42 protein-coding genes are annotated in these 45,464 nt (G+C 71.9%); 21 read left to right on the plus strand and 21 right to left on the minus strand.

From position 1 onward, the window contains the following. The 4 genes from sufB to sufC (VFC33_15950) form a co-directional block, all read left to right on the plus strand. Window positions 1–811, plus strand: an 811-nt coding sequence (sufB, locus tag VFC33_15935) for a Fe-S cluster assembly protein SufB (GenBank protein ID HZR14729.1), incomplete at its 5' end; no start/stop codon positions are given. A gap of 2 nt (window positions 812–813) precedes the next feature. Continuing rightward, window positions 814–2,016, plus strand: a complete 1,203-nt coding sequence (sufD, locus tag VFC33_15940) for a Fe-S cluster assembly protein SufD (protein ID HZR14730.1) — start codon at window positions 814–816, stop codon at window positions 2,014–2,016. Next, window positions 2,009–2,323 (plus strand): non-heme iron oxygenase ferredoxin subunit, encoded by a 315-nt coding sequence (locus VFC33_15945; GenBank protein ID HZR14731.1) that lies wholly within the window; start codon window positions 2,009–2,011, stop codon window positions 2,321–2,323. Before sufD ends, VFC33_15945 begins: the two co-directional genes overlap by 8 nt. Beyond that, window positions 2,320–3,123 carry a Fe-S cluster assembly ATPase SufC gene (gene sufC, locus VFC33_15950; protein HZR14732.1) on the plus strand — a complete coding sequence of 268 codons (804 nt, stop codon included), beginning with the start codon at window positions 2,320–2,322 and terminating at the stop codon, window positions 3,121–3,123. The genes VFC33_15945 and sufC (VFC33_15950) overlap by 4 nt, the downstream gene beginning before the upstream one ends. Before the next feature lie 73 nt (window positions 3,124–3,196). On the opposite strand, the gene VFC33_15955 is transcribed toward sufC (VFC33_15950), so the two are convergent. From VFC33_15955 to VFC33_15980, 6 genes are all read right to left on the minus strand, one after another. Further along, window positions 3,197–4,231 (minus strand): L,D-transpeptidase family protein, encoded by a 1,035-nt coding sequence (locus VFC33_15955; protein HZR14733.1) that lies wholly within the window; start codon window positions 4,229–4,231, stop codon window positions 3,197–3,199. 113 nt (window positions 4,232–4,344) lie between these two features. Next, on the minus strand, window positions 4,345–4,527 hold the full coding sequence (locus VFC33_15960) for a hypothetical protein (GenBank protein HZR14734.1): 183 nt from the start codon (window positions 4,525–4,527) through the stop codon (window positions 4,345–4,347). A gap of 131 nt (window positions 4,528–4,658) precedes the next feature. Continuing rightward, complete coding sequence (locus tag VFC33_15965) at window positions 4,659–5,162, minus strand: SUF system NifU family Fe-S cluster assembly protein (GenBank protein ID HZR14735.1); 504 nt, start codon at window positions 5,160–5,162, stop codon at window positions 4,659–4,661. 11 nt (window positions 5,163–5,173) lie between these two features. Further along, the gene (locus VFC33_15970; GenBank protein ID HZR14736.1) at window positions 5,174–6,403 is read right to left on the minus strand and encodes a SufS family cysteine desulfurase; all 1,230 of its coding nucleotides are present in this window, start codon (window positions 6,401–6,403) and stop codon (window positions 5,174–5,176) included. 2 nt (window positions 6,404–6,405) lie between these two features. Next, entirely contained in the window at window positions 6,406–7,179 is a 774-nt protein-coding gene (sufC, locus tag VFC33_15975) for a Fe-S cluster assembly ATPase SufC (protein HZR14737.1), read from the minus strand. Window positions 7,180–7,222: 43 nt separating this feature from the next. Then, window positions 7,223–8,248, minus strand: coding sequence for a glycosyltransferase family 4 protein (locus VFC33_15980; GenBank protein ID HZR14738.1), 1,026 nt, complete (start codon window positions 8,246–8,248; stop codon window positions 7,223–7,225). Between the two features lie 61 nt (window positions 8,249–8,309). Here VFC33_15980 and VFC33_15985 point away from each other — a divergent pair, with 61 nt between their 5' ends. Next, a complete protein-coding gene (locus VFC33_15985) occupies window positions 8,310–10,445 on the plus strand; it encodes a glycogen debranching N-terminal domain-containing protein (protein HZR14739.1) in 2,136 nt (711 codons plus the stop codon). A 4-nt stretch (window positions 10,446–10,449) separates the two neighbouring features. Here VFC33_15985 and egtD read toward each other — a convergent pair whose 3' ends face one another. The 5 genes from egtD to VFC33_16010 all read right to left on the minus strand — a co-directional run bounded on the left by egtD (window position 10,450) and on the right by VFC33_16010 (window position 15,958). Then, window positions 10,450–11,415: an L-histidine N(alpha)-methyltransferase gene (gene egtD, locus VFC33_15990; protein ID HZR14740.1), complete on the minus strand. Its 966-nt coding sequence runs from the start codon at window positions 11,413–11,415 to the stop codon at window positions 10,450–10,452. Next, window positions 11,412–12,158, minus strand: a complete 747-nt coding sequence (locus VFC33_15995; GenBank protein HZR14741.1) for a class II glutamine amidotransferase — start codon at window positions 12,156–12,158, stop codon at window positions 11,412–11,414. Before VFC33_15995 ends, egtD begins: the two co-directional genes overlap by 4 nt. Further along, complete coding sequence (gene egtB / locus VFC33_16000) at window positions 12,158–13,474, minus strand: ergothioneine biosynthesis protein EgtB (protein ID HZR14742.1); 1,317 nt, start codon at window positions 13,472–13,474, stop codon at window positions 12,158–12,160. The genes VFC33_15995 and egtB overlap by 1 nt, the downstream gene beginning before the upstream one ends. Next, the gene (gene egtA / locus VFC33_16005; GenBank protein ID HZR14743.1) at window positions 13,471–14,715 is read right to left on the minus strand and encodes an ergothioneine biosynthesis glutamate--cysteine ligase EgtA; all 1,245 of its coding nucleotides are present in this window, start codon (window positions 14,713–14,715) and stop codon (window positions 13,471–13,473) included. The genes egtB and egtA overlap by 4 nt, the downstream gene beginning before the upstream one ends. Before the next feature lie 109 nt (window positions 14,716–14,824). Beyond that, window positions 14,825–15,958, minus strand: coding sequence for a betaine/proline/choline family ABC transporter ATP-binding protein (locus tag VFC33_16010; protein ID HZR14744.1), 1,134 nt, complete (start codon window positions 15,956–15,958; stop codon window positions 14,825–14,827). Between the two features lie 172 nt (window positions 15,959–16,130). Here VFC33_16010 and VFC33_16015 point away from each other — a divergent pair, with 172 nt between their 5' ends. From VFC33_16015 to VFC33_16025, 3 genes are read left to right on the plus strand one after another with little or no spacing between them, the layout of a single operon-like run. Further along, a complete protein-coding gene (locus VFC33_16015; GenBank protein ID HZR14745.1) occupies window positions 16,131–16,814 on the plus strand; it encodes an ABC transporter permease in 684 nt (227 codons plus the stop codon). Beyond that, complete coding sequence (locus VFC33_16020; GenBank protein HZR14746.1) at window positions 16,811–17,560, plus strand: ABC transporter permease; 750 nt, start codon at window positions 16,811–16,813, stop codon at window positions 17,558–17,560. Before VFC33_16015 ends, VFC33_16020 begins: the two co-directional genes overlap by 4 nt. Window positions 17,561–17,599: 39 nt before the next feature. Next, complete coding sequence (locus VFC33_16025; GenBank protein ID HZR14747.1) at window positions 17,600–18,541, plus strand: ABC transporter substrate-binding protein; 942 nt, start codon at window positions 17,600–17,602, stop codon at window positions 18,539–18,541. A gap of 153 nt (window positions 18,542–18,694) precedes the next feature. Here the strand turns inward: VFC33_16025 and VFC33_16030 are convergent, their stop codons facing one another. Then, window positions 18,695–19,306: an MBL fold metallo-hydrolase gene (locus VFC33_16030; GenBank protein HZR14748.1), complete on the minus strand. Its 612-nt coding sequence runs from the start codon at window positions 19,304–19,306 to the stop codon at window positions 18,695–18,697. Between the two features lie 85 nt (window positions 19,307–19,391). On the opposite strand from VFC33_16030, the gene VFC33_16035 reads away from it, so the two are divergent. The 4 genes from VFC33_16035 to VFC33_16050 all read left to right on the plus strand — a co-directional run bounded on the left by VFC33_16035 (window position 19,392) and on the right by VFC33_16050 (window position 22,905). After that, window positions 19,392–20,579 carry an acyl-CoA dehydrogenase family protein gene (locus VFC33_16035; GenBank protein HZR14749.1) on the plus strand — a complete coding sequence of 396 codons (1,188 nt, stop codon included), beginning with the start codon at window positions 19,392–19,394 and terminating at the stop codon, window positions 20,577–20,579. Window positions 20,580–20,659: 80 nt separating this feature from the next. Continuing rightward, complete coding sequence (locus tag VFC33_16040; protein ID HZR14750.1) at window positions 20,660–21,790, plus strand: acyl-CoA dehydrogenase family protein; 1,131 nt, start codon at window positions 20,660–20,662, stop codon at window positions 21,788–21,790. Window positions 21,791–21,916: 126 nt separating this feature from the next. Continuing rightward, the gene (locus tag VFC33_16045) at window positions 21,917–22,387 is read left to right on the plus strand and encodes a hypothetical protein (protein HZR14751.1); all 471 of its coding nucleotides are present in this window, start codon (window positions 21,917–21,919) and stop codon (window positions 22,385–22,387) included. A 296-nt stretch (window positions 22,388–22,683) separates the two neighbouring features. Further along, window positions 22,684–22,905, plus strand: a complete 222-nt coding sequence (locus tag VFC33_16050) for a hypothetical protein (protein HZR14752.1) — start codon at window positions 22,684–22,686, stop codon at window positions 22,903–22,905. On the opposite strand, the gene VFC33_16055 is transcribed toward VFC33_16050, so the two are convergent. After that, the gene (locus VFC33_16055) at window positions 22,906–23,517 is read right to left on the minus strand and encodes a DUF1802 family protein (GenBank protein ID HZR14753.1); all 612 of its coding nucleotides are present in this window, start codon (window positions 23,515–23,517) and stop codon (window positions 22,906–22,908) included. It abuts the gene before it with no gap. A gap of 51 nt (window positions 23,518–23,568) precedes the next feature. On the opposite strand from VFC33_16055, the gene VFC33_16060 reads away from it, so the two are divergent. Then, entirely contained in the window at window positions 23,569–24,312 is a 744-nt protein-coding gene (locus tag VFC33_16060) for an alpha/beta fold hydrolase (protein HZR14754.1), read from the plus strand. Window positions 24,313–24,397: 85 nt separating this feature from the next. Then, window positions 24,398–25,138 (plus strand): sugar phosphate nucleotidyltransferase, encoded by a 741-nt coding sequence (locus VFC33_16065; GenBank protein HZR14755.1) that lies wholly within the window; start codon window positions 24,398–24,400, stop codon window positions 25,136–25,138. A gap of 17 nt (window positions 25,139–25,155) precedes the next feature. Here VFC33_16065 and VFC33_16070 read toward each other — a convergent pair whose 3' ends face one another. Genes VFC33_16070 through VFC33_16100 form a run of 7 tightly spaced genes read right to left on the minus strand, consistent with a single transcriptional unit; the run spans window position 25,156 to window position 32,702 of the window. Further along, window positions 25,156–26,064: a GDP-mannose 4,6-dehydratase gene (locus tag VFC33_16070; GenBank protein ID HZR14756.1), complete on the minus strand. Its 909-nt coding sequence runs from the start codon at window positions 26,062–26,064 to the stop codon at window positions 25,156–25,158. After that, window positions 26,061–27,215 carry a glycosyltransferase family 1 protein gene (locus tag VFC33_16075; GenBank protein HZR14757.1) on the minus strand — a complete coding sequence of 385 codons (1,155 nt, stop codon included), beginning with the start codon at window positions 27,213–27,215 and terminating at the stop codon, window positions 26,061–26,063. The genes VFC33_16070 and VFC33_16075 overlap by 4 nt, the downstream gene beginning before the upstream one ends. A gap of 9 nt (window positions 27,216–27,224) precedes the next feature. Further along, on the minus strand, window positions 27,225–28,349 hold the full coding sequence (locus VFC33_16080; protein ID HZR14758.1) for a glycosyltransferase family 1 protein: 1,125 nt from the start codon (window positions 28,347–28,349) through the stop codon (window positions 27,225–27,227). Continuing rightward, on the minus strand, window positions 28,346–29,437 hold the full coding sequence (locus VFC33_16085) for a glycosyltransferase family 1 protein (protein ID HZR14759.1): 1,092 nt from the start codon (window positions 29,435–29,437) through the stop codon (window positions 28,346–28,348). The genes VFC33_16080 and VFC33_16085 overlap by 4 nt, the downstream gene beginning before the upstream one ends. Window positions 29,438–29,440: 3 nt before the next feature. Beyond that, the gene (locus tag VFC33_16090; protein ID HZR14760.1) at window positions 29,441–30,787 is read right to left on the minus strand and encodes a methyltransferase domain-containing protein; all 1,347 of its coding nucleotides are present in this window, start codon (window positions 30,785–30,787) and stop codon (window positions 29,441–29,443) included. Then, on the minus strand, window positions 30,784–31,689 hold the full coding sequence (locus VFC33_16095; GenBank protein ID HZR14761.1) for a glycosyltransferase: 906 nt from the start codon (window positions 31,687–31,689) through the stop codon (window positions 30,784–30,786). Before VFC33_16095 ends, VFC33_16090 begins: the two co-directional genes overlap by 4 nt. Continuing rightward, the gene (locus VFC33_16100; GenBank protein ID HZR14762.1) at window positions 31,689–32,702 is read right to left on the minus strand and encodes a glycosyltransferase family 4 protein; all 1,014 of its coding nucleotides are present in this window, start codon (window positions 32,700–32,702) and stop codon (window positions 31,689–31,691) included. The genes VFC33_16095 and VFC33_16100 overlap by 1 nt, the downstream gene beginning before the upstream one ends. 67 nt (window positions 32,703–32,769) lie before the next feature. Here VFC33_16100 and VFC33_16105 point away from each other — a divergent pair, with 67 nt between their 5' ends. From VFC33_16105 to VFC33_16135, 7 genes are all read left to right on the plus strand, one after another. Further along, a complete protein-coding gene (locus VFC33_16105) occupies window positions 32,770–33,879 on the plus strand; it encodes an FkbM family methyltransferase (GenBank protein HZR14763.1) in 1,110 nt (369 codons plus the stop codon). Between the two features lie 68 nt (window positions 33,880–33,947). Further along, the gene (locus VFC33_16110) at window positions 33,948–35,141 is read left to right on the plus strand and encodes a glycosyltransferase family 4 protein (GenBank protein ID HZR14764.1); all 1,194 of its coding nucleotides are present in this window, start codon (window positions 33,948–33,950) and stop codon (window positions 35,139–35,141) included. Between the two features lie 20 nt (window positions 35,142–35,161). Beyond that, complete coding sequence (locus tag VFC33_16115) at window positions 35,162–36,538, plus strand: glycosyltransferase family 4 protein (GenBank protein ID HZR14765.1); 1,377 nt, start codon at window positions 35,162–35,164, stop codon at window positions 36,536–36,538. A gap of 59 nt (window positions 36,539–36,597) precedes the next feature. Then, window positions 36,598–39,189 (plus strand): VCBS repeat-containing protein, encoded by a 2,592-nt coding sequence (locus tag VFC33_16120; GenBank protein ID HZR14766.1) that lies wholly within the window; start codon window positions 36,598–36,600, stop codon window positions 39,187–39,189. Window positions 39,190–39,277: 88 nt separating this feature from the next. Continuing rightward, on the plus strand, window positions 39,278–40,204 hold the full coding sequence (locus VFC33_16125) for an ABC transporter permease (GenBank protein ID HZR14767.1): 927 nt from the start codon (window positions 39,278–39,280) through the stop codon (window positions 40,202–40,204). 111 nt (window positions 40,205–40,315) lie between these two features. Then, the gene (locus tag VFC33_16130) at window positions 40,316–41,536 is read left to right on the plus strand and encodes an ABC transporter ATP-binding protein (protein ID HZR14768.1); all 1,221 of its coding nucleotides are present in this window, start codon (window positions 40,316–40,318) and stop codon (window positions 41,534–41,536) included. Between the two features lie 110 nt (window positions 41,537–41,646). Continuing rightward, window positions 41,647–43,506 (plus strand): peptidoglycan recognition protein, encoded by a 1,860-nt coding sequence (locus VFC33_16135; GenBank protein HZR14769.1) that lies wholly within the window; start codon window positions 41,647–41,649, stop codon window positions 43,504–43,506. Between the two features lie 21 nt (window positions 43,507–43,527). Here the strand turns inward: VFC33_16135 and VFC33_16140 are convergent. Beyond that, window positions 43,528–45,464: hypothetical protein (locus tag VFC33_16140; GenBank protein ID HZR14770.1), on the minus strand; the 1,937-nt coding region annotated here is incomplete at its 5' end.

A 45,464-nucleotide genomic window follows, 5' to 3' on the forward strand; every position in this document is an offset into this window, starting at 1 on the left:
GCCGCTGCAGGCGTACTTCCGGATCAACGCCGAGAACGCGGGCCAGTTCGAGCGGACGCTCATCATCGCCGACGAGGGCGCTTCGGTGCACTACATCGAGGGGTGCTCCGCGCCCATCTACACGAGCGACTCGCTGCACTCCGCGGTGGTCGAGCTGATCGCCAAGCCTGGCGCGCGCATTCGCTACACGACGATCCAGAACTGGTCGCCGAACGTCTACAACCTCGTGACGAAGCGCGCCCGTGCCGAGCGTGAGGCGACCGTCGAGTGGATCGACGGCAACCTCGGATCGAAGCTCACGATGAAGTACCCGGCCGTCGTGATGACCGGCCCGAAGGCGCACGGCGAGGTGCTGTCCGTCGCGTACGCGGGCCCGGGCCAGCACCAGGACGCGGGGGCGAAGATGACGCACGCCGCGCCCGAGACGACGTCGATCATCGACTCGAAGTCGATCTCGAAGGACGGTGGGCGCACCACGTACCGCGGGCTCGTCAAGGTCGACGAGGGTGCGCACAAGGTGAAGAGCCATGTGCGATGCGACGCGCTCATCCTCGACGACGAGAGCCGCTCCGACACCTACCCGTACATGCAGATCGACGAGAAGGACGCCCGCATCGGGCACGAGGCGACCGTCTCGAAGGTCGGCGACGACCAGATCTTCTACCTGATGAGCCGGGGCCTCTCGGAGCAGCAGGCGACCGCGATGATCGTGAACGGCTTCATCGAGCCGATCACGAAGACGTTGCCGATGGAGTACGCGGTCGAGCTCTCGCGTCTGATCGAGCTCAACATGGAAGGTGCCGTCGGCTGAGCATGGCCGACGGGTTCGACCTCGACGTCGCGCGCAGCCTTCCCGGTCCGGACTGGCTCGCAGCGCGCCGCGCCGAAGCCGCCTCGCGCCTCGCGGAGCTGGCGTGGCCGAGCGCGAGCGAGGAGATCTGGCGGTACAGCCCGATCGACCGCTTCGACCCGTCGCGCTACCGACCCGACGTGACGCCACCGCCCCAGTGGGGCGGGCTCGACCCGGCGATCACGTCGAAGGGCGTCGTCGTCGGCACGCTCGACGCGGTCGACGACGCGACCGCCCGCGAGCTGCTCGGCACGTGCGCGAACGAGTCACCCGACGCGTTCACGGCCCTCCACGACGCGTTCCTGACGGGTGGCGCCTTCGTCCACGTGCCCGCAGGTGTCGTGGTCGAGGACCCGATCGTCGTCGACCACGCGTCGTTCGGCGACGGGCGCGCGGTGTTCCCGCACACGTTGGTCGTGCTCGACGAGGGCGCCGAGGCGACGGTGCTCGAGCGGTCGTCGAGCGACGGCGAGGACCGACTCGTCGTACCGGTTGTCGAGCTCGTGGTCGGTCAGGCCGCGCACCTGCGCTTCCTGTCCGTGCAGCAACACGGGGCGTCGACGTGGCAGATCGCGCTGCAGCGTGCGCACGTCGGCCGCGACGCGACGTTGCGCTCTTCCGCGATCGCGCTCGGCGGCGACTACGCGCGCGTGCGCAGCGAGGCGCTGCTCGCCGGTGACGGCGCGGACAGCGACGTGCTCGCCGTCTACTTCGGCGACGGGGACCAGACGCTCGACTTCCGTACGTTGCAGGACCACGCCGCGCCGCACACGCGCAGCAACCTGCTGTTCAAGGGCGCGGTCGAGGACCGTGCGCACTCGGTGTACTCCGGGCTCGTCCGGATACGCCGGCACGCGCAGCGCTCGGACGCGTTCCAGACGAACCGCAACCTGGTCCTCACCGAGGGCGCGGGCGCGGAGTCGATCCCGAACCTGGAGATCGAGGCCGACGACGTGCGCTGCTCGCACGCCTCCGCCGTCGGCCCCATCGACGAGGACCAGCTCTACTACCTCGAGACGCGCGGCGTGCCGCCGGCCGACGCGCAGCGGCTCATCGTCCTCGGGTTCTTCGACGACGTGTTCGACCGGCTCGCCGTCCCGGCTCTGGTCGAGCCGTTGCGCGGCGCGGTCGACGAGAAGGTCGGGAGGTTGACGACCGGTGTCTGAGGTCCGCGTGTGCTCGGTCGGCGACGTCGATCCCGGTGCGGCGCGGCGCTTCGACGTGGAAGGGCATCGCCTGTCGGTCGTGCGGATCGGTGACGACTTCTACGTCATCGGCGACGAGTGCTCGCACGAGGACTACTCGCTCTCCGAGGGGTTCGTGTGGGAGGAGGAGTGCGAGATCGAGTGCCCGAAGCACGGCTCGATGTTCTCGCTCAAGACCGGTGAGGCGATGACGCTCCCCGCGACCGAGCCCGTCCCGGTGTACGACGTGCGCGTCGAGGGCGACGACGTGATCGTGAGCCTGCCGTGAGCGAGCTCACCGTCCGCGGGCTGCACGCCTCGGTCGACGGGCACGAGATCCTGCGCGGCGTGGACCTCGAGGTGCGTTCGGGCGAGGTCCACGCGCTGATGGGCCCGAACGGCTCCGGCAAGTCGACGCTGTCCCACACGATCATGGGCCGCGGCGACTACACCGCGACGGCCGGCTCGGTGACCCTCGACGCTGAGGAGCTGCTCGGCCTGCCGACGTGGGAGCGCGCGTCGAAGGGGCTGTTCCTCGCGATGCAGTACCCGGTCGAGGTCGACGGCGTGCGCGTCCTCGACGTTCTGGACGCCGCGCTGCGCGCCCGCGGCGAGCCCGTCGACGATCTCGCGTCGCGGCTCGCCACGGAGGCCGACCGGCTCTCGGTCGCGGACGAGTTCCTCGCGCGTGGCGTCAACGTCGAGTTCTCGGGCGGCGAGAAGAAGCGCGCGGAGACGTTGCAGCTCGCGGTGTTGCGTCCCGCGTTCGCGATCCTCGACGAGATCGACTCCGGGCTCGACGTCGACGCGTTGCGCGACGTCGCCCGCCGCATCGAGGCGATGACGACCGAGAACGGTCTCGGTGTCCTCGCGATCACGCACTACGCCCGCCTGCTCACCGAGCTCCGTCCCGACCGCGTGCACGTGCTGATGGGCGGTCGCGTCGTGGCGAGCGGCGGGCCCGAGCTCGCCGAGACGCTCGAGGCGACGGGCTACGAGGGCCTGGCCGAGCAGCTCGGTGTCGAGCAGCTCGCGGTCCCGGCCGTCGAGCAGCCCGAGGATCCCTTCGCCGACCCGCTCGGCTTCTGACCCTCGTCGTTCTGGGAAGCGTCAGACACACCTGTGGTGGATGACGCTTCACAGAACCGATCGCGGGGGTGGGTCAGGGCTTCGGCGTGGGTGTCGCGGTCGGGGGAGCGCCCTTCGGCGCGGCGCTCGGCGGCGGCGGGGCCGGTAGCGCGGCAGGTGGCGCGGGAGGCGGCGGTGTCGCGGGCGGCGCGGTGGTCGGCGGTGCCGTCGGGATCGGCGTGTACGTCACGTTCCCCGGGCCGTCGCTCCCGCCGAGCACGTACACGGGGTCGCCCTTGTTCACGAGCGTGTGGAAGTAGTTCGCGATGTCCATCGGGATGCGGACGCACCCGTGCGACGCGGGCGAGTTGGGCACCGACGGGTACCCGTGCACCGCGATGCCGCCGTTGAAGTAGAAGGGGTTGTACAGGTGCCCGAGCGGTGACGTGTCCCACCCGCTGACGAACCGCGTGTACGTGTAGCGGCCCGACGGCGTGTACGCGTTCTCGCACACGCGCACCGGGCGGTACTTGTCCGTGTAGCAGTAGTGCTCACCACTCCCGCTCGACATGGTCGTGATCAGGCGCACCTGCCCGCCGGCGTACAGGGTGAGCACCTGCTTCGACACGTCGATCTCGGTCCGGTTCGGTTCGCCGTTCGGCACGAGCGGCTCCGGGTAGCGGAAGTTGGTGAGCGCGATCGCTTCCGCGAGCCCGATGCGGCCGTTGACCGGCAGGCCGAACAGCTTCTGGAGGGCGTCCACCGCGTACGCCATGTCCTGGCCGTAGTGGCCGTCGACCGGGCCGGGGTCGAAGTGCACGTCGGTCAGCCGCTGCTGGTACGCGGCGACGACCGGGCCTGACGATCCCTGGCCGAGCCCGCCGGAGGGCAGCGGCGGGAGCGTCGCGGGCGGCGGTTGGACGAGCGCGGGCGTCGTGGTCGTCGTCGTCGCCGGCAACGTCGACGTCGTGGTGGCCGCCGCGGCGTCGTGCGAGGTCCGTTCCGGCGCGCTCGACGCGCTCGAGCGGGGCTGGCTGCGCAGCAGCGCGCCGGCGACCGCGACGGCGGCGAGCAGACCGAGGGCCGACCCGACCGCGATGAGCACGCGTGGCCGGAAGATGTTTCTCACCGCGAACCCACCCTCATGCCGGGAAGGGCGCGCCCGGGGGGTGGGCACGCCGACGGCGACCGGGAAAGTCTAGCGACGGGGTCGGTTCGTCCTCGGGCACCCCGATGGGCCGCTCACGGGTGCGCGGGCTCCGACTCGCGAGCGAGCAGCTCCTCGAGCGGGTCGGCCGGCTCGAGCAGCGCGATCCGCAGGTCGAGGAGGAAGTCGGTCACCTCGGACGCCGAGACCAGGTCACGCGTGGCGAACCGCTCGAGGGCCTCGTCGACCATCGTCGTGAGCCGGGTCTGCTGGTCCATCGAGCTCCTCCCTGATCTCGTCGCGCCTGATCTCGTCGCGCCTGATCTCGGTCGCGCCACCACCGTACCCGCCGCGCGGGTCCTCCCCGCAGCAGGTTCGTGTCAATCGCGTCACGAACCGATGACGCGCGTCACCGTCCGGATGGGGTCGTGAGCTCGTCGAGACCTTGTTGCAGCGTGTTCCACGCGAGCGTCGCGCACTTGATGCGCACGGGGAACTTCACGACACCTTGCAGTGCCTCGAGGTCGCCGAGCCGCACGCCCTCGACGGCGTCGCCCGCGTCGTCCTCCTCGCTCGACGCGCCGTCACCTTCGAGCTTCGACTCGTGGATCGACATCAACGCCTTGAACGCGCGGATCAGCCGGCGCGCCTCGTCGACCGACTTGCCCTTCACCGCCGCGCTCATCATCGATGTCGACGCCTGGCTGATCGAGCAACCCTGGCCCGCGATCTTCAGATCGCGCACCTCGCCCGTCGCGTCGTCGACGTCGAGGTAGAGGACGACTTCGTCGCCGCACAGCGGGTTGAACCCCTCGACCTTGTGCGCGGGTGGCACCGCGAGCTCGCCACGGTTCCGCGGCGACCGGTAGTGGTCCAGGATGATCTCGCGGTACAGCTCTTCGAGACCGGGCATGCGGGAGGCTCCTAGAGGGCGAAGAACTTCTCGGCGCGCGCGAGCGCGTCCACGAGCGCGTCGGCGTCGGCCTCGTCGTTGTACACGTAGAACGACGCGCGTGTCGTGGCCGGGACGCCGAGGCAGCGCATCAGCGGCTTCGCGCAGTGGTGCCCGGCTCGCACGCACACCGCGTCCTCGTCGAGGACCTGCGAGATGTCGTGCGCGTGGATCCCGTCGAACAGGAACGAGATCGCCCCTCCCCGCACGTCGACGTCACGAGGCCCGTACACGTGGAGACGGCCCTCGAACCGGTCGTCGAGCGCAGCCAGCGTGTAGCCCGTCAGCGCCTTCTCGTGCTCGCGGACGGTGTCCATGCCGAGCGCGTCGAGGTACTCGATCGCCGCGTGCCAGCCGACGGCCTCGGCGATCGCGGGCGTGCCGGCCTCGAACTTCCACGGCACGTCGTTCGGCGTGAACCCGTCGAGGCGGACGTCGCGGATCATCTCGCCGCCCCCGAGGAACGGCGGCATCGCGTCGAGCAACTCGGCGCGCGCCCACAGCGCACCGATCCCCGTCGGGCCGAGCATCTTGTGGGCGGACAGCGCGACGAAGTCCGCGTCCCACGCCTGCACGTCGCACGCGACGTGCGGGACCGACTGGCACGCGTCCACGAGCATGTGCGCGCCCGCGGCGTGGGCGGCGTCGGCGAGTGGTCGGACGTCGTTCATCGTTCCGAGGACGTTCGACATGGCCGAGACCGCGAGCAGCTTCGCGCCGTCGAGCAGCGCGTCGAGGTTCGACAGGTCGAGGCGGAAGTCGGGCGTCAGCCGGATCCACCGCAGCTCGACGCCGCGCTCGGCGGCGAGGATGTGCCACGGCACGACGTTCGCGTGGTGCTCCATCTCGGTGAGCACGATCGGATCGCCGGCCCGGAGGTTCGCGCGTGCCCACGTGTACGCGACGAGGTTGATGGCCTCGGTCGCGTTGCGCACGAACACGATCTCGTGCGCATCGCGCGCGCCGAGGAATCGTGCGAGACGGGCACGCGCGGCTTCGAACGCGGCCGTCGCCTCCTCGGCGATCGTGTAGACGCCGCGGTGCACGTTGGCGTAGTGGTTGCGATAGCAGTCGTCCATCGCGTCGAGCACGTGGACGGGCTTCTGCGACGACGACGCCGAGTCGAGGTACACGAGGCGCTTGCCGTGCACCTCGCGTTCGAGGATCGGGAAATCGCCCTTGACGCGCGCGACGTCGATCATGGTCAGCCCCGTGTGGACTCGAGCGTGCGGAACGCGTCGAACCCCTCGGTCTCGAGGCGCGCGGCGAGCTCGGGACCGCCGGACGCGACGAGGCGCCCGTCGAGCAGGACGTGCACGACGTCGGGCGTGAGGAGCCGCAGGATCCGCTGGTAGTGCGTGATCAGGAGGATGCCCAGCGCGGGCCGCGACGCGCGCACCTCCCGGATGCCGTCCGCGACGACCCGGAGGGCGTCGATGTCGAGACCGGAGTCGGTCTCGTCGAGCACGGCGAGGTCCGGCTCCATGAGCGCCATCTGGAGGACCTCGTTGCGCTTCTTCTCGCCGCCCGAGAAGCCCTCGTTCAGGTACCGCTCGGTGAAGCGGTCGTCCATGCCGAGTCGCTTGGTCCACTCGATGACGGCCATGCGGACCTCGAGCACCGACAGGTCGGGGATCCCCTTGCGCACGGCGAGCGCCTGGCGCAGGAAGTTCAGCACGCTGACGCCGGCGATCTCCTCGGGGTGCTGGAAGCCGAGGAACATCCCGCGCGCGGCGCGCTCGTCGGTCGTCAGGCCCGTCACGTCCTCGCCCTTGAACCGGATCGACCCGCCCGTGACGGCGTACGCGGGGTTGCCGAGCAGGGCGTTGGCGAGGGTCGACTTGCCCGACCCGTTCGGGCCCATCAGCGCGTGGACCTCGCGCTCGCCGACGGTCAGCGTGACGCCGCGGAGGATCTCGTCGTCGCCGACGGCGACGTGGAGGTCGTCGACCGCGAGCAGCGGCGGGTCGGGGGCCATGCCGAAAAGTGTAATAACACTACGGGCGTAGTGGAAACCTGGGTCAGCCCCCGACGATCCGGCGGTAGATCTCCTCGTAGCCCTCCACCATCGCCGCGGCCGAGAAGTGACGGGCCACCCGCTCGCGGCACGCCACGGGTGAGCATTCCCGGACCCGGCCGACCGCGGCGGCGAGGTCGTCGATCGAGTCGCGGAGGAACCCCGTCACGCCCTCCTCGACCAGCTCGACGGCCGCGCCGGCCGGGCACGCGACCACGGGCGTGCCGCACGCCATGGCCTCCACCATCACGAGCCCGAACGGCTCGGGCCACTGGATGGGGAAGACCATCGCCCGGGCACGCGACAGCAGGTCGGTCTTCGCCTCGTGGCTGAGGTGCTCGTACACCTCGACCTCGTCGTTCAGCGCGGGCGCGACCATCTCGTCCCAGTACGCGCGCTCGAACGGCTCGTTGCGCTTCACGATCATCGCGAGGGGCAGGGCGGCGCGCCGGGCGACCTCGATCGCGACGGTCGGCCCCTTCTCGGGGTTGGCGCGCCCGATGTAGACGAGGAAGTCGTCCTTCTCGTCGAGCAACGGGTACTCGTCGAGATCGATCCCGTTGTGCACCGTGCCCGCGTACCGGATCGACGGGTTGTCGGCCCGCTGCGCCGCGCTGATGGCGACGAGGTGCACGCGCTCGTGGAGCAACGCGTAGTAGCGCCGCGACGGCTCGCTCCACGGGCCGTGCAGGGTGTGCACGACGGGTGGCGTGCCGCCGAGGAGCGCGCCGAGCGCCGGGCCGATGATCCCGGAATGGTCGTGCACGACGTCGAACTCGGCTGTGTGCAGATACGACGAGAGCGCGTGGTATGCGTCGAACCACACGTTCCCGAGAAGCGCGGCGTCCGGGGGCTCCTCCATCGCGGACACGAGCTCGGCCTTCGTCTGCGAGCCGCCCGAGGCGAAGAGCGTGACGTCGTGCCCGCGGTCGGCGAGCCCGTCGGCGAGGAGCGAGACGACGAGCTCGATGCCCCCGTATCCGCGCGGCGGGACGGTGAACCAGACCGGTGCGATCTGCGCGATGCGCACGCGTCCACGGTACCCACCGACCCCGGGAACGGCGTCGCGTCCCGGGGTAGCGTGAGGAACCGTGCCGACGCCGTGGACCAGCAGCGTCAGCGCGTCGTTGGGGGGCGATGGTGCGGCGCTCACGCTCGTCGAGGGCTCCGCGTTCTGCATCTCCGCGCACAGCGGCGACATCGTGCCCGGGCTCGCGCACGGGCTGTTCTTCCGCGACACGCGCTTCCTCTCCGAGCTGCGCCTGCGGGTGAACGGCGCACCGCCCGAGCCGTTGTCGGCCACGACGGGCGACCCGTTCAGCGGGACGTTCGTGCTGCGCGACCATCCCCGGCCCGGCCGCGCCGACTCGACGCTCATGGTGTTCCGGCGCCGCTACGTGGGCCGCGGCATGCGCGAGGACGTCGTCGTGCAGAACTTCGGCGAGGAGCCCGCGTTCTGCTCGCTCGAGCTCGCGTTGGGATGCGACTTCGCCGACCTGTTCGAGGTGAAGGAGGGACGCGTCGAGAAGGTCGGCGATTCGCACGTCCGCACCACCGAACGGTCGCTCGAGTACTCGTACCGTCGCGGGCGCTTCACGCGCGGGACGCGCGTCGAGCTCTCGCACCCGGCCCAGGTGAGCGAGGACCTCGCCGTGTACGAGGTGATCGTGCCGCCGCGTGCCAAGTGGAGCGTCTGCGTGCAGGTGACGCCGGTCATCGACGAGCACGAGATCACGCCGCGCTACCTCTGCGGACGGCCCGTCGAGCGCTCGACACCGGTGGAGCGGCTCGAGGCGTGGCGGCGACGGCTGCCCGTCCTCACGACGGCGCACGACGACTTCCGCGCGCTCCTCGCCCGCTCCACCGAGGACCTCGCCGCGCTGCGCATCTTCGACCCGGAGTTCCCGGATCGCGCCGTCGTCGCGGCCGGCGCGCCGTGGTTCATGACGCTGTTCGGGCGCGACTCGCTCCTCACGTCGTGGATGGCGATGCTCGCCGACTCCGACCTCGCGCTCGGCACGTTGCAGACGCTCGCCCGCTTCCAGGGCACCGAGGTGAACCCGATCACGGAGGAGGAGCCCGGTCGGATCCTCCACGAGATGCGCTTCGGCGAGAGCGCGGAGCTCTCGCTCGGCGGTGGGCGCGTCTACTACGGGACGGCGGACGCCACGCCCCTGTTCGTCATGCTCGTCGGAGAGCTCGAACGGTGGGGCAACAAGCGCGCCGAGGTCGACGCGCTGATCCCCGCGGCGGATCGCGCGCTCGAGTGGGTCACACGCTTCGGCGACCGCGACGGCGACGGGTACGTCGAGTACCAGCGCACGAGCGACCACGGCCTGGCCAACCAGGGGTGGAAGGACTCGTGGGACGGGGTCCGCTTCGCGGACGGCACGCTCGCCGAGGCCCCCATCGCGCTCTGCGAGGTCCAGGGGTACGTGTACGCCGCGCTCGTCGCGCGCTCGCACATCGCGACGGAGCACGGTGACGCGGCGCTCGCGACGTCGTTGCGTGACCGCGCGGCCGCGCTGAAGCGGTCCTTCAACCGTGACTTCTGGATCGACGACCGCGGCTGGTACGCGATGGGCCTCGACCGCGACAAGCGGCCGATCGACGCGCTCGCGTCGAACATGGGTCACTGTCTGTGGACGGGCATCGTCGACGAGGAGAAGGCACCGCTCGTCGCGAAGCAGCTTCTCTCGGACGCGTGCTTCTCCGGTTGGGGGATCCGCACGCTCGCGTCGACGATGACGGGCTACAACCCGATCAGCTACCACGTCGGCAGCGTGTGGCCGCACGACAACGCGGTCTGCGCCGCGGGCCTGATGCGCTACGGGTTCGTCGACGAGTTCCACCGTGTGATGGAGGGACAGATCGCGGCGGGCTCGCACTTCGGGAACCGGATGCCCGAGCTGTTCGCGGGACTCGACCGCGACGAGGTCGCGTTCCCGGTGGCGTACCCGACGTCATGCTCGCCGCAGGCGTGGGCCGCGGCGAGCCCGTTGCTGTTCCTGCGCGCGATGCTGCGCTTCGAGCCTGACATCCGCAACGCGGAGCTCCATCTCGCCCCCGCCGTCCCCGACTGGATCGGTCCGCTGCGCCTCGACGACGTGCCGCTGATGGGGGGCGAGCTGTGCATCGAGACGGAGGGCGACCGGCTCGACGTCCTCCAGGTCCCCGACGGGCTGCGGATCGTGAGCGAGCCCCGCCGCCCGACGCTCGAGCCGTAGCTCGTCACGCGAGCGACGACAGCGAGAGCGCGAAGTCACCCGCCGCGTCCGTCCACCAGCGTCGCAACTGCAGTCCGGCCGCGGCGAGCTCCTGCTCGACCCGTTCCTTGCGGAACTTCGCGCTGATCTCGGTGCGCATCTCCTCACCCGCCGCGAACGTCGCGGTGAGCTCGAGGTCGGGGACGTGGACCTCCTGGTCGACCGTCGACCGGAGTCGCATCTCGATCCACTCCGGACCGGTCTCGAAGCGCGCGACGTGCTCGAACCGCTCGGGTACGAAGTCGGCACCGAGTGCGCGGTTGACGACGCGCAGGACGTTGCGGTTGAACGCCGCCGTGACGCCGGCGGAATCGTCGTACGCGGCCTCGAGGCGCGCGACGTCCTTCACGAGGTCGGTGCCGAGCAGGAACGAGTCGGCCGGCTCGAGGTCGGCGGCGACGTCGGCGAGGAAGGCGGCGCGCTTCGTCGGCTCGAGGTTCCCGATCGTGCCGCCCAGGAAGGCGACGAGACGGCGGCCCCCCCGCGGGAGCTCGCGCATGTGGTGCTCGAAGTCGCCGACGACCGCGTGGACGTCGACGGGCGCGTACTCCTTCTCGATCGCCGCGGCCGCGTTCCGCAGCGTCGTCTCGCTCACGTCGAACGGGACGAAGCGCGCCAGGCGACCGCGCGACGCGAGCGCGTCGAGCAGCAGGCGCGTCTTCTCGGACGTGCCCGAGCCGAGCTCCACGAGCGTGTCGACCCCCGCGACGTCCGCGATCTCGCCCGCGCGCGCGACGAGGATCGAGCGCTCCGCCCGCGTCGGGTAGTACTCGGGCAGGCGAGTGATCTCGTCGAAGAGCTCCGAGCCCCGGTCGTCGTAGAACCACTTCGGGGGCAGGTCCTTCGGCGACCCGCGCAGCCCGGTGGCGACGTCGCCGCGCAACGCCGCGCGCAGGTCGGATTCGTCGAGGTGGACGTCGACGCGGATCATCGGACGACCACCGGCTCGACCTCGTAGCCGCAGGCCGACCCGTGCACGGCGCTGCCGTCGGGTACGCGCTTCCAGCCGGGCCGGTCGTCGAGCGGCTCCGACGCCACCAGTAGTGCGCCATCGTCGTGATGGACGAACAACGAGTTGCCGATCGCGGTCCCGGCGACCGTGCAGCCGTCGGTGAGGAGGAGGTTGATGCGGCCGCCCGCGCGCGCGTACGTCGTGCGCGCGACGTCGGCGACCGCGTCGCGCGGCGACGCACCCTCGTCGACGCGGTCGAGCACGAGCGCGAAGAGCACCTCGGAGTCGGTGTCTCCTTCGAGGGCCGAGGCGCGGCGCGCGCTCACCCGTGCGCGCAGCTCGTCGCCCACGCCGTCCCGGAAGCCGGGGACGGTGCCGTTCAGCGAGAACGTCCACCGCCCGTCGACGAACGGCGCGTTGCCGGTGACGTCGAGCACGAGACCGGGGGACGCGGCACGCGCCGCCGCGAGCACGGCAACGGATGTCGCACCTCCATGCATCGCGCGGTACCCCGTGTCGTCCCACATGCGCGTCGTCGTGCGGTAGCGCCGCGCGCCGGGCTCGCGCTCGACGTACCACGCGACGCCCCACCCGTCGGGATTGTCCGGTGTCGCGGTCTGCAACCGGGGGGCCTCGGCCTGCTCGACGAGCGCGTGCGGCGCGTCAAAGAGGAGCGTGTCGATCGCGATCGGCGCACCGAGGTACGCGAGGTGGCGGCACATCAGGCGATGTCCATGTCACGAGCGCAGCGAAAGCCGGCGAAGATCTGACGCCGGATGGGGTAGTCCCAGTTCCGGAACGTCGTGCGCACGGCCGGGACGTGCGTCGCCCACGACCCGCCCCGCAGCACCTTGTACTCCGAGCCGAAGAACACCTCCGAGTACTCGCGGTACGGGAACGACACGAACCCCGGGTGCGGGCCGAAGTCGGTCGAGGTCCACTCCCACACGTCGCCGATCATCTGCTCGCAGCCGTACGCGCTCGCGCCGTCGGCACGGGACCCGACCGGCTCGGGACCGAGCCGCGCCTGACCGAGGTTCGCCCGAGCCGGCGTTGGCGCGCCGTCGCCCCACGGGTAGCTGCGGGCGCGGCCGGCGCCGGGATCCCACGACGCGGCCTTCTCCCACTCCGGCTCGGTCGGGAGCCGCTTGCCCGCCCAGCGCGCGTACGCGTCGGCCTCGTACCAGCACACGTGCTGCACCGGCTCGTCCGGCGGGACCGGCTCCCACGTGCCGAAGCGCCGGCGCGCCCAACCCGAGCCGTCGCGCCGCCAGAACTGGGGCGCGTGCAGGTCGGCCTCCACCCGCCACGCCCAGCCCGCGGCCGTCCACCAACGCGGGTCGTCGTAGCCGCGGTCCGCGACGAACTCGGCGTACGCGGCGTTCGTCACCGGCGCGCGGTCGATCAGGAACGACGGGACGTCCACGACGTGCGCGGGGCGCTCGTTGTCATACGCCCACGGCTCCGTCGACGTCCCCATCACGAACGGGCCGCCCTCGACCAGCACCTCGCCGTCGACGTCGCGCACCGCGGAGCGAGGCGCCGGCTCGGCGAACGGATACGTGGCGTCGCGCAGCTGCAGCGTCGCGAGCATCGTCTCGTCGTGCTGGTGCTCGTGCTGCACCACCATCCCGTACACGAACGCGTTGCGGAGGAGCTCGTCGCGGTCGAGGTCCACGGTCGCGAGCACGTCGAGCACGCGCGTGCGGACATCGCGCGCGAACGCGCGCGCGTCCGCCGGCCCGAGGATGTCGAGCGACGGGCGCTCGCGGCGCGGGTGCCGGAAGGCGTCGTAGACGTCGTCGAAGCGCGCGTCGGTGGGCGGCGCGCCCGTCAGCGTGCGGACGAGCCAGAGCTCCTCGTAGTGCGCGATGTGCGCGAGGTCCCATACGAGCGGCGACATGAGCGGCGAGTGCTGGGCCAGGAGGTCGCCGTCGGAGACCGGTTCGAGCAGCGCGAGCGTCCGCCGCCTGGCGGCGTCGAGCTCCGACGCGACGCGTTCGCGGATGCCGGTGACCGGCGCGACACCTGTCGTCATGTCGTCTCCCATTCGGGTTCCGGAAGCGGCAGGAGCGTGCCGTCGCGCGTCCACTCCGCAAGCCGGTCGTCGGCGGGACATCGACCTCTCGCGACGTACTGGTCGCGGTACCGCGCGACGAGGTCGACGGTCGACGCCGCTGCCCCCATGCGCGGCAGTGCATCGAGCGCGGCCGCGAAGCAGTCGCGCGCGGCGCGGGCGAGGAGCGGGTGCGCGGTCGCGTGACGTGCCGCGTCGCGCCACATGCCGGTCGTCCGTTCGACCACGCGCGCCGCCCGCTCGGCCGCGTCGTCGTCATCGAGCAGCGCGACCGTGACCGCGACCGCGACCTGCCACCAAGGGTCGGGCAGGGAGTCGATCATGCGGAGCTCCAGCCAGCCCCGCGGGCGGACCGGTGGGAACAGCGTCGTCAGGTGGTACTGCAGGTCGTCGACGGTCGGGTAGCCGAACCGTTCGTGCCCCGACATCCACGCCCGGAACGTCAACGGCTCGAGCACGGGTTCGTAGTGCGTGCACGAGTGACGGACGAGCATGACGCGGGCGTCGAGCGCGTAGCGCGCCCAGTCGTCCGCAGGATCGTCCGAGACGTGGACCGGCGCGGTGCGCGTGGGGTCGAGCGCGGCCCACACCGCGAGCCGGCTCGAGCGCCACCCGCTCGGCCGTCCGCACGCGAGGGGCGAGTTGGCGAACGCGGCCGCGAGGACGGGCCCGAGCGCGTGGGCGAGCCGCCACCGTGGCACGACGCGGCCGTGCCGGCCGACGTCGACGTTGACCTGGAGCGCCGCGGTGGAGCACATCATCGTGCGACCACTGGGCCACGCGGACGCGAAGTACCGCTCCATCGCGCGGTAGCGGGGCGCGTCGACGACGCGTCGACCGTGCCGAGCGGGATCCTGCCCGACGGCGACGAGCCCGTACCCGTCGCGTGCGAGCGCGGTGCGGATGCTCGCCATGTCGCGGGCGAGCGCGCGGCAGGCGGCGTCGATCCCGGACGCGGGTTGGGTGCTCAGCTCGAGCTGGCCGCCCGGCTCGAACGTGATCCGGCACGGATCCGGTCCCGCGAGCACGTGCTCGCAGGTCGCGTGCACGTGCGACGACGGCACAAGACGACGGACGTCGTCGGTCGCGACGACGAACCACTCGCATTCCACACCGACCCGGCCGTCGGACGAGCCGTGGAAGCAGGCGTCGACGACGGCGCGCGCGTCGTGCGCCGTCATCTCGCGGACGGAGGCCGGCACGCCTACCGGTGCCCGAAGTGCGCGGCCACCCATGTCATGTTGCGGACCGGGGCGAGCCAGTCGTGGATCGCGTCCATCGCTCCTCCTTCGTCGAGAGAACAGTCGGGGATCAGAGAGACTTCAGCTCGGCGGGCACCGACTCGGCGCCGACGGAGCTCCGCAACGCGCGGTGGATGGCGTCGGGCGTCAGGACGCCGAGGAACGTCTCGCCGTCGAGCACCGCGACGCGACCCGACTCGGTCAGGAGCGTCGCGGCCAGGGCGGCCTCCAACGAGTCGTCGACCGAGATCCACGCTTCGATGCGCTCCATCCGGTCGCGCACCGGGCCGGTTCCGTCGACGTCGTCCTCGAGAACCTGTCCGCGCAAGGTGCCGTCGTCGTCGACGACGGCCACCCAGTCCGTCGCGTCACGAGCCAAGACCGCGCGTGCCGCTTCGAGCGGTGCGTCCGGGGACACCGTCGAAGGTCGGACGATCCCGTCGAGCGAGACGGGCGTGACGCGCAGTCGCTTCAGGGCGCGGTCCGACCCGACGAAGTCGGCGACCATCTTCGACGCGGGCTGACCGAGGACCTCGGCCGGCGTGTCGTACTGCATGAGGATGCCGCCGACGTCGAGGATCGCGATCCGCGTCCCGAGCTTCACCGCTTCCTCGACGTCGTGCGTGACGAACACGACGGTCTTGCGCACCTCGTCCTGCAGCCGCAGGAACTCGTCCTGCAGACGGCCGCGCGTGACGGGGTCGATCGCACCGAACGGCTCGTCCATCAGCAGCACCGGGGGGTCGGCGGCGAGCGCGCGAGCGACGCCGACGCGCTGGCGTTGCCCACCCGAGAGCTGCGCCGGGTACCGGCTGCGGTACGCGGCCGGATCGAGACCGACGAGCTCGAGCAGCTCGTCGACACGCCGGCGCGTGCGCGCGCGGTCCCAGCCGAGCAGACGCGGCACGGTCCCGACGTTCGTCTCGATCGTCTGGTGTGGGAACAGGCCCACCTGCTGGATCACGTACCCGATACGGCGCCGCAGGCCGACCGGATTGACGCGCGTGACGTCCTCGCCGTCGAGGAAGATGCGCCCGCTCGTCGGCTCGATGAGCCGGTTGATCATCTTCAACGTCGTGGTCTTGCCGCACCCTGACGGTCCGAGCAGCACGCACGTCTCACCCGCGGGGACGTCGAGGTCGAGGTCGCGGACCGCGAGCTGTCCGTTCGGGTAGCGCTTGCTGACCGACTCGAGACGGATCATGCGCGGGCCTCCCGCGGCGTGACGAGGAGCGGTCAGGCGACTCCGCGTGCGACGGTCGCCACGAGCGGCGCGATGCGGAGCGGGACGCGTGGGGGTGGGACGGTCGCCCGACGGTACCATCGCCCTTCCCCGCAATTCCCGGCGGTTTCGGGCGAGCGATGGAACCCGTGCCATGAACCTGCTCGCCGCGGGCTACAGCGGCAGCGCGTGGATCGACTGGTCCTGGGTCACGAACCACACGACGGAGATCTCGACGCGCCTGCACGAGCACGTCGCCCTCGCGGGACTCGCGCTCCTGTACGGGCTCGTGATCGCGTTCCCGCTCGCGGTGCTCGCGTCGCGCCGGCGCCGGACGCTCGCGCCGATCCTGTCGGTGACGGGCGTGCTGTACACGATCCCGTCGCTCGCCGCGTTCGCGTTCCTGCTCCCGTACACGGGCCTGTCGCGCAACACGGCGCTGATCCCGTTGACCGCGTACTCGTTGCTCATCCTGATCCGCAACATCGTCTCGGGCCTCGACGCCGTTCCACCCGAGGTGACGGAGGCCGCGCGCGGCATGGGGTACTCGTCGACGCGCCAGCTGCTGTTCGTGGAGCTCCCACTGGCCGTGCCCGCGATCGTCGCGGGCATCCGCATCGCGGCCGTCACGCTCATCGGGCTCGTCCCGGTCGCGGCGCTCATCGGGCAGGGCGGGCTCGGCGCGTTGATGCTCGATGGTTTCCAGCGCCAGTTCCGCACGCCGATCACCGTCGCGGGCGTCCTCGTCATCGCGCTCGCGGTCGTCACCGACGCCGCGCTGCTCCTCGTGCAACGGCTCGTGACGCCGTGGGCGCGCGCGAAGGTCGTCGCGTCGTGAGCTTCTTGCAGGACGTGCTGCGGTGGTTCTCCAACGGTGACCACTGGCGCGGCAACGAGGGGATCCCGCACCTCGTCGTGCAGCACCTCGAGATCTCCGCGGTGTCGCTCGTCGTCGCCGCGCTCGTCGCGCTGCCGATCGGGCTCGTGCTCGGGCACCTGCGTCGCGGCGGCTTCGCGGCGGTGAACGTGTCCAACGTCGGGCGCGCGCTCCCGAGCCTCGCGATCCTGCTCCTCGCGGTGCTCGCGTTCGGGGTCGGGAACCCGCCCGCCGTCCTGCGCGGGATCGGTATCGGCTCGATCCCCACGTTCATCGCGCTCGTCCTGCTCGCGATCCCACCGATGCTCACGAACACGTACGTCGGGATGGCGAACGTCGACGCGGAGCTGCGGGAAACCGCGCGCGGCATGGGGATGAACGGCGGACAGGTGCTGCGACGCGTCGAGCTCCCGGTCGCGATGCCGTTGATCATGGCCGGCGTGCGCACGAGCGCGGTCGCGGTCGTCGCGACCGCGACGCTCGCCGCGTACGTCGGGTGGGGTGGTCTCGGCCGCTACATCATCGACGGCATGGCGGTGTCCGACAACGTGCGCGTGTTCGCGGGCGCGCTGCTCGTGGCGGTGCTCGCCATCGTGGTCGAGCTCGCGCTCGCCGGGGTCCAGCGGCTCGTCGTGTCGCGCGGGCTGCGGGCCGGAGTCGGACCGGTCGAACGTGTTCGCGAGCAACCTGCGCCGGTGAACGCGTAACGTCTGACCTTCTACTCGACGGGCCCATGGGGAGGCACCGTGACCAAGTCCAGATTTCGGGTCGGTCGTCGCGCGCTCGCGACGGTCGCCTTCGCGAGCGCGCTCGCAGTCGTGCTGGCCGCGTGCGGCAGCTCGAGCAGCGGGAAGAAGAGCAGCGGCAGCGGCGCGACGTCGGCACCGACGAAGACGCTCACCGTCGGTTCGAAGAACTTCGGTGCGGCGCAGGTGCTCAGCCATCTCTACGGCGGTGCGCTCGCGGCGAAGGGCTACAAGATCACGTACAAGGACAACCTCGGGGCCACCGAGATCGTCTACAAGGCGTTGCAGAACGGCGACATCGACCTGTACGGCGAGTACCAGGGGACATTGCTGACGTTCCTCAACGGCACGCCGACGAACGACCGGACGACGACGTACGACGCGCTCAAGGCGAAGCTGCCGACGACCCTCGTCGCGACGACGCCGGCGACCGCCGTGGACGTCAACGGCTTCTATGTGTTGAAGACGACCGCGGACAAGTACCACCTCAAGACGATCTCCGACCTCAAGCCGGTCGCGAGCCAGCTCGTGTTCGGTGGTCCGCCGGAGTGCCTCGACCGCCCGCTGTGCCTGGGGACGAAGGAGCAGCAGCTCTACGGGCTGCAGTTCAAGGACGTGAAGAAGCTCGACGCCGGTGGGCCCGTCACCGAGACGGCCCTCGACGACGGCACGATCCAGGTCGCGCTGCTGTTCACGGGGAGCAGCGTGATCAAGCCCAACTACGTCCTGCTGCAGGACGACAAGGGCCTCCAGCCCTCGGACAACCCGGTCGCGCTGGTGCGCAAGAGCGTCGACAGCGCGCAGCTCAACTCGATCATCGACGCGGTGAACGCCAAGCTCACGACCGACGCCTACAACAAGCTCGCGCTGCAGGTGCAGAACGAGAAGCAGGACCCGGCCGACGTCGCGAACGCGTTCCTCAAGGAGAACGGGCTCGGGTAGCTCACACGCCCGACGCGAGATGCGGCACTGACGTACGGAATGCGTACGTCAGTGCCGCATCTTCGCGTTCGCGTCGGCTACCAGCCGCGCTCGATCCACTCGTCGAGATGCGGACGCTCTCGCCGATGGTCGCGTCCGCACCTCTTGCTGGGGCTACCAGCCGCGTTGGATCCACTCGTCGAGGTGCGGACGCTCCGTGCCCACCGTCGTGTCGAGACCGTGGCCCGGCAGCACGAGCATGTCGGCCGGCAGCGTGAACAGCCGACGGTCGATCGACTCGATGATCTGCTCGAAGCTCGCGTTCTCGAACCTCGTGTTGCCCGGGCCGCCCGGGAACAGCGTGTCGCCGCTGAACACGAGCGGCTTGCCCTCGAGCACGAAGCACGTCGAGCCGGGCGTGTGACCGGGCGTGTGGATCGTGCGCAGCCGGAGGTCGCCGACCTCGATCACGTCGTCGTCGGGGATCGTGAAGTCGTAGCCCGGCAGCATCGCGGCGTCCTCGGTCGCGATCCCGACGTCGATCCCGGCGTCGCGCACAGCGGTGACCGCCTGGATGTGGTCCCAGTGGCCGTGCGTCGTGAGTACGCGCCGCACGCCGGTCGCGCGGCTCACCTCGAGCAACAGGTCGTGCTCGTTCGCGGCGTCGACGAGTACAGCGTCACCCGTCCGCTTGCTGCGCACCACGAACACGTTGTTCTCGAACGGGCCGACGACGATCTTGTCGACCCGCACGTCGGCGTCCTCGAAGTGCGCGGGACGGGCCATGTCGCCGAGCGTACCGGTGCACCGTCGCGATCGCGCTCGGGCGGGGCGGTACTTGACCGGGCGGTCTAGTAGCGTCCGGGACCCGATGGACTTCCGTGACTCACCGCAGGAGGCCGAGTTCCGCGACGAGGTGCGGACCTGGCTGGCCGAGCACCTGAAGGGCGAGTTCGCCGAGATCGGCGGGGGCGGCGGTCCGGCCGACGAGGCGGGGTGGGAGGTCCGCGTCGAGTGGGAGCGGCTGCTCGGCAAGGATCGCTGGGTCGGCATGGCGTGGCCCAGCGAGTACGGCGGACGCAACGCGTCGATCGTCGAGCAGGTGATCTTCAACGAGGAGTACGCGAAGGCCGACGCGCCCGCGCGCATCAGCTTCTTCGGCGAAGGCCTGTTCGCGCCGACGCTCATCGCGTACGGCACCGAGGACCAGAAGCGACGCTTCCTCCCGCGGATCCAGGCCGTCGAGGAGCTGTGGTGCCAGGGCTACTCCGAGCCCAACGCCGGCTCCGACCTCTCGAACGTGCAGACGCGGGCCGTCCTCGACGGCGACCAGTGGGTGATCAGCGGGCAGAAGGTGTGGACGACGCTCGCGCACCGCGCCCAGTGGTGCTTCGCGGTCGTGCGCACCGATCCCGACGCGCCCGCGCACAAGGGCATCTCGTACCTCCTCGTCCCCATGGACCAGCAGGGCGTGAGCGTGCGGCCGCTGCGCCAGATGACGGGCACCGCGGAGTTCAACGAGGTGTTCTTCGACGACGCGCGCACCGACCGCGCCAACATCGTCGGCGAGCCGAACGACGGGTGGAAGGTCGCGATGGCGACGCTCGGGTTCGAGCGCGGCACCGCGTTCCTGTCCCAGCAGCTCGGGTTCCGGCGCGAGCTCGACCACGTGATCGATGCGGCGCACGCGCACGGGACGGCGACCGACCCGTCGATCCGTCAGCGGCTCGCGGACGCGTACGTCGGGGTCGAGATCATGAAGTACAACGGGCTGCGGATGCTGACGAACCTCGTCCGTCGCGGCGTCCTCGGCCCGGAGGCGAGCATCGGCAAGCTCTACTGGAGCACGTGGCACCGCCGGCTGGGTGAGCTCGCGATGGACGTGCTCGGTCCTGACTCGCAGATCCTGCCCGGCGACCCGCGCGACCCGTACGAGCTCGGCGAGCTGCAGCGCATCTACCTGTTCAGCCGCTCGGAGACCATCTACGCGGGCGCGAGCGAGATCCAGAAGAACATCCTCGGCGAGCGCGTGCTCGGTCTGCCGCGCGAACCCCGCTGACTGGGAGCGGGCGCTGCGTCGCCGGCTCCCACTACCCTGCGCCGCGCGCGACCGCGGCGTGACGACCCACAGGAGCAACCGTGAACTTCGCCTTTTCGGAAGAGCAGGAGGAGCTGCGCCAGACCGTCCGGCGGTTCCTCGAGGACAAGTCGCCGTCGGCCGAGGTCCGCAGGCTGATGGAGACGACCGAGGGCTACGACGAAGGCGTCTGGAAGCAAATGGCCCAGGAGCTCGGGCTCCAGAGCCTGCACCTGCCCGAGGCGTACGGCGGCCAGGGGTTCACGTTCGTGGAGCTGGCGATCGTCCTCGAGGAGATGGGCCGCGTGCTGCTCTGCGCGCCGTACTTCTCGACGGTCGTGCTCGCGGCGAACGCCATCATGAACGTCGGGACCGACGAGCAGCAGGGCACGCTGCTGCCCGGGATCGCGTCGGGAGAGACGATCGCGACGCTCGCGTTCACGGAGCCGAGCGGGAAGTGGGACGCGTCCGGCATCACGATGGAGGCCCGTCAGGACGGCGACGGGTACGTCCTCGACGGCACGAAGATGTTCGTGATCGACGGCCACACCGCGGACCTCGTCGTCGTGGTCGCGCGCGCGGCCGGTACGAGCGGTGAGGACGGCATCGGGTTCTTCACCGTGGACGGTGACGCCGCCGGTCTCACGCGCACGCCGCTCGCGACGATGGACCAGACGCGCAAGCAGGCGAAGCTCGAGTTCTCGGGTGTGAAGGCGCAGCCGCTCGGCGCGCCCGGTGGTGGTTGGGCCGCGCTGTCGAAGACGCTCGACCAGGCGGCGGTCGGCCTGTCCAACGAGATGGTGGGTGGCGCGCAGAAGGTCCTCGACATGTCGGTCGAGTACGCGAAGGTGCGCGTGCAGTTCGGCCGCCCGATCGGTTCGTTCCAGGCGATCAAGCACAAGTGCGCGGACATGCTGCTCGAGGTCGAGTCGGCGAAGTCGGCTGCGTACTACTCGGCGTGGGCCGCGGCCGAGGACAACGAGGAGCTGCCCGTCGTCGCGAGCCTCGCCAAGGCGTACTGCTCCGACGCCTACTTCCACGCGGCCGCGGAGAACATCCAGATCCACGGCGGCATCGGCTTCACCTGGGAGCACGACGCGCACCTGTACTTCAAGCGCGCGAAGAGCTCCGAGATCCTCCTCGGCGACGCCACCTACCACCGGGAGCTGTTGGCGCAGCGGATCGGGATCTGACGATCCATGTCTTCTGCGTCTTCTGCGCCGCCGACGGAGTCGGAGCGGGGAGGGCTGGGTTGTCGTCGAGGCGGCGCCTCACCAACAGCGGCTTACGTCGGTTGACGCGTCTCGGCCGCTGATCGAATGGCGGTTCTCGTCGGGTTTCTCGTCGTGGCCGTGGTGCTCGCGATCGCGGCTGCGTTCGTCGTGCGCGAGGCGAGTCGCATGGCGGTCGACCCGCCCGCCGCCGTGTTCGACCCCGACGAGGCGTTCGCGTGGGTCGTCCGCCACGTGCCCGACGACGTCGCGGCGACGCTCACGGAGGACGACGTCCGCCGCATCCTCGACTTCCAGCTCGAGTTCTTCCAGCGGAAGGGCGTGTCGGCGAACGGTTCGTCGCCCACGCCGGCGGGGCCGGTCGTCGTCGGCGGGTCCGAGACCGTCGACTACATCCTCGGCCGGGCGGCCGCGACCGGGGAGGCGTACCTGCCCGAGCAGGTCCACGCGGTGATCGACACCCAGCTCACCTACCTGCGGGCGATCGGCGCGATCGGCTCGCAGGCACCGCCCGGCGCGTCGGGGACCGAGCCGGGCGACGACGACCGGCCTGCGTGACCGAAACGGCTCCCGGCCGCCCCTCCGCGCGTGCTACCAATGGGGCACCAGGGAAAGGAGGTGGTCCATACATGCATGATCAACGTGGGACCCTGGAGGTGCGCGGCCGCTAGGCCGTAGGGGCGCCCCCACGGGGTGCCGATGGCTGGACCGCCTGGCGGAATCCACCCGCCGCACCGTCGCCGAGCCCGGACGGGAGTTGGTCCCACCCGTGTGTCCCGGACGGCGATGCCTTTCAGCCCATTCGATGTGGAGGGGGCGCGCGAGCGCCCCCTCCACAATTCTCCGGAGACGCCGTGACCCACCTCGATCGCTTCGAAGGCTTCCGCTACGTCGGCGACAAGCGCAGCCAGCTCGTCTACGACCTCGAGCACCCGCCGTCGGACGACGTCCTCGACGAGCTCATGGCGTCGCAGGAGTTCACCTGCTTCGGGCCCGACACGCTCGCGGAGGCCCGCAACCGCGGCTACCGGCTCCATCGCCTCGCCGCGCTCGGGGCCGAGCTCGGCATCGAGTAGCTACGCGACGACCGGTTCCGTGAGCGAGCCGTCCGGCAGCGCGTCGACGACGCCCTTGCGACGCGCCTCGAACGCGGTGTCGGACAGCACCGGCTCGCTCGGCAGCGCAGCGGGGTCGTCCGGCAGCCCGTCGAGGTCGACCCACGAGCTGCAGCCGCGGTACTCGTCGCGCATCGGGACGGTGAGCGGCTCGAGCAGCCGGTACGCGCGCACGACGAGCACCCACAGCGGGTCGCGCTTCTTCCAGTTGAGGCGCGACGCGGCGTAGTCGTCGGACCAGATGAGCTTCGATCCGAGCTCGGTCAGCTGCGCGGGGTCGGTGAGCTTCGCGACTCCGACGACGTCGGCCCACCCGTCGATGCGGATCGTGTCGTCGGGCGGTGCGGCCGCCTCGTTGAGCTCGACGCGGTGGCGGTACGCGGGCTTGAGCAGGTCGGCACGCTGGTGCTCGACGGTCGGGTAGAGCCAGCACCGCGTCGAGCGCAGCGCGAAGTGGCGACCCTCCTCGCGCAGCCCGCCCTTGCGCACGTCGACGATCTGCTCGCCCTCGAGCAGCGCGTCCACGATGACGCCCCACTCCTTGAACGCGGGGATGCGGTCCGGGCCCGGCACGGTCGTCCAGGATAGAGAACCGACGTCGAGACGGCGCGAGCGGGAGGACGGGTGGACGACGCGATCACGTCGGGCGGGCTGCGCCTCGGCGCGCACTTCGCCCGCCCGCCCGGCGGCCGCGTCCCCGGACTCGTCCTGTGTCACGGCTTCCCGAGTGGTCCGCGCGGCGCGGCGACGTCCGGCGCGACGTTCCCCGAGCTCGCGGATCGGATCGCGCGCGAAGCGGGCTGGGCCGTGCTGACGTTCAACTTCCGCGGGACGGGTGCGTCCGAGGGCGACTTCTCGATCGCGGGCTGGCGCGCCGACCAGCGCGCTGCCGCCGAGTGGCTGTGGGCGCGCGACGACGTCACCGGCGTGTGGATCGCGGGGACGAACCTCGGAGGCTCGCTCGCGATCTCGACGGCCGCGGACGACGCGCGCATCCGCGGTGTCGCGGTCCTCGCCGCGCCCGTCAACATGCGCGACTGGACGCGTGACCCGGCGCGCTTCCTCGAGCACGCGCGCGCGATGGGCGTCATCCGGAATCCCGCGTTCCCGCACGACGTGAACGCGTGGGTGCGCGGGATCACGGAGCTCGACCCGCTCCGCATCGCGCGTCGCCTCCCGCCGCGTCCGCTGCTCGTGCTGCACGGCACGGCCGACGACGTCGTGCCGGTCAGCGACGCACGCGCGCTGGCCGATGCGGCCGCGCCCGCGTCCGAGCTGCGCCTCGTGCACGCCGCCGGCCACCGGTTGCGTCACGACCCACGTGCGGTCGCTGCGCTCCTGGGTTGGCTCGACCGCCAGATCACCTGAGCGGCTCCGGCGACCGGAGCGACGGAGGAGCGGAGGTCGCTCGCCAGCGAGCGAACCGGCCCAGCGGCTCTAAGCTTCCCGGCCCATGAAGGGCGTCATCCTCGCGGGCGGGCAGGGGACGCGCCTCGACCCGCTCACGCGGATCACGAACAAGCACCTGCTCCCCATCTACGACCGGCCGATGGTCGCGTTCGCGATCGAGTCGCTCGTGCGCGCCGGCATCACCGAGGTCATGCTCGTCACCGGCGGGACCCACGCGGGCGAGTTCCTGCGCCTGCTCGGCAACGGCCACGAGTGGGGTCTCGAGCGGCTGTTGTACGCGTATCAGGAGCGCCCCGGCGGGATCGCGGAGGCGCTCGGGCTCGCGGAGCGGTTCGTCCACGACGACCAGGTCGTCGTGCTCCTCGCCGACAACGTCTTCGAACGCTCGATCCGGGCGTCGGTGGGGCGGTTCCGGGAGCAGGGGACGGGCGCGCGCGTGCTCCTCGCCGAGGTCGGCGACCCCGCGCACCTCCGCAACCTGGGCGTCCCGCGGCTCGGCGACGACGGCCACATCGCGCACATCGTCGAGAAGCCCGACGACCCGCCGAGCCCGTACGCGGTGACCGGCGTGTACTTCTACGACGCGTCGGTCTTCGATGTGCTGCCCCGTCTGGAACGGTCGGCGCGCGGTGAGCTCGAGATCACCGACGTCAACAACCACTTCGTCGACGCCGGCACCATGCGCTACGACGTGATCGACGGCTTCTGGGGCGACGCCGGCGAGTCGATCGACGCGTACTACACGGTGAACGACTTCGTCCGCCGCTTCGGCGCGAACAAGTAACGCGAACAGGTAGGCGGTCACGCACGGACGCGCGTCCGCGCGTCGTCCAGGACGTCCGCGAGGGTGCGGTCGAGGTCGATCTCGGGTCGCCACCCCGTTGCCGTGGTCAGCTTCGTGTGGTCGCCGACGAGCCACGGCACGTCGACGGGACGGACGAGGTCGGGATCGACGCGCAGCTCCAGCCGTCGCGTGGTGAGCGCGAGCAGTCGCCGCGCGATGTCCTCGACGGTCACGGCGCGGCCGGAGCAGACGTTGTACACGTCGCCCGGCTCGCCGTCGGTGACGAGCAACCGGTACGCGCGCACGACGTCGCGCACGTCGCTGATGTCGCGGACCGGGTCGAGCGACCCGACCGCGACCTCGCGTGCACCGTCGCGCTCCGCGAGCGCGATCCGGCGGGCCAGGGCCGGCACGAGGAACCGGTCGGACTGGCCCGGCCCGGTGTGGTTGAAGGGCCGCACGCGTACCGTCGCCAGCCCGTCGCCGAGGAACGCCTGCAGCGCGAGGTAGTCGGACGCGACCTTCGCCGCGCCGTACGGCGTCATGGGCCGCAGCGCGGTCGTCTCGGTGATCGGTGTCTCGCCGGCCGGGCGCGCGCCGTACTCCTCGCTGCTGCCGACGACCAGGACGCGCGACACACCCGTGTCGCGCGCGGCGGTGAGCACGTTGAGCGTGCCTTCGGCGTTGACGCGGAACGCGGCGGTGGGCGCGTCCCACGACTCGCCGACGTGGCTCAGCGCGGCGAGGTGGTAGACGGCGTCGGGCCGGACGGTGCGGAACGTGCGGACGACGTCGTCGAGATCCGTCACGTCCATGGTGCGCTCACCGTGCCGGTCGACCGCGACGACGTCGTCGCCACACGCCTGCAGGTGCGTGACGAGATGGTGGCCGACGAACCCGCCCGCCCCCGTGACGAGCGCGTTCACGAGCGCGTTCCGGCACGTTCGACGTCGCGTGACCGCAGCGCGATCCGGTACGCGTCGACGTGGCGGTCGGTCGCACGCGCCCACGTCGCGCCGTCGGCCCGGACCGGGCCGGCCGCGCGCAGCGCCTCGGCGAGTGCCGCGTCACCGAGAAGGGCGTCCAGCGCGGACGCGAGCGCGGTCGCGTCGCCCGGCGGTACGAGCAGCGCGGCGTCGCCGACGACCTCCTCGACCGCGGATCCCAGGGTTGACACCAGCGGGGCGCCGCACGCGAGCGCCTCGAGCGCGGGCAGACCGAACCCCTCCTCGAGCGACGGGTAGGCGACGGCCGCGGCGCGGCGGTACAGCGCGGCCACCGCGTCGCCGTCGACGTACCCGGGCCGCACGATGCGCGTCGCGACACCGCTGCGCTCGACGGCATCGCGCAGCGCGGCGGTGCCCCAGCCGTCGCCCCCCGCGATCACGAGCCGGAGGTCGGGACGGTGGCGCGCGACGGTGGCGAACGCGGCGACGAGCGTCGGGAGGTCCTTGCGCGGCTCGATCGTCCCGACGGAGACGACGTACGGAGGACGCGCGCCGAGCGCGGCGACGCGCGCCAGATCGTCGGCCGCATCGGCATCGGGGGAAGGGTGGAAGCGTTCGTGGTCGACGCCGTGCGGCGCGACGACGATCGGCGCCCGGGGTGTCAGCACGTCGCGCAGCCGGCGGGCCGTGAACTCGCTCACCGCGACGAGCGCGACCGCCCGCCGTGCCGACTCGCGCAACATGCGCCGGAAGAACGCGACCTTCGTCCGCTCGTGCCACTCGGGATGGTCGAAGAACGTGAGGTCGTGCACGGTCACCACGCACGGGACGTCGGCGCGCAACGGCATCGTGTAGTGGATGCCGTGCCAGACGTCGGGCCGGACGTGGCGGGCCAGCGTCGGGCCGCCCAGCTGCTCCCACGCGAGGCGGGCGGGCCGGGGTCCCGGTGCGACCGCGTGCACCGTCGCCCCGGGCGCGAGCTCGAGCCAGCGTGCGCCGTCGGCTCGACGCGTGGCGAGGTGGACGTCGATCCCGTCGCGTGCGGACAGCTCGCGGGCCAGGTTCACCGCGTAGACGCCCGCGCCGACCGGTCGCGCCGGTACGGCGGAGACGTCGAGGAGCAGCCGCACCGTGCGAGTCTACGAGCGCGGACCCGGCGCGAGCGCGGCTTCGTACGCTTCGCGGTGGACGTGCGCGGATTCGGTCCACGTGAAGCGGCGAGCGCGCTCGACGCTCGCGCGACGGCGCGCGTCGCGTCCCTCCTCGTCCTCGACGACGCGCACGAGCGCGTCGAACCATCCGTCGTCGTCGTTCGGGGCGACGAGCGCCCCGGCGTCGCCCACGACCTCGGGCAGGCTCGACGTGGAGGAGGCGACGACCGGGCAGCCGCGCGCCATCGCCTCGAGGACGGGGAGCCCGAAGCCTTCGTAGTGCGACGGCATCGCGCACACGGTCGCGGCGCGGTAGAGCGCGTCGAGCGTGTCCTCGTCGACCGCGCCGAGCTCGCGGACCCCGGGTCCCTCGATGGACGTGACGTCGCCCCATCCCGGCGGACCGACACGGACAAGCGTGACCTCGGGGTGCCGCTCGCGCACGCGTGCGACGACGCGCGCGAGGAACGGGATGTTCTTGCGCGGCTCGAGCGTCCCGACCGACAGCACGAACGGCGGTGCGACGCCGACGCGGCGCAGCCGCAACGCGAGGACGTCGTCGGCGAGATGACCCGGGATGTCGACGCCGTGATGCGCGACGAACAGCAGGCTCGCGTCGAACCCCTCGCGGAGCAGCTCGTCGCGCGTGAAGGTGGACGGCACGATGACGGCGCGCGCGTCACGCCGGGCGAGATCGAGGCCGCGCCGGTGGAACCGCACGCCCTGGCGCGTGAACATCTCCGGGTAGCGGAGGAACGCGACGTCGTTGACCGTCACGACGAGCGGCCGTCGTCCGGTGGGCGGCACCGCGAGGCTCGGCGCGTGCACCACGTCGGCGTCGATGCGGACCGGTGGGAAGCGGAGGCGGTGCCAGAGCTCGTAGCGCCACGGCGCGTACGGGTGTCCGAGCGCGGTGAACGACGGCCATCCCGCGGCGCGGTGGACGGACGGGTCACCCGCCGCGAACGAGACGACCTCGACCCCGGCTCGGGGGAGCGCGCCGAAGAGCCCCTCGACGTAGCGGCCGATGCCACCGGGGACGCGCTGCAACAGCTGACCGACGTGGAGCGCGACGCGCAACGAGTGCGGCGCTTGCGCGCGATGCGGTCTCACAGGAGGGAACCGTAGAGGGCCACCATCTCGTCGACGGCACGCCGCCACGTGTACCGGTCGGCGCGCGCGTGTCCGCGCTCGACGAGCGTGCCCCGCGCGCCGTGGTCGCGGAGCAGCGCGTCGAGCGCGCCGGCGATCGCGTCGACGTCCTGCGGGTCGACGAGCAGGGCGGCGTCGCCGAGGACCTCGGGGAGGGAGCCCGCCGCGCCCGCGACGACGGCGCTGCCGGCGGCCATCGCCTCGAGGGGCGGGAACCCGAACCCCTCGTACACCGACGGGTACGCGAACACGGTCGCGCCCGCGAGCAGGTCGCGACGGTCGTCGTCGGAGACGTAGCCGAGACGCCGAATGCGTGTGTGTGCTTTCGACGCGTCGACGGCCGCCCTGAACGCGTCCGAACCCCAGCCGTCCGGACCGGCGACGACGAGCACGACGTCGTCGTGCGCCGCGGCCACCGCGTCGAACGCGCGGACGAGGCGAGGAAGGTTCTTGCGCGGCTCGACGGTGCCGAGCGCGAGCACGTACCGCGCGGAGCCCGCGAGCTCCCGCCCTCGCCCGCCGTCCCCGCCCGCGACCGGCGCGAGCCCCGGGTAGACGCACGACACTCGCTGCTCGTCGGCGTGGAGATGCTCCACGACCTCGTCGCGAACGAACTCGCTCGTCACGTGCACGTGTGCGCCGCGTGCGAGCGCACGGCGCAGCAACCGGGGATACCGCAACGTGTCGGGCGTGCACATCTCGGGGAAGTGCACGAACGTCAGGTCGTACACCGACACGAGCGTCGGGACGCGCGCCGGCGGCGCGACGTAGTTCGTGGCGTGCACGACGTCGACCGGCCCGGTCCAGTGCTCGATGCGCGGCACGTCGCTGCGCATCCACAGCTCGCGCACCAGCCGCGCGGGCAGGCGCGATCGCGCCGCTGTGACACCGTCTGGCAGCACGCCGTCCAGCGCGCGTCGCCCGCTCACCGCGTAGCAGACGACGTCGACGCCGTCCCGCCGGCACAACCCGTGGACCAGGCCGTCGACGACGCGTGCGACCCCCGTGCGCGCACCGAGCAACGGCGTGCCGTCGAGCGCGACGCGCACCGCTCAGACGTCGCGAGCGGGCGCGGCGGTCGCGATCGCGGCGTATTCCTGGGGCCCGTAGAGGGAGTCGTTCAGGCGGCGGAACGCGTCGTTGACGAGGCGGACGTCCTCGACGACGACGGCGTCCGTCCCCGCCGGCGGCTCGGGGAGGAGCGGGAGGTGGTACGCGGACGCCGGCGCGTGGAACTCGAGACGCACGTCGCGGAAGCCGGCCCGCTCGCACAAGAACGTGACCAGGGCGGGGTGGAGCGGGCGGACGTGCGTCGGGTCCATGACGTAGGAGTTGCCGAGCACGACGAGCGACGCGGGGTTCGGCGTCTCGACGACGAGCACGCCGCCCGCGCGCAGACGCGTCGCGGCGAGCTCGAAGAACGCGACGAGCGTGTCGAGGTCGAGGTGCTCGACCACGTGGATCGCGGTGATCGCGCCCAGCGACGCCGGCTCCGCGGCGCCGAGGAACTCGACCGCGCCGGTCTCGTGGATGTCGAGGCCGCGGGCGCGCGCCGCCGCCGCCATGCCGGGGTCCGGCTCGACGCCGACCACGCGTGCGCCGCGTGACGCGAGGACCTCGAGCAGCTCGCCGCGGCCGCACCCGATGTCGACGACGGGCTGGTGCTCGAACAGCAGGTCGGCATAGCGCCGTTCCTGCTCGGCGAGGACGGCGGCCGGGTCGCCGCGGAAGCGGTGCTCGAACCCGACGTAGTCGAACCCTGACGACGGCTCGGTGGTCGCAACCGCGGGCGGCGCGCCCGCGTCGCCTGGGGGCGTGCTCGTCCCCGCGCGCACGCGTCGCAGCTCGCGATCGATCGCGTTCACGCGCTCACGCAGCTCCGCGAACCGCTCGGGGACGCCGGCCAGCCCGGCGGCAGGCGCGATCGCGGTGCCGAGCGAGTCGAGCGCGGCGTGGAACGCGCCGAGCTCACCCTTGAGCAGCTCCTGGTTCACCTCGAGCACGTGGACGCGCTCGTTCGCGCGCCCGAGCTCGACGATCGGTGCGAGCAGCCCCTCGATCGCGTCGACGCGCGCCTTGACGACCTGCAATTCGGATTCCAGGGGGCCGTACTCGCTGCGGAGCTCCGCGCGCACGGACTCGCGCACGCGGTCCTGCAGGCGCGCGGCAAGGCGGTCGAGCGCGCTGCCGACATACGGACGAAGGGTCTCGCGAGCCGCGTGCTTGACCCGGGTGCGCAGCGTTCCCGGCGTGTCGGGCGCGTCGGGCGCGGCCGCGGGCGTCACGGGACCGGGCGCCTTGTCGCTCGCGTCACCCGTGCGACCGTCGCCCGCGGCCGTGTCGCCGAGGTCGGCCCGCAGCGCGTCGAGCGCGGCCGGCTCGAGGTCGGGGTGGCTCATCGGGCGTCACCGGCGAGGGCCACGAAAGGTCCCGCGCGCTCGTACGCGCGGAGCACGACCGGTCCGGCGGCGCGCGAGCCGAGCTCCGTGAGCCGGTCGGCGAGGTGCGGCCCCGGCTGCTCGTCCGCGCGGCGCACACCGAGCCGGTCGAGGAGGTCGCGTGCGGCGCGACCGCTGTCGTGGACACGTTCGGCGAGGCGCCTGCCCGCCGCGCCGAGCCGCGCCGCGGTGCGGTCGTCGCGAGCAAGGACGCGCGCGGCCTCCCGCGCGTCCGACGCCGTCCGCGCGACCGCGACGTCGTCGCCGTCGGTTGCGCCGAGCCAGGCTGCCGTCGCCGCGTCGGTGACGACGGGCGTCGCGAGCGCGAGGGCGACGAGGACCTGCGGGCCGCGCACCGCGGCGGCCGCGCACACCGCGAGCGCGGCGGGAACCGACTCGGCACGCAACGGCGTGGGCTGCGGGAAGCCGACGACCACTGCGAGGTCGCCGTCGAGTGCGAGGCGCCGGCGCCAGCGTGCGCGCACGAGCGGCCCGACGGGGGGATGTTCGGACGTGTCGACCGCGGGATGCGGGAACCGCAACGCGTCGGCCGGGTCGCCGGCCGACGCGGGCTCCGCGGTTCCCATCCGCACGACGACGTCGACGCGCGACGCGAGCACCCGCTCGTCGTCGTGGGGTCCCACGACGACCGCGACCGGAACTCCGTCGCGGTCGCGGGACCGGACCGCGGCATCGAGCCGGTGCGCGTCGCTCGAGAGCGCGAGGCGAGCGTCCGGCGTGACGACGGAAGGGTCGCTCGCACGGACGTCGCACACGCGTCCGAGCGCGACGACGAGCGCGTCGGTCCCCGGCACGGTGCGGAACCCGCCGAGGACCTCGACCGTCGGTCGCCGCGCACGCATCACACGCCGAGGAGCCGGTCGACGACGGGCGCCCAGCTCAGATCGGCGACGCGCTCGCGAGCCTTCTCGCCCATGCGCTGCGCGAGATCGGGATCCGCGGCGAGCCGGTCGATCGCGGCGCCGAGCGCACTCGGCGTCCCGTCGGTGACGAAGCCCGTCACGCCGTCCTCGACCCACTCGAGCACTCCGCCCGCGTCGGCGGTCGTGATGACGGGCTTCCCGGCTCGGAACGCCTGCAGCGTGACGTACCCGTAGTCCTCGTCGAAGGGGACGTAGGCGACCGCGAGCGCGTTCGCGTAGAGCTCGACGAGACGGTCGTCGGCGACGAAGCCGGGCAGCTCGGTGCGCGACGCGACGCCGAGCGACGCGACCTGCCCGCGCAGCTCGGCGTCGAGCGGACCGCGTCCGGCGATCACGAGCCGCGCGCCGGACGTCGACGCCGCGATCGCGTCGACGAGGAGCGCCGGTCGCTTGTTCGCGGCAAGCCGCGTCGGGCAGAACACGTAGTCGCCGAACGGACCGGGCCGCAGCGCGTCGAACAGCGGCGGCGGGTGGTACAGCGGCTCGCCGGTCAAGCCGTTGTAGCGCGCGAGGCGATCCGCGACGACTCCCGACGTCGTGAACAGCGCGCGCGCCTCGCCCAGCGCGCGCGTGTCCCACTCGGTCAGCATCCGCTGCGCCTCGAGCGACTCGTCATCGAGCCCGTAGTCGGACCACGGCGACTCGACGGCGTCGTACGCGGCGCGGTGCTGATGGAACAGCCACACGACCTTGTTCGGGTGCCGGACGAAGTAGGACGGGAAGTTCGTCGCGATCACCAGCTCGGCGTCGATCGGCACCAGCCGCCACGCCAGCGCGGCGTCGAAGACGCGCATGCGGTCCCACGCGGTGGGCAGTCGTACGAGCTCCGCGCGATGACCGGCGTCCCGCAGCGCGCCGACGAGGTTGTCCATGTGGAGCTCGGCGCCGCCGTGGACGAAGGGCACCTGGGCGCCGCACACGCAGATGTCCATTCGGATCGAGCCTACTCACGTCGATCCGTTCCCTTCTGCCGGGTCGGGGCGCCGGTAGGCTCGGTCCATGGACTCCTCGGTCGACTCGTCGCGTCGGCAGCTGCTCGACGCCGTCCGCTCGACGCCCGATGTGACGACACCGAGCCGGTATCCGGCGCTCGCGCACGCGATCCGCCGTGCCGTGTTGCGGCTGACGCGTCACACGCGCGAGCACGACCAGCAGACGCTCGAGATGCTCGTCGCGTACGTCGACGAGCTGACGCGGCGCGAGGCCGCGCCCGATCTCGCCGGAGAGGTGCGCGACGCGCTCGCGCGCCGGCTCGTCCGCGATCCGGCCGCCGTCGGCGTCGACGTCGCGCGCTGGCGGAACGAGGTCGAGCAGCACCTGCTGTCCCACGGTGGCTGGGCGCCGCGACTGCCCGACGACATCGTCGAGGCGTCGACCGACGCGGGTTCGATGCTCCTGCCCGGCTACGACCGGTACATCACACCTCCGCTGCAGGAGCAGGGGAGGTGGGAGCCCGAGGAGGCCGAGTTCATCACGTCGCTGCTGGGCCCGGGCATGCACGTGATCGACGTCGGCGCGCACGTCGGGTACCACACGCTGCGCGCGGCGCGTGCCGTCGGCGAGAAGGGCCGCGTCATCAGCTTCGAGGCGTCGCCCGCGAACTTCGCGTTGCTGTGCGCCAACATCGTGCGGAACCAGCTGACGAACGCGCTGCCGTTCAACGTCGCGCTCGGTGCGGAGACCGGCATCGTCGACCTGACGCTCTCGCTCGACAACACCGGCGGCAACCGCGCGTACGCGTTGGACTACGTGGAGCCCGACTTCCAGATCCCGTGTGTCGCGCTCGACGAGATCCTCCCGCCGGACGCGGAGTTCGATCTCGTGAAGATCGACATCGAGGGCATGGACCACCGTGCCATCGAGGGCATGGCGAACATGCTGCGGCGGAGCCGACCGTGGGTGCTCGCCGAGTTCAACCCGGAGCTCATCGCGTACCTCGGCAGCGACGCCGAGAGCGTCGTGGGCTTCTACCGCGATCTCGGGTACAAGGTCCGCGTCCTCGAGGACCCCGAGCTGCTGCCCGACGCACCCGCGCGTGACTACGTCGACCGCGCGGTGAACGCAGTCGGCGGGTACGTCACGCTCGTGCTGCAGCCGGAGAGCACGTAGCGCGACGGACGGCGGGCGCCCGCGTGATGACCGGGTGCATCGCATCGGCCTCGCTACGATCGGCCGGCATGGATCGCACGGGCCGCCTCGCGTTCGTGCCCCCGCGCTTCGGGGCGGAGGTCATCGGCGGCGCGGAGGCGGTCGTGCGCGAGATGGCGACCGGGCTCGCCGCGCGCGGGTGGGACGTCGAGGTCCTGACGACGTGCGCGCGCGATCACTTCACGTGGGCCAACGAGTACGACGCCGGCATGGAGGAGCACGACGGCGTGACCGTCCGTCGCTTCCCGACGGTGATCTCGACCGCGCGTGCCGAGCGGGCGACGTACGAGGCGGCGATGCTCGCCGGTGCACGCCTCGGGCTGCGCGAGCAGTCCCGGTGGATGAACGACGACGTCCGTGTCCCCGAGCTGTTCCACTTCCTGCTCGACGAGTCGGACCGCTACCGCGCGATCGTCTTCGCGCCGTACCTCTTCTGGCCGGCATTCGCGTGCGGTCAGGTCGCGCCCGAGCGGACGATCCTCATGCCGTGCCTGCACGACGAGCCCGCCGCGCACCTCGAGTTGTTCGAGCCGCTGTTCCGCGGGTCGCGCGGGCTCTGGTTCCTCTCGGAGCCCGAGGCCCGGCTCGCGGCGCGCATCCATCCGACACTCCCGCCCCACGAGGTGATCGGCTCGGGACTCGACGTTCCCGCGTCGTACGACGTCGACGGCTTCCGGCGCCGGCACGGCATCGAGGGCCGGTTCGTGCTCTACGCCGGGCGCCGGGAGGGCGGGAAGAACTGGGAACGGCTGCTCGACGGGTTCGCGGCCGCGAACGAGCGGTCGAAGCTGCCGTTCTCGCTCGTCACGATGGGAACGAGCCGGGTCCAGGCGCCGCGCGCGATCGCCGACCGCGTGGTGGACCTCGGGTTCTGCGAGACGCGTGACCGCAACGACGCGTTCGCCGCGGCGGACGCGTACCTCCAGCCGTCGCGCTACGAGAGCTTCTCGCGCACGATCATGGAGGCCTGGCTCGCGGGCACGCTCGTCATCGCGAACGGCGCGAGCGAGGTCGTCCGCTGGCACTGCGACCGATCCGGCGCGGGCCTGCTCTACGACGACGACGCCGAGCTGGAGCAGTGCCTTCGGTTCGTCGCCGACGAGCCCGCGGCCGCAGCCGCGATCGCGTCGGCGGGGCGTGCGTACGTCCTCGACAACTACACGTGGCCGGACGTCCTCGACCGCGCCGAGCGCACGCTGGACGCCTGGCTGCCCGCGCGCTGAACGCGGAGGAGACCAGCACGTTGCGGATCCTGATGGTCACGCCGTACCCGCCGGTCCGTGACGGCATCGCGAACTACGCGGTGCAGGAGGTCAAGCGCCTGCGCGCGGACGGGCACGACGTCGAGGTCCTCTCACCCGAGCCGTCCGCCGCGCACCACCACCTCGAGCTCACCTCGCGGCGCGGACCGCTCGCGCTCGCGAAGCGCACCGGCGCGTACGACCGCGTCATCGTGCAGTTCCACCCCGACATGTTCTTCCCCGTGCTCGCGACGTACCGGCGGCGGCTCGAGACCACGCTCGGCCTGCTCGCCGCGTTCCGTACCGCGCACGACGTCGAGGTGCGCGTGCACGAGGTGAACTACGACACCGGGCGAGGCCGGTCCGTGCTCGCGGTCGCCACGCGCGCGATGTGGGGCGCGGTGGACCGGATCTCGGTGCACACCGACGAGGAGCGCCGGCTCTTCGCCGACGCGTTCCGCGTCCCGCTCTCGCGGATCGACACGCTGCACCACGGTGAGAGCTTCCGCCGGCGGACCGACGCGACGCGCGACGAGGCCCGCGCGCGGCTCGGTGTCCCCGCCGACGCGTTCATGTTCCTCTCGATCGGCTTCGTCCAGCCGCACAAGGGGTTCGACCGCGCGGTTCGCGCGTTCGCCCGTCTCGGCGCGGTCGACCCGGCCGCGCCGCGCCGCATCGACGTCGTCGGATCGCTCCGAGTCGAGGAGCCCGAGTACGTCGGGTACATGGAGGACCTGCGCGATCTCGTGGAGCAGACGCCGGGTGCGTTCCTGCACGACGGGTACGTCGGCGACGAGACGTTCGACCTGTGGCTCGTCGCGTCCGACGTCGTCGTCCTCCCGTACCGGTTCATCTGGTCGTCGGGTGTCGTCGAGCGCGCGAACCTCTACGAGCGCCCGGTCATCGCGACGCGCGTCGGCGGGCTCGCCGGGCAGGCCGCGCCGGGCACGATGCTCGTCGACGACGACGACGAGCTCGTCGCCGCGATGCGGACCGCGCTCGGGGTGCCCTCGGGGCCCGCGGCACCCGCCGCGCCGAGCGCGCCATGGCCGCACGACGGCCGCGACGCGGTCATGGCCGAGATCCGCACACGCGCGGCTGCGCAGCGCGGCTCGCTCGGGCCGACGGCGACCGGCGCCGCGCGCGCGGCGAACGGCGCGTCGCGCCGGCAGCTCACGTCGAGCGCGCCCTTGCGGCGCGTCCCTCCGCTCGTCCTCCCGCAACCGGTGTCGGCACGGCCCGGGGCGTCGCTGCTCAAGCGGGCCGTCCGGCGCCTGACCGCGTGGCAGATCGACCCGATCGTCGATGAGGTGAACCGTCTCCGTGACGCGTCGATCGAGGCCGCCGAGTTGCAGGGGCCGCGGGACGCTCAAGGCTGAGGCCGCCGCGACCGAATTCAGTAGGTACGCGAACCTCAGGTCCACGGAAGGCCCCCGCAGTGCCACACGTCTTCTCCACGTCGTCGCGTCCGCGCCGTGTCACGGTCGTCCTCGCGGCGGTCGCCACGCTCGTCTCACTCGCGGTCGCCGGGTCCGCGCCGGCAGCCCACGCGTCGACGCCCTCGTCACGCGCCGCCGCCGTGCACGCGAGCTCCGTGCAGCTCGGGCAGGTCGTCTCGCCGATGAGCGAGAAGCCCTACGCCGCGTTGCCGAACGTGGTCGGCACGAACGAGGCGTTCTCGAGCCCGGCGGTCGGCGACCTGAACGGCGACTCGCAGCTGGAGGTCGTCACCGGCGGCATGGACGGATGGGTCCGCGTCTTCGGCCTGGACGGGTCGGTGAAGTGGACGGCGTTCACGGGGTCGGGCCCGATCCAGGCCAGCCCGCTGCTGTACGACTTCAACCGCGACGGCAAGCTCGACGTGCTCGTCGCGAACGCGGGCACCGGCGACGTCTGGGTCCTGCGCGGCACCGACGGCGCGCCGCTGTTCCACAAGGCGACCGCGTTCAGGAACGGGCCGCCGGGCGTGTTCGGCACGCCTGCGGTCGCGGACCTCGACCACGACGGCTCGCTCGACATCATCGTGACGAGCTGGGACAACCACCTGTACGCGTGGCACTACTCGACGGGCCTCGACGTCTTCCCTCCCGTCTGGGTCTACGACACGATCTGGTCGAGCCCCGTCGTCGCGGATCTCGACGGCGACGGCTGGCCCGAGATCGTCTTCGGCGCCGACATGGACTACTACCCGGGCGCGCCGTATCCCGGCGGGGGACTCGTGTGGGTCGTCCGCCACGACGGCACGCTGCAACCGGGCTGGCCGCGCTCACTGCCCGGTCAGACGATCTGGTCCTCGCCCGCGGTCGTCGACCTCAACGGTGACGGCCACCTCGACGTCGTCGTCGGCACCGGTCTCAACTTCCCGAACGCCGGGCACGTCGTGTGGGGGCTCGACCGCTTCGGCCACGACCTGCCGGGCTGGCCGGTGCCGACGCTGGGCGCGGTCATGGCGTCGCCCGCGGTCGCCAACCTCCCGGGCGTCGGGATGGTGAGCGTCGTCGCGATGGAGGGCGGCTACATCACCGCGATCAAGCCCAACGGTCAGGTGCTGTGGACCCAGTGCGGCGCGTCGTGGGGCTGCTCGGCCGGGTACCCGACGCACGGCGGCGTGACGATCGCGGACGTCGACGGTGACGGCACACCCGACGTCGTCTCCGCTCTCGACCACGACCTCAAGGTCTTCAACCTCGCCACCGGCGCGCTCGAGGCGAGCGCGCCGCTCGACGGGCACGTGTTCGCGCCCGCGTCGACGCCGACCGTCTTCGCCGGTCCCGGCGAGACCCGCATCCTCGTCCAGGCGCAGCTGGACGCGAACGTCGACGGCCTGCGCGACCCCGGGGACCTGTTACAGGTCTACGAGTTCGGCACGAAGCACACGCCCGGGACGCTCGGCTGGGCAACGTTCAAGCAGAACATGGAGCGCACCGGCACGATCCTCGACACGACGCCGCCGAGCGTGCCCACACTCCCCGCTGCGAGCTCGCCGGCCACGACGGCGGCGAACGTCACGTGGAGCTCGAGCGACGCGGGAACGGGCGTCGCGTACTTCACGCTCACCGTGAGCGACGACGGCGGCCCGGCCGGGACCTGGTACTCGCGCGCGACGCCGACGTCGCGCTCGGGCTCGACCGCGAGCGGCGGCAGCGTGCTCTACGGCCTCCCAGGTCACACCTACACCGTCGACGCGCGCGCGGTCGACGGCGCGGGCAACGTCAGCGGGCAGTCGAGCACGACGGTCTCGTTCGCGGGGGCGACGCGCGCGCAGCCCTTCACCGCCGCCTACACGACCGCGTGGGACGGCACCGTCGGCGCGGCCGCGAGCGCGCCCTTGCCCGCGTCGACGTTCCCCGCCCCACTCGGCCGCGGCATCGCGGTCACGAGCGACGGGACCGGCGGCTACACGGTCGACGCGTTCGGCGGCCTGCACCCGTTCGGTGCCGCTCCGCTCGTGCACACGAACGCGTACTGGCCGGGCTGGGACATCGTGCGCGGCGTCGCGCTCAACGGCGACGGCAGCGGCTACGTCCTCGACGGGTTCGGCGGTCTCCATCCGTTCGGCGGCGCGGTCCCGATGTCCGGCGCGTACTGGCGTGGGTGGGACATCGCGCGTGGCATCGCGATGCTGCCCGGCTCGACCAAGACCAGTCCCGCGGGCTACGTCCTCGACGCGTTCGGCGGCCTGCACCGGTTCGGCAGCGCGCACGTCGTCAGCGTCAGCGGGTACTGGCCGGGATGGGCGATCGTGCGCGGCCTCGCGCTCGACCCCGACGGCAACGGCGGGTACACGGTCGACGGCTTCGGCGGCCTGCACCCGTTCGGCGGTGCGCCCGCCGTCGCGGTGACCGGTTACTGGCGCGGCTGGGACATCGTGCGCGGCGTCGCACTGATGCACGACTCCTCGCCCGGACACCCCCAGGGCTACACGGTCGACGGGCGAGGCGCGCTGCACCCGTTCGGCGGTGCTCCCGCCGTCTCGACGACCGGGTACTGGTCCGGCGACGTGGCACGGGGCCTGTCGATCGCGCCGTGACACCGGGCCCGACCGGCACACGATGATCACGGGGTGACGGAGAGCCCGTAGTACCGTCGCGGCGTCCCGCAGGGGGCGACACCGCCGCATGGCCAGTATCACCGCACCTGCCGATCGGAGCGCTCCCGCGCCGCAGCTCGCCGACGTCTCGTCGCGCCCGAACCCGGTGCGGCGCCTGATCGACCTGTGGCAGTACCGCGAGCTCCTCGGCAGCCTCGTGCGCAAGGAGCTGAAGGTCAAGTACAAGAACAGCGTCCTCGGCTTCGTGTGGTCGCTGCTCAACCCGGCCCTGTACCTCGTCGTCTTCTACGTCGTCTTCACGTACTTCCTGCCGGCGGGCGTCCCGAACTTCGCGATCTTCCTGCTCGCGGGCCTGCTGCCGTGGAACCTCTTCGGCATCGCGCTCGGCGCGTCGACCGGGTCGATCACCGGCAACGCGTCGCTCGTCACGAAGGTGTGGTTCCCGCGCGAGATCCTGCCGCTCGCCTCGATCGGCGCGGGGCTCGTCCACTTCCTCCTGCAGACGGTCGTGCTGCTGCTCGCGCTGGTCGTGTTCCGGCAGGTCCCCGCGTGGAGCTACCTGCCGTTGCTGCCGGTCGCGCTCTTCGCGCTGGTGGTGTTCCTCGCCGCGATGTCGATCGCGCTCGCGGCCATCAACGTCTACGCGCGCGACACCGAGCACCTGCTCGAGCTCGCGCTGCTCGCGTGGTTCTGGATGACGCCGATCGTCTACGCGTACCGCAAGGTCGCGGACCACAAGGGCGTCGGCGCGCTCTTCCTCCTCAACCCGCTGACACCTGTCGTCATCACGTTCCAGCGCGCGCTCTACAACAAGGCGACGGTCGTGACGTTCGACAGCGCGGGGACGCGGTACGTCACGAAGATCCTGCCGAACACCGGCCTGGTCTGGTACGCCGAGGTGCTCGGGATCCTGCTCGCGGTCTCGCTCGTGCTGCTCTTCGTCGCGCTCGTGATCTTCGGGCGCCTCGAGGACAACTTCGCCGAGGAAATCTGAGTTGGCTGGTCGCGCTCGCAAGCTCGCCGCTCCCCGACCAACGGTGCCTGCCGGCGCCGGGGAAACCCCGCCGCCTGTCGCCGCCACGCAATTCGCTCGGAGCCGTTGACCATGGGCGCGGCGATCGAGGTCGAGCGGGTCAGCAAGCGCTTCAAGCTGTACCAGGAGAAGGCGCACTCGCTGAAGGAGCGCGTCATCAAGGCCGGCCGCCTGCCCTACGAGGAGTTCTGGGCGTTGCGCGACGTCGACCTCGAGGTCGCGCAGGGCGAGACCGTGGGACTCCTCGGGCACAACGGTTCCGGCAAGTCGACGCTGCTCAAGTGCGTGACGGGGATCCTGCGCCCGACGTCGGGTCGCATCGCGAAGGCCGGCCGCGTCGCGGCGCTCCTCGAGCTCGGTTCGGGCATGCACCCCGAGCTGACGGGCCGCGAGAACATCTACATGAACGGTGCGATGCTCGGGCTCCCGAAGACGCACGTCGAACGCATCTTCGACGACATCGTCGCGTTCTCGGAGATCGAGGCGTTCATCGACCAGCAGGTCAAGCACTACTCGTCGGGCATGGCAGCGCGCCTCGCGTTCGCCGTCGCGGTGAACGTCGATCCGGAGATCCTCGTGATCGACGAGGTGCTGTCGGTGGGCGACGAGGCGTTCGCGCGCAAGTGCCTCGAACGGATCAAGGAGTTCCAGAAGCAGGGCCGCACGATCCTGTTCGTCACCCACAACGCCGACCTCACGCGGCAGATCTGCGACCGCGCCGCGGTGCTCGACCACGGCAAGCTCGTCATGGTCGGCCCTCCCGGCGAGGCGGTGCTGTCGTTCCGCGACACCCTCCTCGACCGCGGGCTCGACCCGTTCGCGGAGGCCGGGATCAGGAACGAGCTCCGCCACACCCGCCAGATGCGGATCACCGGCGCGGAGATCGAGTACGCCCGCCCGGAGCGCAGGTACGCGCTCCCCGACGAGCCCGTCCGCATCCACCTGCACTACGACGCGCCCAAGCGCCTCGGTGACGTCGTGTTCGCGATCAACATCCACGACCAGGCCGGCAACCTGCTCCTCGGCACGAACACCGACATCATCGGCGTGGACGTCGACGACGTGTACGGCCGTGGCGAGATCGTGTTCGTGCTCGACCGCGTACCGTTGCTCGACGGCGTGTACGTGGTGAGCCTCGGGATCCACAACCACACGACGGGCGTGTCGTACGACCACCGCGACCAGAAGGACTTCCTCGAGGTCATGAACCCGGGGAAGACGATGGGGCTCGTCCACTTCCCGATGCGGGTCGAGCTCCTCCCGTCGGGCCGCCGCACCGAAGCGGTGTCCTGACCGCACGGCACCGCACTGACCGCACGGCACCGCGCGCGGCACCGTCGCGCCAGCCGGTAGCGTCCTCGGGTCCGTCGCTCCCAGCCGCCCCCGTGTGCCGGAGGTCCCGGATGATGCGCCGCCTGCTCCCGCTCGCCGCGATCGCGTCCGTCGGCGCGCTCGTCGCCGTCGTCCTGCCCGTCGCGACACCCGCGCCCGGTGCGCCGAAGGTGTCCGAGCAGGGTGTGCCGCTGAGCGCGCAGGGCGTCGCGCCCGGATGGCGCGCCGACGCGAACGTCGGCGCCGATCTCGTCGGTGTGAAGTGGGACGGCGACCCGAACGCGCAGTTCACCGTGTCGACGCGTGACTCCTCGGGGCACTGGTCGGTGCCCACGCCGCTCGACGCCGTCGACACCGGGCCCGACCCCGGGACGAAGGAAGCCGCGCACGTCGCGAGGAAGCACGCGACCGAGCCGCTGTGGGTGCACGGCGACAGCGACGTCCGCGTGACGCTCGCGTCCGGGTCGGCCGCGAACGTCGAGCTGCGTACCGTGCACTCGCCCGCGCAGCAGGTGCCGGCGAGCTCGGCGTCTGCCGCGATCGCGTGGCCCAGCGTCATCCTGCGCGCGCAGTGGGGCGCGGACGAGAGCCTGCGCTCGCGCAACTGCTCGCCCGCGCCGCAGTACAGCGACGCCGTGAAGTTCGCGGTCATCCACCACACGGTGGACTCGAACAACTACTCGCCCGCGCAGAGCTACCAGATCGTCCGCGGGATCTACGCGTACTCGGTGCTCACGCTCGGGTACTGCGACATGATGTACAACTTCCTCGTCGACAAGTACGGCCAGATCTTCGAGGGCCGGTACGGCGGCGCGGACAAGCCGGTGCTCGGCGCACACGCCATCGGATTCAACTGGGAGAGCGTCGGCGTCGCGGCGATCGGTGACTACTCGACGACGACACCGTCGGCCGCGCTGATCGACGCCATCGAGCGGCTGCTCGCGTGGAAGTTCGCGGCAAGCGGGATCGACCCGCTCCAGCCCGTCACCTACACCACGAACGGCAACGACAAGTTCCCCGCGGGCACGACGATGGTCATCCCGAACATCGTCGGGCACCGCGACACGTGGTTCACCGCGTGCCCGGGGCAGGCGCTCTACGACATGCTCCCCGCGATCCGCGCGAGCGTCACGCAGCGCATCGAGTTCCAGCCGCTCGACACGTTCCCGGGATGGCGCGCGCAACCGGGCTACCCGAGCCTCATGGCCGTGAGCGCGTTCGGCGCGCTGTACCCGGCCGGCGCCGAGAACCCGCTGCTGCCGAGCGCGTACTTCCCCGGTTGGCAGATCGTGCGCGCGGTCAAGCTGCTGCCCGGCGGGGGCGGTGGCTACGTGCTCGACGGCTACGGCGGCCTGCACCCGTTCGGGAGCGCGCCGGTCGTCTACGGCTCGTACTGGCCGGGCTGGGACATCGCGCGTGACTTCACGCTGCTGCCCTCGGGCCGGGGCGGTTACGTCCTCGACGCGTGGGGCGGACTGCATCCCTTCGGCGTCGCGCCACCCATCGCGAGGACGACGTTCTGGCCCGGTTGGGACATCGCGCGACGCGTCGCGATCCTGCCGTCGGGCACCGGTGGCTACGTGCTCGATGGGTGGGGCGGTGTGCACCCGTTCGGGAGCGCGCCCGCGGTCGGCAGCGGCCCGTACTGGCCCGGTTGGGACATCGCGCGCGACATCGCGGTGCAGCCGAGCACGCAGCGCGTCTACGTGCTCGACGGCTTCGGTGGCGTGTGGCCGCTCAACGGCGCGCCACGCCTCCCGTCGCCGTACTTCGGCAGCGACCAGATCCGCGGCTTCGCGCTGACGGCGACCGGCGGGTACGAGATGAACCGCGTCGGGACGATCATGAACTTCGGCGGCGCGCCGCCCGTCCCGCAGCCGATGCCGATCATCTCGCCGCCGTACGCGCGGCAGCTCGCGATCGCGCCGTGACGCGGCCGCGCGCGCCGCGCGTCAGCCCGGGACCGGGAGGTTCGCGGGCAGCGGCGCGCCGGGTGTGCGCGGCGCCAGGTACACCGCGACACCACCGGACGACGCGACGCGCCGCAGTCCCGGCTGCGGCGCGGGCGGCGCCGTAGCCGGCGTGACGGTCAACGTCTCGCCCGCACGCTCCGGATGCACCGCGAGGCGCGCGCCGTAGAGCCAGCCCCAGGCGGGCGGGACGCGTGCCGCCACGCCGTGCTTCTCGAGCTGGAGGATCAACCCCGCCGCCCACGGCCACTCCTGGGCCTGGTTCACGACGAGCACGGGCCGGTGATCGCCGCGGGTCGCGGCGAGCGTGCGCTGCGCGAGCACGCGCATGACGTCCGGCTTGGGCTCGCTGTTCGCGACGTCGGCGGCGGCCTGCACCGTGAACGCGGTGCCGACGAAGAACGCGACGAGCAGCACCGCGGGTGCGGCCCGTCGCCATTCGGGCGGTACGTGGAGACGGGCCGCGCGCGGCCATCGCACCGGCGCGGGCGTGCGGCCGTCGCCCAGCACGGACGCGCCGATCCCGAGCCAGGCCGTGAAGCTGGCCGCCGAGATCCACGTGACGAGGTAGACCTCGAAGCCGCCCGCGATGCGCAGCACCGACCACGCGGCCGCGGCGAACAGCACCACGTTGAGCACCGCGAGTCGCAGGACGTCCGGCATGCGGCGACGCACCGCGAGCGCGGTCGCCGCGCCGAACACGACGAGCGTCACGACGCCGAAGCCGTACCCGCTCGGCGCCGCGCGCTGTTGCGCGGACAGTGGCAGCAGCGCGCGCGGGATCCCGCCGAGCTGCTGCAACGTCACGCGCACCATCTGGTGGACGCCCACCGTCGGCTTCGCGTGCTCGAAGAACTGGTCGATCCGCGTGAGGTTGCCCGGGTGGTGACGGAACTGCTCGACGATCGGCGGCAACCACACCACCACACCGACGACCGCCGCCACGGCGAGCCAGCGCAGCGCGTCGACGACGACCGCCCGCCGTCGCGGCCCGGTCGCGGCGCGCGCCGAGTGCACCACGTCGGCCGCACCGAGGACGATCGCCGCGCCGAGCACCGCGACCGTCGCCGGTGTGTACCCGATGTGCGTCTGCACGACGAAGGACGCGACGAACACGGCAGGGGCGAGCGAGCGCGTGGACCCGCACGCGATGCTCCACGCGAGGACCACGACGAGGCCGAACGGCAAAACCGTCACGAACGGGTTCCACGCGTTCTGCAGCAGCGGAGCGCCGAGGAAGCGCATCCAGACTGCGAGCAGGACGGCCGTCCACAGCACGAGCCGCCGGCCGCCGCGCTGCCACGCGACGACGAGGATCCCCGCGCACGCAGCACCGTTGATCGCGAGCGCGCCGATGCTCAGCGAGACGGACCGCGTCCCGAACAGGCGGTAGACCGGCGCGAGCACGTAGAACAGCAGTGGGCCGGGATGGTTGAAGTGGAACCGCGAGTACGGCCCGAGCCAGACGGGGTGGACGCCGACGTCGTGGATCGACAGCTCGGTGATCGCGAGGTCCCCGGGGTTCCACACCCTCCCGCCCAGGTCGACGAGCAGGCGGATCGCCTGGAGGAGGAGCGGGAGCAGGACGAGCGCGATCGCGAGGCCGAGGAGACGTCGCGTCGGTCGGGCGTCGGCGCGCGCGACGGCGACGGGTTCGTCTGCGTGGGGGTCGTCGTCGGCGGCGGTGTACGCCGGGACGGTACGCACGGGGAGCGGCTCGACCTTCTCGCTCGCGGGACGCCGGAGCGACCCTAGCCGCACCACCGACGGTGCCCGTGCCACGGCGTCGGCCTGCGTCACGGCCTGTGCCTGGGCGGACGCGGTTCGGTACCCTGTCCCGCCGTGCCCGCTCCGCCCGCCGATCGCGGCGTCGACGCCGAGCGCTGTCTCTCGGTCGTCATGCCTTGTTACAACGAGGC

The organism is Acidimicrobiia bacterium (assembly GCA_035651955.1).
Lineage (GTDB): Bacteria > Actinomycetota > Acidimicrobiia > IMCC26256 > JAMXLJ01 > JAMXLJ01.

What these genes read in the sequence shown, in the direction of transcription:
- VFC33_16105 (HZR14763.1), top strand. Translation starts at nt 32,770, where the DNA reads ATGGACTCCTCGGTCGACTCGTCGCGTCGGCAGCTGCTCGACGCCGTC.
- VFC33_16135 (HZR14769.1), top strand. Translation starts at nt 41,647, where the DNA reads ATGATGCGCCGCCTGCTCCCGCTCGCCGCGATCGCGTCCGTCGGCGCG.
- VFC33_15965 (HZR14735.1), bottom strand. Translation starts at nt 5,162, where the DNA reads ATGCCCGGTCTCGAAGAGCTGTACCGCGAGATCATCCTGGACCACTAC.
- sufC (HZR14737.1), bottom strand. Translation starts at nt 7,179, where the DNA reads ATGGCCCCCGACCCGCCGCTGCTCGCGGTCGACGACCTCCACGTCGCC.
- VFC33_16045 (HZR14751.1), top strand. Translation starts at nt 21,917, where the DNA reads ATGGCGGTTCTCGTCGGGTTTCTCGTCGTGGCCGTGGTGCTCGCGATC.
- VFC33_16065 (HZR14755.1), top strand. Translation starts at nt 24,398, where the DNA reads ATGAAGGGCGTCATCCTCGCGGGCGGGCAGGGGACGCGCCTCGACCCG.
- VFC33_16090 (HZR14760.1), bottom strand. Translation starts at nt 30,787, where the DNA reads ATGAGCCACCCCGACCTCGAGCCGGCCGCGCTCGACGCGCTGCGGGCC.
- VFC33_15960 (HZR14734.1), bottom strand. Translation starts at nt 4,527, where the DNA reads ATGGACCAGCAGACCCGGCTCACGACGATGGTCGACGAGGCCCTCGAG.
- sufD (HZR14730.1), top strand. Translation starts at nt 814, where the DNA reads ATGGCCGACGGGTTCGACCTCGACGTCGCGCGCAGCCTTCCCGGTCCG.
- VFC33_16015 (HZR14745.1), top strand. Translation starts at nt 16,131, where the DNA reads ATGAACCTGCTCGCCGCGGGCTACAGCGGCAGCGCGTGGATCGACTGG.
- VFC33_15995 (HZR14741.1), bottom strand. Translation starts at nt 12,158, where the DNA reads ATGTGCCGCCACCTCGCGTACCTCGGTGCGCCGATCGCGATCGACACG.
- VFC33_16030 (HZR14748.1), bottom strand. Translation starts at nt 19,306, where the DNA reads ATGGCCCGTCCCGCGCACTTCGAGGACGCCGACGTGCGGGTCGACAAG.
- VFC33_16010 (HZR14744.1), bottom strand. Translation starts at nt 15,958, where the DNA reads ATGATCCGTCTCGAGTCGGTCAGCAAGCGCTACCCGAACGGACAGCTC.
- VFC33_16035 (HZR14749.1), top strand. Translation starts at nt 19,392, where the DNA reads ATGGACTTCCGTGACTCACCGCAGGAGGCCGAGTTCCGCGACGAGGTG.
- VFC33_15970 (HZR14736.1), bottom strand. Translation starts at nt 6,403, where the DNA reads ATGATCGACGTCGCGCGCGTCAAGGGCGATTTCCCGATCCTCGAACGC.
- egtD (HZR14740.1), bottom strand. Translation starts at nt 11,415, where the DNA reads ATGATCCGCGTCGACGTCCACCTCGACGAATCCGACCTGCGCGCGGCG.
- VFC33_16130 (HZR14768.1), top strand. Translation starts at nt 40,316, where the DNA reads ATGGGCGCGGCGATCGAGGTCGAGCGGGTCAGCAAGCGCTTCAAGCTG.
- VFC33_16125 (HZR14767.1), top strand. Translation starts at nt 39,278, where the DNA reads ATGGCCAGTATCACCGCACCTGCCGATCGGAGCGCTCCCGCGCCGCAG.
- VFC33_16100 (HZR14762.1), bottom strand. Translation starts at nt 32,702, where the DNA reads ATGGACATCTGCGTGTGCGGCGCCCAGGTGCCCTTCGTCCACGGCGGC.
- VFC33_16110 (HZR14764.1), top strand. Translation starts at nt 33,948, where the DNA reads ATGGATCGCACGGGCCGCCTCGCGTTCGTGCCCCCGCGCTTCGGGGCG.
- VFC33_16095 (HZR14761.1), bottom strand. Translation starts at nt 31,689, where the DNA reads ATGCGTGCGCGGCGACCGACGGTCGAGGTCCTCGGCGGGTTCCGCACC.
- egtB (HZR14742.1), bottom strand. Translation starts at nt 13,474, where the DNA reads ATGACGACAGGTGTCGCGCCGGTCACCGGCATCCGCGAACGCGTCGCG.